Consider the following 41,194-nt stretch of genomic DNA (forward strand, 5'->3'; position numbering starts at 1 on the left):
GCTCCACCAGCAGCGGCATCGCGTCGGACGCGGTCACCAGCTCCCGCAACGGATGACGGGCCAGCAACGCCTCCACCTCCGGCGCCAGCGCCGCCGCGAGACGCCAGGCGGCGGGGCGGTCCTCGTCACGCAGGGCCGCTACGACGTCCAGTACCACCGGTCGAGCCCGCTCCGGGACTCCGGCGGCCGCCCGCTCGTACAGCCGCGCACCCTCCTCCAGGACGAGTTCGGTGTCGATGCCCGCCGGGATCTTGATCCGGGCGGTGTGCCGCCAGGTCGAGAGGGGGTCGGACCAGGCCTCCACCGTGTAGGTCCAGCGGCCCGGTTCACCAGCGGTGACGGTGGCACCCCAGCGGTCGGTGCCCGGGGCGAGTTCGCGCATCGGTGTCCAGGGGCCCGGCCGGCCTGCCGGGTCGCGCAGCACCACGTTCGCGGAGACGGCGTCGTGCCCCTCCCGGAAGACGGTGGCGGACACCTCGAACGACTCACCGGTCACCGCTTTGGCCGGCCTGCGCCCCTGCTGGACCACGGGGCGTACGTCGAGGACGGGGATACGGCCGAGGGTGGTCTCCCTGACTGGTTTCACCGCCTTCTTGCGCGTTGTCTTCTTCGGGGCCTTCTGTGCCGCTGCCGTGAGCTTGCTGCTGTTCGTGGGTGCTGACGAATGGTGCATGGCGGGCATGACCGCTCCTGTCCGCGTCAACGTGGGTGTGGCGGATGGATGTGGGGAGGTGGGTCCTGCGGAGGTGCTGGGTGACGCCTGTGGGGTGTGTACCGGAGGAGCCTTCCCACCCTGTTCGGGTGGGCAATCCGGATACTTTGTTAACTACTCACGCGTATGTCCACCCACAAGACCGGCCTCCTTCTTCCGGGTGCCCGGTGACCGCTTCCGCACGCCCCGACACCCCCACCGGGCGCGTCCCCACCGACGCCCGGGTAACCACTACCGTCGAGACTGACGACGAGACGCACAGCGCGGTGCGTCTCACCCCGTGACGCGCCCGAGGTGGCATGTGAAGGCGATCCGTCGGTTCACCGTCCGTCCCGTTCTCCCCGAACCCCTCCGGCCGCTGAGCGACCTGGCGCGCAATCTGCGCTGGTCCTGGCATGCGGAAACGCGCGATCTGTTCCAGTCCGTCGACCCCGAGGCCTGGGCCGCGGCCGGGGGCGACCCGGTGCGGACACTGGGCCGGGTACGGCCGGCCCGGCTGGCCGAACTGGCGGGCGACCGGCGCTTCCTGCGCCGCCTCGGCGCGGTCGCGGACGACCTCGACGACTACCTGACCGGCGACCGCTGGTATCAGACACAGGCCGACGGCCTGCCCGCCGCGGTGGCCTATTTCTCCCCCGAGTTCGGCATCACGGCCGCACTGCCCCAGTACTCCGGCGGCCTCGGCATCCTGGCAGGAGACCATCTGAAGGCGGCCAGCGATCTCGGCGTACCCCTGATCGGGGTCGGACTGCTGTACCGCCACGGGTACTTCCGGCAGACCCTGTCCCGGGACGGCTGGCAGCAGGAGCACTACCCGGTGCTCGACCCCAACGAGCTGCCCCTCGCCCAGCTGAAGGAGGCCGACGGCACCCCGGCGCAGGTCTCGCTCGCACTGCCCGGCGGCAAGGCGCTGCACGCGCGGATCTGGCTGGCCCAGGTGGGCAGGGTGCCGCTGTTGCTGCTCGACTCGGACGTGGAGGACAACGACCTCGGCGAACGCGGGGTGACCGACCGGCTCTACGGCGGCGGCAGCGAGCACCGGCTGCTGCAGGAGATGCTGCTCGGCATAGGAGGTGTCCGGGCGGTACGGACGTACTGCCGCCGCACCGGGCACCCGGAGCCGGAGGTGTTCCACACCAACGAGGGCCACGCGGGCTTCCTGGGCCTGGAGCGGATCGCCGAACTGTGCGAGCAGGGCCTGGATTTCGACTCCTCCCTGGAGGCGGTGCGCGGCGGCACGGTCTTCACCACCCACACGCCGGTCCCGGCCGGCATCGACCGTTTCGACCGTGAGCTGGTCGCCCGGCACTTCGGGCCGGACGCCGAGCTCCCCGGCATCGACGTGCAGCGGATTCTGACCCTCGGTATGGAGACGTACCCGGGTGGCGAGCCCAACCTCTTCAACATGGCCGTGATGGGCCTCAGGCTGGCCCAGCGGGCCAACGGGGTGTCGCTGCTGCACGGACAGGTCAGCAGGGAGATGTTCGCGGGACTGTGGCCGGGATTCGACCCCGACGAGGTGCCGATCACCTCCGTGACCAACGGGGTGCACGCGCCGACCTGGGTCGCCCCGGAGGTGCTGCGGCTCGGGGCCCGGCAGGTGGGTTCGGAGCGGGCCGAGGACGCGCTGAGCGTCGGCGGCACCGACCGCTGGGACTCCGTCGCCGACATCCCGGACCAGGAGATCTGGGAACTGCGCCGCACGCTGCGCGAGCAGTTGGTGCTGGAGGTACGGGAGCGCCTGCGGGCGTCATGGCGCCAACGGGGAGCGGCGAACGCCGAGTTGGGCTGGATCGACGGGGTGCTGGACCCGGACGTCCTGACGATCGGCTTCGCGCGGCGCGTCCCCTCGTACAAACGCCTCACGCTGATGCTCCGGGACCGCGACCGCCTGATGGACCTGCTCCTGCATGCGGACCGGCCGGTGCAGGTGGTGGTGGCCGGAAAGGCCCACCCGGCGGACGACAGCGGCAAGCGCCTGGTCCAGGAGCTGGTCCGTTTCGCCGACGACCCACGGGTCCGCCACCGCATCGTCTTCCTGCCCGACTACGGCATGGCGATGGCGCAGAAGCTCTACCCCGGCTGTGACATCTGGCTGAACAATCCGCTCAGGCCCCTGGAAGCGTGTGGGACGAGCGGAATGAAAGCCGCGCTGAACGGGTGCCTCAACCTCTCCGTCCTGGACGGCTGGTGGGACGAATGGTTCCAGCCGGACTTCGGCTGGGCCATCCCGACGGCGGACGGCGCGGGCACGGACCCGGACCGCCGCGACGACATCGAGGCGGCGGCGCTGTACGACCTGCTGGAACAGCGGGTCACTCCGCGTTTCTACGAGCGCGGGCGGGGCGGTCTGCCGGACCGCTGGATCCAGATGGTCCGCCAGACGTTGAGCCTGCTGGGCCCGAAGGTGCTGGCCGGCCGCATGGTCCGCGAGTACGTCGACCGCCTCTACGCCCCCGCGGCCCAGGCCCACCGCGCCCTGACCCCGGACACGGCGAGCGACCTGGCCGCCTGGAAGTCCCGGGTGCGGGCGGCCTGGCCCGGGGTGAGCGTGGACCATGTCGAGACGACGGCGACGGGTCCCACCGCCGAGCTGGGCACGACGGTGGGCCTGCGGGTGCGGGTGGCCCTCGGCTCGTTGACCCCGGACGACGTGGAGGTGCAGGCGGTGTCGGGCCGGGTGGACGCGGAGGACCGCATCACGGATGCGACGATCGTCCCCCTGAAGCCGACCGGGGCCCCCGACCTGGAGGGCCGCCTCCTGTACGAGGGCCCCCTCGCCCTGGACCGCACCGGTCCGTACGGCTACACGGTCCGCATCCTCCCGTCCCACCGCCTCCTGGCCTCCGCGGCGGAGCTGGGGCTGGTGGCCGTGCCTTCTGAGGAGGTGGTGGAGGGGGCGGGGGTTTTGCTGCGGTGAGACGGGTGGCTACACCGGGTAAGGAGCCGTCTTAAGGGCTTCTACGAAGAGGGCGAAGGATCCGGCCGGGACGGTGAGCGTGCCGACGGCCGGGTCCTTGGAGTCGCGGATGGCGGTGTGGGTGGGGGTGGTGGCTATCTCCACGCACTCGTTGCCGTCCCCCGGGCCCGAGTAGGACGACTTCCGCCAATTGTCCATGATGAACCTCATAGGTCCTTCGCCAGCCGGTGGATGAGTTCACGCGATTGCTCGGGGTCGAGTGACGCGGCCTCTACCTTACGGAAACTGGTCCGGTAGGTGTTGAGCTGAGCCTCGGAATCGATGAAGGCCGAGCCGTGCAGTGCGTCGCGGACCACAGTGTCCAGCTTGGGCAGCGGGCCACCCACGTACGTCATCGTGCTTGCCGCCCTGGCGAAGCCGTCCAGATCGAAGGGGATGACGCGCACGGTGATGTGGTCCGCCTCGGAGAGTTCGAGCAGTCGGGCGAGCTGAGCCCGTGACGTGGCGCGGTCACTGACCCTGATCCGAAGTGCCGCCTCATGGATCACCGCTTCGTACGGAACGGTGAACTCCTGGCGCGCTTTCCGGTGCTGGATGCGCAACTCCAATTCGCTGCGGGTCAGTTCCGGCAGTCTGGACGAGAAGACGGCGCGGGAGTAGTCCTCGGTCTGCAGGAGGCCCGGTACGTACAGGATTGCCACGTGGCGCAGGAACCGGGCGTGGTGCTCCAGCTCGGAGAGGTCGAGGAAAGACGTGGGCAACAGGCCCCGGTACCCCTCCCACCACCCCCGCGTTCTGTCCGTGGCCATCTCGACGAGCGCGTCGATGAACTCTGTGTCTGTGCAGGCGTAGTGGGATGCCAGTCGGCGCAGCCGCTCTTCGCTCACACCCTTGAGTCCCGACTCGATGTGGCTGATCTGGACCCTGCTCGCCCCGAGCAGCGCCGCTGACTGGATGGTTGTGAGCCCGGCTGCCTCGCGGAGCCGGCGCAGTTCGACACCCAGGCGGACCTGCCGTGCTGTCGGTTCCGGCCTCTGAACCACGGCCTGCTCCTTTTCTTTCGGGGGCGGATTGCGTGATCGGCTTGCCGCGGGTTACAGGTTACGCCTACCGTCTGTGACGCGACGTGCACGCAGCGGAAGTGCACTGCTCCGTCGCGCCATGACGGCTGCGGCAAGGCCACCGCTCGCCACATTCCCACTCACCCAACGGAGTTGATGACGCATGCCCGAAAACGAACTCATCGAGTCCTGGGACTACACGCTGTACGTCCCCAACGACCTCAGAGCGGTGACCGTCTGCCGCCGCACCCTGCGCCTGATCCTCACCCTGCACGGCCTGATCGGCATCGTGGACACGGCGGAGCTACTGGCGACGGAGCTGGTCTCCAACGCCGTACGGCACACCAAGGGGCCGGCCGCGCTCAGGGTCCGCCGCACCCCGGAGGGGATGGTGTGGATCGGGGCATGGGACACGGACCCCGCCCCGCCGGACCCGCCCCGGTCGCTGGAGCAGGTGGCAGAGCTTCAGCTGGAGGACGGGCGGGGGCTGGGGCTGGTGAAGGCCTGCTCGGACTACTGGGGCTGGCAGCCGACGGCCCGGTTCGGGGACCGGGGAAAGTACGTGTGGTGCGAGCTGGGGGCCGCGTGATGGTGGGCCAGTCGCATGAGGCGCTGCACCGGATCTTCCAGAAGGACCCGGCGCTTCTGACGCGGGCGTTACAGCGGGTGCTGCACGTGCCGTTCCCCGAACCGAGGGAGATCGCCGCGCTGAACGTGGACCTCACCGAGATCGAACCGGTCGAGCGCCGCGTGGACACGCTGCTGCGGGCGGAGACGGACGAGGGCGCGTATCTGCTGGTGGTGGAGTCGCAGGGGAAGGTGGACGAGCGCAAGCGGGGCAGCTGGCCGTACTACCTGAGCTACCTGTACGAGAAGTACCGCTGCGAGCCGGTGCTCATCGTCATCACGCAAAGCAGCACGACCGCTCACTGGGCCTCGCGCCCGATCCGTTTCGGCTTCCGGGACTGGCACTCGCTGACGGTACGTCCACTGGTGCTGGGCCCGGACAACGTGCCGGTGATCGCGGACGAGCGGCAGGCCGAACGGGACGTCCCCCTTGCGGTGCTCTCGGCCATGACACACGGGCGTGGACCGCAGGCTCCGGCCATACTGGAATCCCTGGCCGCCGCCCTGCGGACCATCGACCCCGACAGTGCCGCAGTCTTCGTGCAGTTTGTCGACTCCTGCCTGGCCGACCCTTAGGCGAAGCAGATGTGGAGGGACCTGATGACGGCGATCCAGTACTTCTGGCGCCACCCGCTGGCGGAACAGGTGCGGGAGGAGGGGCGAGAACAGGGCCGAGCTGAGGCCAAGGCCGAGATGGTCCTCCGTGTCCTGGAATGGCGCAGCATCCCGGTGCCTGACGCCGTCCGCGAGCGGGTGATGGCCTGCACGGACCTGGCCCAGCTGGAGGTATGGGCCCAGCGAGCCGTGCACGCCGCTGAGGTGGCGGAGCTGTTCGACATGGGGTGAGCAGGTGGCTGTTGGGCCGCCCGCTTCTCGGCCAGTGTCGTGCTTCCACGAGGCGCGTCAAGGACGCTGCGCGTCGCCTCCGGCGATGACCCTCCGGGCCACCCTTGACCCACCTCGCTCCAGCCCGGGCAAGAAGCGAGCGAGCGGCCTGGAAGAGGGGTGGCCCCGACCGGTACCGGTCCCTTGGGTCGGCTGCGTGTGCGACGTCGGCGAGGGTGCGCGGTCGCGCCTCGCCTGCACGCCGGGCGGGTTCGGCGGCTGCGGGCTCAGGACGGTCGCGCGCGCTGCGTGGCTTGGCTGCGAGTGTGATTGGTAGATTTGTGCCATGCGGCGGGAGTGAATTCCGGTAGGCGAGGCCTGGATGACCCCGGGAAGGTGGCACGAATCTGCCAATCGCCGCCTTGGTGGCTATCGGGCTCGGATCCCGAGTCAGGTTCCAAATTCGGCATCCAATCGATCAGGCCAGTCTGCGTGTTCGAGGCCGGAGTCCATCAAGATGTCCCGAAAATCCACCCGAACTTCTTCAATGCAGTTGAGGAGTCGGTCCGTTTTGCCGTCGGCGTGGAGAAGTGTGGCTGCGATAACCCTTTCTGTGTCGATCCCCGTTTTTTTCAGATAGTCCATGAGTTCGAGTAGCAGCTCCTCGATGGTTTGTTGATCTCCCTGGGGGTGGTCTTTGATGATCCTGCGTTTGATTCGGCTGGGCAGTTCCATGCTCACTCCCTTCGTTGTGGCAGCCGAGTCAGGGATTCGGGGCCCGTGGATAATCCCGGACGAACGGAAACGCGGCAGCTGGCCGTACTACCTCTCCTGCCTGTGCGAGAAGTACCGCTGCGAGCCGGTGCTCATCGTGATCACCCAGACCAGCGGTACGGCGCGTCGGCGGGCAACCATGCGCCGCATGCTTGCCGTCGTCCGATGGGCACTTTCATCGTGTGTTCTCTAGCCAGCGAGCCATGGCGTAGCGTGTCTGTTCCGGGATCGATTTATCGTTGGCGAGTTTGGCGCCCGTTTCCCTGAAGGAAGAGATCCGATGAGCGTCGCGCAAGCAGACGATATCCGTCCACTCCTGCCCTTGTGATCCTTGGACAATTAGGTTTCCATCCAGGGAAAGCATCACGAACTCCGGATTCCCCCAGCCGCATCCGGTAACTCTGGCCTCGGCGCCGGCCCCGGCGAGATCCCAGTCCGGCTGCAGCATTACGCGCGCCCACCATGCAGTGTCGGGACGATTATGGGGCACGTCGCGGACGGCGATCAGGAACTGCGGATCTCCGGTGTCGAAGAGACCTTGATGGGCGCACAGCATGTACCACTCATGGTTCACCCTTTCCTGGAAGTCTTCGGCATCATTTTCGATACTTGCGGCCCACTCTTGTCCGTCGGCGGCAGTTGAGTTCGCGAAGTACGCAAGGCGTGGAGGAACGAGTGGGCGGGAAGGGGGCACCATGCCTAGGTATGTCAGCCCCGCTGCGGCCAGGCTCCTGGTTAGTTCTGTTTCTTGCATGAAGGTTGCCTTGATCTAGTAGTGATGGTCGGGCTGGTTAATGGTTCGATCTCTTGGCCCAAGGGTATGGGATGACCTGATCGTAGTTGTGCGAACCGTCCGCACGCCTACCGAAGTAGGCGATATTACCGTCGCCGTCGACCATGACCCGTAGTTGACTTAGCGGATCGCCATTGTCGTAGATTGGGGAGCCCGCCCAGCGTTTTCCTGCGCGAGAATTGCCGCCCTGATAGAAGTCCAGTATTCGTCTGCCGTCCCGAGTGGTTGTCTCGCGTTGCGGATAACTCGGATCGTTGATCAATCGGTCCACGAGTTCGTGGACGTCCTGCGGAGTTTGGAACCACGCCTTACGGTCCGCGTTTTCCGCTCTGCGATCTTCGAGTGCGCGCGGTTCATAGTTCTCATCCGGGTACCATTGGCTGCCCGTTTTCGGGTCGGGACATCCTTCAGGGGCGAGTCCAAGGTGGTCGGTCGAAATCGCGGGGTTGTGAACGTAAGTGTCCGGGTTCAGCGCTGGCGCGAGTCCGAGCGGGTCTGGGCTGAAATACCGGGCGGTTGCTGGGTCGTAATGGCGGAAGTAGTTGTAGTGCAGGCCGGTTTCGGGGTCGTAGTACTGGCCTGGGAAGCGTAGGGGGGTGTAGGTGGTGCTGTTTGCTGCCCATGCCGTTGTTCCCCACAGGGTGCTTCGGGTACGCCACGCTATCTCGCCCTGCTCGTCTACGAGTTCGTTCGGCGTGCCGACCAGGTCGGTGACGATGGCGAAGAAGCGTGAGTCGATTTCCTGTTGTGGGGCGTCGGCCGCAGTGATGCGTTCTGTTTGCGACAGCGGGCGCAGGCCCTGGTGGTCCCAGGTGAGGGTGACCGGGTTGGGGAGGTCGAGGGATGTCGTGGTTTGTTCGCAGAGAGTGGTGCCGTCCCAGGTGAAGTCCACCCGCTCCATGACCGTCTCGCCGTCCGCAGCGAGGCGGAGTTTCGCGGTGCGGCGGCCCAGGGGGTCGTAGGTGTAGCGCCAGCGGGTGCCGTCCGGGGTGGTCACCGAGGTCAGACGGTCCTCGGCGTCCCACTCGTAGCGCCAGGTGTCCGGCTTTCTGGACAGGCGGGTTTTCTGGCGGAGGGTGATGCGGCCGAGGGCGTCGTGTTCGTAGCGGACGTTGCCGGCTCGGGTGATGCGGGTGCCCACATAAGAGCGTGGGCCGGTTGCCTCGCCGCCAGGGTGGTCCGACGGCCAGGACGCCTGGGTCTGGTTGCCCGCCTCGTCGTAGGCGTAGCGCTCTGTCCAGTTCGCTGCGTGGACTGCCGTGACCCGGCCCGTCGCGTCCAAGTCGAAGCGGCGGGTGCCTGCGAGTTGGTCATCGATGCCGATGACGTTGCCGTCGGCTCGGTACGTGTACGTCCTGTGCTGGACCGTGTGGCCGTCCGCGCCGGTCACTGACTGGGTGGTCAGGCGGCCCCGCGTGTCGAAGGTGTGGGCCAGGGCGATCGTTCCGCCTATGTGGCGGGTCAGTTCGCGGCCTGCTTCGTCGTACGTGAAGTCGATCGCTCGGCCTGATGCCACCATGCCTGTGCGGCGGCCTGCCGCGTCGTACGACCATGTGGTCGTGGCGCCGGTTGGGGTGGTGCGGCCGGTGCGGCGGCCCAGCGGGTCGTATGTGTACGTGAGCGTGCGGCCGTTGACCGTTTCCGAGTGGAGGCGGCCGTGGCGGTCGCGCAGCAGGGTCAGGGTCGTGCCGTCCGGGCCCGTCGCCTGGGCCAGTTGGTCGGTGAAGTCGTACGCGTAGGTCGTGACCTGGCCTGCCGCGTCCTTGCGGAGTACCTGGCCGAGTTCGTTGCGTTCGAAGGATGTGACGTGGCCGAGTGCGTTTCGCCGTGCGGCGAGGCGGCCGGCAAGGTCGTAGGCGTATGTCAGGGTGCGGTCGTCGAAGTCCTTCTCCGACACCAGGCGGCCGGCCGGGTCGTACTCGTACGTCCACGTCAGGCCCTGCGGGTTGGTGACCTCGGTCAGGCGCAGCTCGGTGTCGTGGTCGAATTCGTAGCGGACGCCGTCCGGGCCTGTGCGTGCCGCCAGCAGGTCGAAGTGGGTGTACTCGAAGTGGGAGACGCCGCCGAGGGGGTCCGTGTGGCTGGTGCAGTTGCCCTCGCCGTCGTACGTCCACGTCTCCGTCGTACCGTCGGGGGCCGTGCGGCGGGTCAGGTGGCCCTCGGGCGACCATTGCAGGTGTGTCGTGGCGTCCGTGGGGTCCGTGACCGCGACGGGGCGGCCCAGGGCGTCCCGCTCGTATCGGGTGCGTGCGCCCAGTGGATCGGTTACCTCGATCGGGAGGCCGGCGCGGTCGCAGACGACCGTGGTCGTGTGGCCCAGCGGGTCCGTCACCGACGTCAGATGTCCGGCCTCGTTGTACGCGAACCGGGTCGTCCGGCCCGCCGCGTCCGTCACCGACGTGCGGTTGCCCCGTTCGTCGTACGTCTGGCGGATCACCGTGCCGTCCGGGTTCACCACCTTCGCCGGCAGGCCCAGGGCGTTGTACTCCGCCCTCGACTCGCGGCCGTCCGGGCGGACGACTGACGTGAGGTTGCCCTCGTCGTAGCGGAACGTCGTCGTGTGGCCCAGCGGATCCGTCGTGGAGAGCAGGCGGTGGTAGCGGTCGCGGACGTAGTGGGTGGTCGCGCCCAGTGGGTCGGTCTCCGCGACCACCTGCCAGGTGTCGTTCACCAGGTAGCGGGTGGTGTGCCCCTCGGCCGTCGTCGCGGTCGTGGTCCGGAGACCGGTTGCCGGGTCCGGCTCCCCGTAGGAGAAGCGATGCGCCATGTGGCCCGCGGTGCCGCCCTGCGCGATGCAACGGTCCTGGTCGTCGTACTCGTACGCGTAGCTGCGGTCGTTCGTGTCCGTCCAGGACGTGACGCGGCCTCGGTCGTCGTAGGTTAAGCGGAGCGGCAGGCCGGAGGAGTTGATGACCCCCGTGAGGTCGCCGTCCGTGTAGGTGAAGCGTTTCAGCTCCTCGCCCGTCGCTGCCAGGTGGTACGCGGTGACCCGCCCCGAGTCCGTGGTGATACGCACGCCCTGGCCGGCGCTCGTGTGCACGCCGAGCGGAGTGCCCGCCTCGTCGTACTCGAAGGTGACCCAGTTGCCATTGCGGTCGTCGATCTGTTCCAGGACCGCCAACGCGTCGCCCCGGTCGGCGAAGTGCCACACCCGGCCGGTGCCGGGGTCCGTGATGGTGTAGCCACCGTCCACGCGGTCCAGGGGCAGGCGAGGGCCGTGGCTCGCCAGGGTGGGCACGCCCGGTGCCGGGTGGGGGTACGACAGGAGGAGGCCGTCCTCCGTGACGTGGACGACTCCCTCTGCATCGATCTCCAGGCGCTGGTCCAGGGTTGAGGACCAGGAGGGGCCGAACCAGCGGCCCAGTCGGTAGCCGGACTCGACGCGGCGTCCGAGGACCAGGGAAAGCGCGCCGGGGAGGGTGACGTCCGTCTGCGGCAGGTACATCCTGCCGGTGGCCACGTTGACCGGGTCGCCGCAGCGCTTCGTGCTGTTCTCGTCGTGCGAGTGCTGGGGCGGGTCCTCGTTGACCTCCTCCCGAGCGGTCTTCCCGGCTGCGTCCTCCGCCCCCGCCCGCGCCTCCCGCCCGGCGGCCCCCTCCGCCGCCCGCCGCACCAGGCTCGCCTCCGCCGCGTCCCGCGCCAGCCCGAGCTCCATTCCGGCGCCGTCGCCGAGGAAGAGCTGGGGGAGCGCGCGGCCGCCGAACTCGGTCGGGTCCTTGCGGAACTCGGTCCACATGTTCTTCAGGGCCCGGTCGGGATGCGTGCCGGTGGAGATCAGGCCCGTGATCGTCATGTTGACGTTCTGCACGTACTGGGCGGGATGGGTGAGGTTGTAGGGGTCGGCGGGGTCCAGACCGCGGACGAAGGTGATCAATCCGGCGGTGCCCTTGACGACGCCGCCGACGAAGTGGAGCGCCTCGGTGTTCAGGGCGCCGGCGCCGTCCACGGCGTCCGCCTTCAGCCGGGCGAGCGGAGGCGGTTCGGTGGGGGCGTGGGCCAGGGCCTTGTCCACGGCCTTGGCGGCGCCCTCCGCTGCCGTGTTGCGCTGCTTACGGGCTTCGTGCAGGAGTTCCTGGGCGCGCTGGATGTCGGCGGTGCCCGGGTCGTGGAACTTCCCCGGGCGCGGGCCCGGATCGTCACCCGATTTCACGGCCGCGTTGTAGGTGTCGACCTTCTTGTTGTAGGCGTCCGCGGCCTCCTCGGAGGCGTTGGTGCCCTTCTTGTACAGGTCGATGGCGTGCGTGGCCTGTTTCAGCGCCCATTCGACGGTCTCGGCGTAGGCGTCCAGAGCCGTGGCAGCGGTGCGGCAGGCATCCGCGGCCTGCAGCCACTTCACCGGGTGCATGGCGAACTTCTTGCGGAAGGCGTCGGCCGCCTCGCCCTGCCAGGAGGAGGAGTCCAGCTTCCGCATGCCCTCGCCGACGTTGTCGAAGGCGGTGTGGAAGTCCTTCAGGTGTGTGGCGGAGGCCCGGATGGCCGTCGGGGAGCCGTGGATCAGGTCCGGGGCCAGGTCGCTCTCGCCGAGCTGCTTCTCTCCCGGGGTCGCGCCCAGTTCGGAACCGACATAGTCGCCCGTGAACCTGACGAGGTCTGCGTAATCGTGGGCTCCGACGTGGTCCAAGAGGTCACCGGCGAGATCGGAGCCCTTCTCGATTCCCTTGCCGAGTAGCTTCTTGCCGGAGTCGTAGAGGTGTTCGCCCTCGCCCAGGAGCGAGTTGGTCACGTCCCCCAGGCCCATGCCCATCAGCCCTCACCGCCCTGCTGCCCGGCGGCCTTGGCGCGGGCCTCGGGGGAAGGGCCGAAAGCACGGTCCAGGAACTCCTTGCGCTCCGCGTCCGACATACCGCTGGGCATCAGGCCCAGGTTGGCCCCGGCCTGAGAGGTCACCAAGTCGCGCGAGGCGTCCATCCAGCCCTGCTTGATGTTCTCCCCCGCCTCGTCGAAGGACTTCTTGCTGTAGTCCGGGTGCATGTAGGCGTCGGCGGTGTTGTCGGCCCACTGGCTCCAGCTCATCTTCTCGACGTCTGCCTCGGAGGCATGCGGGTTGCCCACCAGCGCGTTCGCTCCCACCCTCAAGGTGCCGCCGACGTACTGGTCCGTCTCGTACAGTGTGCCCGCGGAGAGTCCCACCTCCGCCGCGAACGCGTTGCCCTCCGCCACCAGGCCGCGGACGCCCCACTCCCAGCGCTCGCAGAACGACTTGAACTTCGACGTCAGGTCCTCATGGCCGAGATCCATGCCGGACAGCTCCAGATGCGAGAAGCCCCGCCCGGCTCCTGCCTCGCCGACCATGCCCAGGTCCTTCAACTCGCCCAGCGTCTGGGTGATGCCCTGCGCGATCAGGTTCAGCCCTGCGGCCTTGATGTCCTTGCCGCCGCCCTCGTCCCCGCTCATCGCGGTGTCTCCCCGTTCGTCTGCTCGACGGCGGCCCGGTCAACGGCCGCCGCGTCCGGCACGATCCCCGTCACTGGCGGAAACAGCACGCCCTCGCCCTGGCCGCCCACGTCCAGGGCCACCCCGCACGGCACCCCGACAGCCGGCACGCCGGCGTCCAGCAACCGGGCTCCCAGCCACCTCTGATACGCCCACTCCCGGTCGCCCTCGCCGCGCGCGAGCGCGAAGCGTGCCAGGGCCGTTTCGTCGGAGAACGCGTAGATCCAGCGGATGCCGCCGTAGTCGCCCGTCAGCGGCGCCTCGTCCTCGTCCACCGGCACCAGCACCGCCGTGCGGCGGAACGTGCCCAGTAACACCGCGAACTCCCGGCGCCTGCGCCGGACTTCCTGCGGAGTGTCGGTGAACGTTGCTGCCTGCTCGGGCGAACCGGTGCCCTCAGACGTCTCCGGTGCGGTCGTGTCCCGCTGGTCGGTGCGGGCCAGGTCCATGTAGTCGTACAGCCGTGACCTGGGTATTCGCGCCGCCGAGTCGGCGTCGCCCCCGTGCTCCGTCATGTGCCGGATCATCACATCGGCCGTTTGACGGCTGCAACGCAGTACGTGCCTTGTCGCTCGGATATGGCCGGATGCCATCCCCTGGACACGAGGACGGCGCTAGGGCTTGAGGGCTTTGCGGGGCATGCTCGTCATGCTTCGGACAGGCCCTCGCACAGCCTCCGCAGCACCGCCCCGCAGCGGCGGGCGTACGCGTGTTGGAGGCCTCGGGTCGCCGGGCCGCCGGCCCTTGCGTACCACTTGGCCGGCTTGCTGAAGGCCGCCACCGTCAGCCAGACCGTGCCGTCGCCCGTGCGGTCGATCAGGAAGGCTTCCTCGCCGCATTCGGGGTGGCTCTCCAGGGTGCCGTAGGCCCAGCCCGCGCGGCGGGGTTCCTCGGTCGTCCAGATGATGCGGCAGGGGGCCCTGATCAGGCCGGCCAGGGTGACCGTGACGTCGACGCCGGGGGCCGCGCGGTCGGCGGTGGCGTCGATGCCCACGCCCAGGGCGCGGTGCATCTCCCAGGTGAGGACCGCCTCGGCGGCCCGCTGGAAGAGCTTTTCGCCCTCGCCGAGGCGGGTGCGCACGTGCAGGGGGTGGAAGCCGGACGGGCAGTACGTCAGGTCGTCGCGGGTCGCGCCGACCGGCTCGTAGGTGAAGGGCGCCGAGGACATGGGTCACAAGCGTAGGGCGGGCCCGGAGTGCCTTCCCCCCGGGCCCGCCCGTCAGTCGCTCGGTCAGCTGGTGACGTTGACCGCGGTCCAGGTCGCCGCCACCGTCTTGTACTCGGTGCTGCCGGACCCGTACAGGTCCGACGCCGCGCTCAGGGTCGCCGCGCGGGCGTCCGAGTAGTCGGTCGTCGAGGTCATGTACTCGGTCAGCGCCTTGTACCAGATCTGCAGCGCCTTGGCGCGGCCGATGCCGGTGATCGTCGAGCCGTTCTTCGTCGGGGAGTTGTAGGTCACCCCGTTGATCGTCTTCGAGCCGCTGCCCTCCGAGAGGAGGTAGAAGAAGTGGTTGGCGACACCGGACGAGTAGTGGACGTCCAGGTCGCCGACGGAGGAGGACCAGTAGTCCGCCGAGCCGCCGTCCTTGCTGGGCTTGTCCATGTAGCGCAGCGGGGTGCCGTCGCCGTTGATGTTGATCTTCTCGCCGATGAGGTAGTCACCCTTGTCGGACGAGTTGTTGGCGTAGAACTCCACGCCCGTGCCGAAGATGTCCGAGGTGGCCTCGTTCAGGCCGCCGGACTCGCCGCTGTAGTCGAGGCCCGCGGTGTTGGCCGTGACGCCGTGGCTCATCTCGTGGCCCGCCACGTCCAGGGACGTCAGCGGGTCGGTGTTGCCCTCACCGTCGCCGTAGGTCATGCAGAAGCAGCTGTCGTCCCAGAAGGCGTTCACGTACGAGCTGCCGTAGTGGACGCGGGAGTAGGCGCCGACACCGTCGTTCTTGATGCCGCTGCGGCCGAAGGTGGACTTGTAGAAGTCCCAGGTCTCCGCCGCGCCGTAGGCGGCGTCGGCGGCCGCGGTCTGGTCGGACGAGGAGCTGGAGGCGGTGCCGGTGCCGAAGGTGTTGGTGGAGCTGGCCACCAGGGTGCCCTTGCCGGACGTCTTGCGGGCCAGGTTGTAGGTCTTGTGACCGCCCCGGGCGCTGTCGGTCAGGTTGTACGTCGAGCCCGACTGCGTGGTGTTGAGGCTGACCGTGCCGGAGTACAGCGTCTTGCCGGTGCCGGTCGCGTTCTCGATGCCCTGGTACTGGAAGAGCTTCTTGCCGGTGGCGGCGTCGGTGATGACGTGCAGCTGGTTCGGGGTGCCGTCGTCCTGCAGACCGCCGACGACCGTCTCGTAGGCGAGGACCGGCTTGCCGGAACCGGCCCAGATCACCTTGCGGGCGCCGTTCGCGGCGGACTTGGCCGAGCCGAGGGTCCGGGCGGCGGACACCGCCTGCTTCTCGGCCTTGGCGGCGGTGATCTGCGGCTTGAGCGACGCCACCTTGATGGCGGCCTTGGCGGCTCTGGTGACGCCCTTGGTCGCACCCGACTTGGCGGTGTGCACGACGAGGTCGCCGCCGAGCACCGGCAGGCCCGCGTAGGTGCGCTCGTAGCGGGTGTGGACCGTGCCGTCGGCGTCCTTCACGACGTCCTTGACGACCAGCTTCTCCTTGGCGCCGAGGCCTATCTTCTGCGCGGTCTCGGCCGCGCCCGCCTGCGCCTGCTGGATCAGGGAGGTGCGGGCGGCGGCGGTGAGCGCGGTGGGCGCCGCGGCCGGCGGCTTGGCGGCCGTGGTGCCGGCCGGGGTCTGGGCGGAGGCGCCGGTGGCCAGACCGGTGGTGACGAGGGCTCCGGCGGCGACGGCGGTGGCGATGGCCAGAGTGGTGCGCGTGTGACGCGCGTAGCGGGGGCTCACGCAAGCTCCTTCTCGTGGGGAGTCCGGTCAGCGTGGGGTTACTGGCCGGAGAGGTGGGGTGAAGCTCTGCGGCGGGTGAAGGAAGAGTGTCATCAGGGGCGCGTACATGTCATGACCCTGAAGTGATGTTGGCCTGAAAGTGACTGTTTGAGAAACGTTTCAGGGGTGTTAACCGGGGCCGTCCGAGGGTGCCGGACCCTCGGACGACCCCCAGTTCCCGGGCCTGTGGCGCTCGGTTTACGGGAACGTCAGCTTCCAGCTGTTGATCGTTCCGGTGTCGTAGGTGGCTTGATCCTGCACCCTCAGTTTCCAGGTGCCGTTGGCCGGTTCCGCGGAGGCGTTGACCGTGTAGGTCTGCTTCACGTTGTCCGCCGAGTCCGAGGAACTGAAGTTCTTCAGGCGGTAGGCGGTGCCCGACGGGCCGACGAGATCGATCACCAGGTCACCCCGCCAGGTGTGCGTGATGTCGACGCCCACCTGGAGGTTGCTCGGCGCGTTTCCGGTCCTGCCGGAGACCGTGATGTTCGAGGTGACGGCCGGCCCGTTGTCCGGGATGGCGACCGGGGTGGTGCTCTCGTACGACGTACCGCCGCCGTCTCCGCCGCCGGAGCGCGCGCCGACCGCGACGCCCGCCCACGCGTCCTGCACCGCCTTGTACTCGGCGCTGGAGGTGCCGTACAGCTCACCGGCCGCCGCGAGGGTGCCGGTGCGGGCGCCCGCGTAGTCGGTGGTCGACGTCCACTTGGTGGTCAGCGCCCGGTACCAGATCTGCAGCGCCTTGTCCCGGCCGATGCCGGTGACCGGAAGTCCGTCCGCGGTCGGCGAGTTGTAGCTGACGCCGTTGATCACCTTGGCGCCGCTGCCCTCGCTGAGCAGATAGAAGAAGTGGTTGGCGACGCCCGAGGAGTAGTGCACGTCGAGGTTGCCGACGCCCGAGTACCAGGAGTCCGCCGAGCCGCCGTCCTTGCTGGGCTTGTCCATGTAGCGCAGCGGGGTGCCGTCGCCGTTGATGTCGATCTTCTCGCCGATGAGGTAGTCGCCGACGTCGGTGGAGTTGTTGGCGTAGAACTCCACGCCGGTGCCCATGATGTCCGAGGTGGCCTCGTTCAGGCCGCCGGACTCGTCGCTGTAGTCGAGGCCCGCGGTGTTGGAGGTGACGCCGTGGCTCATCTCGTGCCCGGCGACGTCGATCGCGGTCAGCGGGTCCTTGTTGCCGGAGCCGTCGCCGTAGGTCATGCAGAAGCAGCCGTCGTCCCAGAAGGCGTTCACGTACGAGTTGCCGTAATGGACGCGGGAGTAGGCGCCGACGCCGTCGTTCTTGATGCCGCTGCGGCCGAAGGTGTTCTTGTAGAAGTCCCAGGTCTCCTGCGCGCCGTAGTGGGCGTCCGCGCCCGCGGTCGCGGCGTTCGACGTGGTGCCGTTGCCCCAGGTGTCGTTGCTCTGGGAGAACAGGGTGCCGGTGCCCGAGGTGCCGTGGTTGAGGTTGTACGTCTTGTGGCCGCCGCGCGCCCCGTCGGTCAGTGTGTACGCCGACCCCGAGTGGGTCGTGGTCAGGTTCACCTGGCCGCTGTACTGGGTGTTGCCGATGCCGGTCTCGATGCCCTGGTACTCGTAGAGCTTCTTGCCGGTGGCGGCGTCGCTGATGACGTGCAGCCGGTTCGGGGTGCCGTCGTCCTGGAAGCCGCCGACGACCGTCTCGTACGCCAGGACGGGCTTTCCCCCCGCCGCCCAGATCACCTTGCGGACGGAGTCCGCCGCCGACCTGCTGCCGCCGAGGGCCTTGGCCCGCTGTACGGCCTGCTTCTCCGCCGCGGCCTTGGACACGGCCGGGGTGAGACCGGCGACCTTCAGCGTGGCGCCGGTGGCCCTGACGACCTCCATGGTCTTGTTCGACCTGGACTCCACGATCAGGTCGCCGCCGAGCACCGGAAGGCCCGCGTAGGTGCGCTCGTAGCGGGTGTGCAGAGTGCCGTCGGCGTCCTTGACGACGTCCTTGACGACCAGCTTCTCCTGGGCGCCGAGGCCGAGGGAACGGGCAGTGGCGGCCTTCGTCGCGTCGGCGTGGCGCAACAGCTCGACGCGCTGCGAGGGAGTGAGCTCGACCGCGACATGGGCCGGATTCATCCTGCCCGCCTGCGGCTTGGCCGGTGCGGCGGTGGCCGCGCCGGACTGGACGGCGGCGGCGATCAGGGCGGCGACGCCGGCGAGGGCGACGGTGGCGGTGCGGCGGTGCGCTGTGGGGTGCGGTGCTGTGTGGGAGGTGCGTCTGCGAGAGGAACTGCTGCTCACACTGACTCCTTCTGCGTGACCGCGGGTCGCGCGGCCAGGGGAGACCGGACGGTGGGTTGGGGCGTCCGGGCAGAACAGGGCGTTACGCGGAACCACGTGCAGGCCGGCTCACGCGGAGCAGAAGAGCTGTGGGGTTGCTGTGAGTCGGCCAGGGAAGAGTGACAGGGGATCACCGCACCTGTCAGGACCGCGTCACAAACTTGGCCGGAAATGGTCCGTTGACCGGATGTTCATGTTCGCTATGCGGACCGGTTGCCCGGGCGGCGGTCACCGGGGCGGCCGTACACCGGAAGTGGTGGCGGAACGCCTGCGGACCGCTGCCGAACCGGTATGCGTGCCGCACATGCCGCAAGGACCAGTCGGCCAGGCATGGACGATCAGCCCAGGATCCCCCGGTCGTACCCCACCGCCACCGCCGCCGCGCGGTCGTTGACGCCGAGCTTGGCGTACAGGTGGGTGAGGTGGGTCTTGACCGTGGCCTCGCTGATGAACAGCTCGCGGGCGATCTCGCGGTTCGACGTGCCCTTGGCGACCAGGGCCAGCACCTCGCGCTCGCGTGCGGACAGGGGCTCGGCGCCGGGCCGGCGGGGGGTGCGGACCGCGTGGACCAGACGGGAGGCGACCGCGGGGGAGAGGACCGTACGGCCCTCGGCGGCGGCCCGGACGGCGGTGAACAGCTCGTCGCGCGGGGCGTCCTTGAGGAGATAGCCGGTGGCGCCCGCCTCGATCGCGGGGAGCGTGTCGGAGTCGGTGTCGTACGTGGTGAGCACGAGAACCCGGGCCCTGGTGCCGCGCCGGGCCAGCTCGCGGATGGCGTCCACGCCGGATCCGCCGGGCATCCGCAGGTCCATCAGGACCACGTCCGGGTCCAGGGCCGCGGCCCGGTCGACCGCCTCCACGCCGTTCGCGGCCTCGCCGAGCACGGCGAAGCCGGGGGCGGACTCGAACATGCCGCGCAGGCCGTCGCGGACGACCGGGTGGTCGTCGACGATCAGCAGGGAAATAGCGGTTTCAGCGGTCATCGCGTACCAACGGTACGCGAGCCGACACCGCCGTGCCGTTCCCCGGCTCCGCCTCGACCGTCAGGGAGCCCGCGATGCGTTCGGCGCGGGCCCGCATACCGTCCAGGCCGAAGCCTCCGTTGCGGGTGCGCTCCGGTACGGCGGCCGGGTCGAAGCCGGTGCCGTCGTCGCGGATGTCGAGGGTGACCTCGTCGCCCATGAAGGAGAGGGTGACCCCGACGCGGGTGGCGCGGGCGTGCCGGGCCGCGTTGGACAGGGCCTCCTGGGCGATGCGCAGCAGCGTCGCCGAGACCTCGTCGTGCAGGTGCTCGGTGGTTCCGGTGACGGTGAACTCGGCGCGTATTCCGGTGCGTTCGCCCCATTCGGCGACCGTCTTCTTCAGCGCCTCCGGGAGGCCGTCGGCGGCCAGGGCGACCGGGGCGAGGTTGTGCACCGAGCGGCGGGCCTCGCCGAGGCTGTGCCGGGCGAGCGCGGAGGCACGCTCCAGGTGGGTGCGGGCGGTGGTCAGGTCGGGGGCGTTCGCCACGACCTGGAGCTGGGCGATGATCCCGGTCAGGCCCTGGGCGATGGTGTCGTGGATCTCGGCGGCGAGACGGCGGCGCTCGTCGGCGACGCCCGCCTCCCGGGCCTGGACGAGGAGTTGGGCGTGCAGGGCGGCGTTCTCGTCCAGGGCCTGCTGCAACGCCGTGTTGGTGCGCTCCAGTTCGGCGATGGTCGCGGTGCGCTCACGGGACCGCTGCGTCTCCTGCACGGTGAGATGGGAGACCACCATCTGCAGGCCGGAGTTGGCGATCAGGAGTGCGGCGAAGACGATCCCCTGCGTTGCGCTCTCGAACGGCAGCCCGCCGGCCTGCGCGCCGGCCACGGTGACCGCGCTGGCGAACAGTCCGAGCCGCAGCCACCTGCGCGGGAGCAGTTCGTCGGCGTCCATGTAGCCGCTGGCGGCGTAGAACGCGAAGAACGGGTTGATCCAGGTGAGCGCGAACGCGATGGCCCAGCGGACCACGTAGTACGCCGTCCCGGCCCGGGACGGCGTCCGGCCGCGGTCGGGCCTGCCGGGACGGGTGCCGTGCCACCACAGCTGGAGCGCGCCCGCTGCGACCGTCAGCGCTCCGGCGGCGTACCACTTGGCGGGAGCGGTGTGCGGGTCGGCGGAGGCGACCGAGAGGGCGGCGCCGATGCCGAGCAGCCCGTGCGGCCCCCAGGTGTGCAGTTGCTCCCAGCGCCGGTCGATCTGCCTGTCCCTCGCGGTCATGTCCCCAGTCTGCACGGCCGGCCACCTACTCCCAGCGGAACCAGCGCGCCGCTCCCGCCGTCAGCAGCACCGTCCAGCCCGCGAGCACGCCCAGGTGGTCCCAGCCGGGCCAGTCACCGGCGGCCGCCTCGCCCAGGGCGCGGGCCGCCGCGCCGAACGGGGTCAGCTGCACCACCCGGGCCATCGTGTGCGGCATCTGCTGCACCGGCAGCCAGACACCCGCGCAGAACATCATCGGGAAGAACACCGCCGAGCCGATCGCCCCAGCGATCTTCGTGGTCCGGGACAGCGCGGAGACGACGGAGCCGAGGGCGAGGGCCGACGTGGTGGCGAGCAGCAACGCGAGCAGGTACCCGGCCGGTTGTCCGGGCAGCGTCACGTCGAAGGCGAGCCGGCCGACGACGAGCGCGAGCAGCGCCGAGGCCAGCGCCACCGTGCCCTGCACCACCATCTGCGCCGACAGCAGGGCGGAGGGCCGTACGGGGGTGAGCCGCATCCGGCGCAGGACGCCCCGCTCCCGGTGGCCGGTCAGGGCCTGGGGCAGCGCCTGCACACCGGACATGATCAGGGCGATCAGTACGGCGATGGGCACGTAGGCGTCGATCGGCCGCAGTCCGCCGAGCGACTTGTCGGCCTCCCGGAACGACGGGATCGAGCCGAGGATCACCAGCAGCAGCGTCGGGAACAGGAAGATCCAGAAGACGGCGCCGGGTTCCCGGCGGAACAGCCGGAACTCGGTGCGCAGGACGGCGGTGTTCATGCCGCGGCCTCCTTGGTCTGGGCATCGGTCAGGTCGAGGAACGCGTCGTCGAGGGTGGCGTCGGTGACGCGCAGCTGGTGGGCGGTGACGTGGTGGCGGGCGAGCAGGGTGATGACCGCGTTCACGGTCTCGTCGGTGCCGGAGAGCGTGATCCGGCCGTCCTTGCGCTCGACCGAGGCGAGGGCCGGGAGAGTGGTGAGGTCGTGGTCGTCCAGCGGGGCCGACGGGGTGAAGCTGATGACGGTGGCGCCCGTCGAGCGGCGGATGAGCCCGGCCGGGGTGTCCAGCGCCGCGACCCGTCCCTTGTCGATGACCGCGATGCGGTCGCAGAGCCGCTGCGCCTCCTCCATGAAGTGGGTGACGAGCAGCACGGTGACCCCGCTCGCACGGACGTCCTCGATGAGCTGCCAGGTGTCGCGGCGGGCGCGCGGGTCGAGGCCGGTGGTCAGCTCGTCCAGCACCACGACCCGGGGGCTGCCGATGAGCGCCAGCGCGATGAAGAGGCGCTGCCGCTGCCCGCCGGACAGCTTGGCGAACCGGGTGCCGAGCCTGGGGGCGAGACCGAGACGTTCGGCCAGGGGCCGCCAGTCGGCGGCGTTCGGGTAGAAGGAGGCGTACAGCTCCAGCGCCTCGCGCACGGTCAACTTGGGCTGCAGCTCGCTCTGCTGGAGCTGCGCGCCGAGGATCTCGGCGACCTTGTCGTGGTCGGCGACGGGGTCGTGTCCGGTGACCCGGACCCGTCCGGTGTCCGGCACCCGCAGCCCCTCCACGCACTCCACGGTGGTGGTCTTGCCGGCGCCGTTCGGGCCGAGGATCCCGAAGATCTCGCCCTCCTCGACGGCGAAGGAGACGCCGTCGACGACGGCCCGGCCGCCGTACGACTTGCGCAGATCGGTGACTTCGATGACTGATGGCATGCCTTGAGAATCCCGGGCGGGCGGGGTCCGCCACATCGGCCGGCCCGCTCGAAGAGGCATCGTCCGATCGGTTGATGCGGGCCTACGACCCCTGCGCGCAACGCGTGTACGAGGGGTCGAACGCGCAGGTCGTAGGACCAAGGACGGACCGGGGTCCGGCCGAAACTCAGTGGGCGATGTCAGTGCCGGTCCGTACGCTCGCGGTGATGCCCACGACACGTGCAACCACCGAGACAGGCCGTTCCGCCGTACGCACACTGCTGCGTCTGTGGCCGTACGTCCGCCCCGTGCGGGCACGGCTGTTCACCGCCGCGTTCGTCGCGATCGTCGCCTCCTGCACCGGGCTGGTGATCCCGCTCGTCCTGAAGTGGATGGTGGACGGGCCGGTCGCCGACCGGGACCCGGCGGGCGTCCGGCTCGGTGCGCTGTGGCTGCTCCTCCTCGGCATCGCCGAGGCGGTCCTGTTCGGCATACGGCGCTGGCTGGTGGCCCGTCCGCTGTCGCATGTCGAGGCGGAGATGCGGGCGGGGCTCTACCGGCATCTGCAGCGGCTGCCCGTCGCCTTCCACGACCGCTGGGCCTCCGGCCAGCTGCTGTCGCGGGCCACCACGGATCTGATGCTGCTGCGTCAGTTCCTCGCCTTCCCGCTGACGTTCCTGCTGGTCAACGGCGTCACGATCCTCGTCGGCGTAGTGATCATGCTGATGCAGGACTGGCCGCTGGGCCTGGTCGTCCTCGGTCCCGCGATCCCCGTGATGTGGACCTGCGCGGTCTTCGAGCGGCGGTACGCCGCGGTGGCGCGGCGGGCGCAGGACCAGATCGGTGACCTGACGACGGTGGTCGAGGAGAGCGTGCTCGGCATCCGCATCATCAAGGGCTTCGGCCGGCACCGCAGCCAGGCGCGGGCCTTCCGCGAGCTGTCGGTCACCCTGCGCGGCACGGAGCTGCGCAAGGCGCGGCTGCTGGCCGCCATCTGGGGTGTCATCGTGACGCTGCCGGAGCTGGCGATCGGGGCGGCGCTGGTGCTGGGCGCGGTCCGGGTGGCCGACGGCGACCTGTCGGCGGGCACGCTGGTGGCCTTTCTGAGTACGGCGCTCGCTCTGCGGTGGCCGGTCGACTCGATCGGGTTCCTGCTGGCGATGAGCCAGGAAGCGGCGACGGCGACGGAGCGGTACTTCGAGGTGCTGGACGAGGTGCAGGAAGCCGGCGTGAGCGAGGGCGGTCGTGCCCCGCGCCCGGCCGGCCACGACACCGGGCTCCGCTTCGAGAACGTCCAGTTCCGCTACCCCGACGCACCCCCCGACTCCCCGCCCCTTCTCACCGGCGTAGACCTGCACATCCGTCCCGGCGAGTCCATGGCCCTGGTAGGAGCCACCGGCAGTGGGAAGACCACCCTCACCGCCCTCGTCCCCCGTCTGCACGAGGTCACCTCCGGCCGCATCACCCTGAACGGCGTCGACATCACCGCGATACCCCGCGGGGAACTGCGCGCGAAGGTCGCCGTCGCCTTCGAGGAACCCACGCTGTTCTCCACCAGCGTCGGCGAGAACGTACTGATGGGAGCCCCGGACGGCGCCGGAGGACCGGACCTCGACCGCGCGCTCGCCGTCGCCCAGGCCGACTTCGCGCACGCCCTTCCCCAGGGCACCGACACCCGCGTGGGCGAGCAGGGCCTCAGCCTCTCCGGCGGCCAGCGCCAACGCCTCGCGCTGGCCCGCGCCGTGGTCGGCAGACCGGAGTTCCTGGTGCTGGACGACCCGCTGTCCGCCCTGGACGTGCACACGGAGGCGGCCGTGGAGGCCGCGCTGCGGCAGGTCCTCGCCGACACCACCGCGCTGATCGTGGCCCACCGCCCGTCCACGGTGCTGCTCGCCGACCGGGTCGCCCTGCTCTCGGACGGCCGGATCGCCGCCGTCGGCACCCACCAGGAACTGCTGCGCACCAACGCCGAGTACGCGCACCTGATGTCCGGGCACGAGGAGGACCCCCGTTGACCACCACGACCGCCTCCACCCCCACCGCCGAGGACGACGAACTCCCCGGCCCGCACCGGGAGAACAGCGGCGGTGACGGCGACCTCTTCGACCGGGACGTGCTGCCCGCCCCGCCCGGCGCCACGGCCGCCCTGCTGCGCTCCCTGCTCGCGCCCATGAAGGGCAGGGCCGCCCTCACCACCCTCCTGCTGCTGGTGCAGCAGGCGGTGGTGCAGGCGGGCCCGCTGCTGGTGGCGTACGCCATCGACAACGCCGTACCGGCGTTCCGGGACCACCGCCACGGCCCGCTGATCGCGGTGGCCGTCGGCTATCTGCTGTGCGCGCTGCTCTCGGGCGCGCTGCAGTTCGCGTTCGTCGAGGCCTCCGCCCGGGTCAGCCAGGACGTGCTGCTCGATCTGCGGGGCCGGATCTTCCGGCACGCGCAGGCGTTGAGCATCGACTTCCATGAGCGCTACACGTCGGGCCGGCTGATCTCCCGCTCCACGACGGATGTCGAGTCGCTGCGCGAACTCCTCGACGAGGGGCTGCAGGAGCTGGTGACCGTCGTGCTGTCCTTCGTCTACATCTCGGCGATGCTGCTGTGGCTGGACCCGGGTCTGGGCGCGGTCGCGGTGGCCTCCTTCGTGCCGCTGTACCTGCTCGTCCGGCTCTACCAGCGGCGGGCGGGACGGGTCTACCGGGCGCGGTCGACGGCGATCGCGGCGGTGATCGTCAAGTTCGTGGAGACGATGAACGGCATCCGCCCGGTGCGCGCCTTCCGCCGGGAGGCCGCGAACGACGCCGAGTTCGCCGTACTCAACCGGCGGCACGAGCGGACCAACGGGGACGCCCTGCTGGAGATGGCCCGCTATGTGGTCGGCTCGCGGCTGGTGGCCAACACGGCGGTCGCGGGGATCGTGCTGTGGGGCGCCTACCGGGTGGCGTCCGGCTCGCTGGAACTGGGCGTGCTGGCGGCCTCCGTCCTCTATCTGCGCAGGCTGTACGACCCGATCGACCGGCTGGGGATGTTCCTGAACTCCTACCAGTCGGCCGCCGCGTCCCTGGAGAAGATCGCCGGACTGCTGGCCCAGACCCCGTCCGTGCCGGAGCCGGCGAAGCCGCGTGAACTCCCGGCGCTCAAGCGCGACTTCCCGGGCCGTGAGGTCGTCTTCGACGGCGTCCGCTTCGCCTACCGCACGGGTGGCGAGGTCCTGCCCCGCTTCGATCTGACCCTGCCGGCCGGGCAGACGGTCGCCGTGGTCGGCTCCACGGGCGCCGGCAAGTCCACGCTCGCCAAGCTCCTCGCCCGCTTCTACGACCCCTCCGAGGGCCGGGTGCTGCTGGACGGGGTGGATCTGCGCGAGCTGCCCGTGCCGGAGCTGCGGCGCGGGGTGGTCATGGTGACCCAGGAGGCGTTCCTGTTCTCCGGCACGGTTGCGGACAACATCGCCATCGGCCGGCCCGACGCCACCCGCGAGGACATCGAGCGGGCGGCGAAGGCGATCGGCGCGCACGAGTTCATCAGCGCACTGCCCGACGGCTACGACACGGACGTGCGCAAGCGCGGCGGGCGCATCTCCGCTGGGCAGCGCCAACTGGTCGCCTTCGCCCGCGCGTTGCTCGCCGACCCGGCGGTGCTGATCCTGGACGAGGCGACCAGCTCCCTGGACGTCCCGGGCGAGCGGGCCGTGCAGCGGGCCATGTCGACGGTGCTGCGCGGCCGTACGGCGGTGGTGATCGCGCACCGGCTGTCCACGGTGGAGATCGCGGACCGGGTGCTGGTGATGGAGCACGGCCGGATCGTCGAGGACGGCCGTCCCGGCGAACTCATCGAGGGGACGGGCCGGTTCGCGGACCTCCACAAGGCGTGGCGGGACAGCCTGGCCTGAACCGATCCGGGGACCGCGGGTTCAACGGGAGTTCACGCGGGCTGTGGTGGGTGGTCGACGGGCCGTCATGCCCGCCGCCCTGGAGGCAACCGGCACCCGCTGCGGCTCCCCGGGGCCCGCAGTGACTCCGGGGCGGTTGTCTGCTAGACCCACCGCCACTTCTGGTCCTTGTTGCCGTTGCAGCTCCACTGGATTGCATTGGTGCCCTTGCCGAAGCTGCCGTACCCGGCAAGGCACATGTTGGAATTCCTGTTGATGATCTCTGCTCCGCTGCCCGACTTCCAGTACCACTTCTGGTCGGGGTTCCCGTTGCAATCCCACACTGAGACGTCTGCGCCCCGCGACTTCGAGCCGCCGTAGCTGCCCAGGCACTGGCCGTTGCCGTTGATGATCTGGTAGAAGTTCCCGCGGACGTCTTCACCGACGTAATTGAATTGCCAGGTCTGGTCACGGTTGCCATTGCAGGTCCACATGTATCCGACCGTGCGGTCGGACCCGTTGAGGCTCCCCAGGCAATAGCCATAACCGTTTCTCAGACTGTGACCGCCCGCCGCCGATGCCGTCGGCGCGAACCCGACCGCCGTCACCAATGCGGCCGATATGGCACCTGCCGCGATCGATGTGCGCGCAAGCTTGTTCATAGCCGGAATCCCTTCAGGAATCATCCATGAGTGCATTGTGCGATCAGGGCACAGGTGAGCTGCCCCCGCCGGATGATCATAGCTGAGGGACCATCAGATGATCACTGAGGACGACCTCGGGCCACCCTCAGCAGCAGCACCGTCCGCTCCGGTACCGTGATCTCCGTACCCGCCGGGTGGACCGTGCCCGGGGCCTGCGACTGGTCCTCCCGGGAGGTGTCCACGACCACCTCGTACCGCTCGGCCCACGGCGGCCCCGGCAGGGCGAAGCCCGTCGGGCCGTCACCCGCGTGCAGGATCGCGAGGAAGCTGTCGTCCGTGACCGGTGCACCCCGCTCGTCCCGGCCCGGGATGTCCCGGCCGGAGAGGTACATGCCGAGCGTGGCCGCGGGGGCGTACCAGTCGTCCTCGGTCATCTCCGCGCCCCGCGGGGTGAACCAGGCCAGGTCGCGCAGCCCGTCCGCCGAGTGGGCGCGGCCGGAGAAGAAGGCGCGGCGGCGCAGCACCGGGTGCCGGTGCCGCAGGGCGATCAGCCGGGAGGTCAGCTCGAACAGGGGTCGCCAGGCCGGGTCGTCCAGCAGGGACCAGTCCAGCCAGCTGACCTCGTTGTCCTGGCAGTAGGCGTTGTTGTTGCCGCGCTGGGTGCGCCCGAGTTCGTCCCCGGCCACCAGCATGGGCACGCCGGTGGACAGCAGCAGAGTCGTGAGCAGGTTGCGCAGCTGACGGCGGCGCAGGGCGCGGATCCGCTCGTCGTCCGTCTCGCCCTCCGCCCCGCAGTTGAAGGAGCGGTTGTCGTCGGCGCCGTCGCGGTTGCCCTCGCCGTTGGCCTCGTTGTGCTTGCGCTCGTACGACACCAGGTCGCGCAGCGTGAACCCGTCGTGCGCGGTGACGAAGTTGACCGAGGCGTACGGGCGGCGGCCGCCCCAGGCGTACAGGTCGCTGGAGCCGGACAGCCGGTAGCCCATCTCGCGGACGTCCGGCAGCGCGTGCCGCCAGAAGTCCCGGACGGCGCCCCGGTAGCGGTCGTTCCACTCGGTCCACAGGGGAGGGAAGGCACCCACCTGGTAGCCGCCCGAGCCGATGTCCCACGGTTCGGCGATCAGCTTCACCCGGCGCAGCACCGGGTCCTGGGCGATGACGGCCAGGAACGGGGAGAGCATGTCGACGTCGTGCATCGAGCGGGCCAGCGCCGCCGCGAGGTCGAAGCGGAAGCCGTCCACGCCCATCTCGGTCACCCAGTAGCGCAGCGAGTCGGTGATCAGGCGCAGCACCTGGGGCTGGACCACGTGCAGGGTGTTGCCGCAGCCGGTGTAGTCGGCGTACCGGCGGGCGTCGCCCTGGAGACGGTAGTAGCCGCGGTTGTCGATGCCCTTCAGGGACAGGGTCGGGCCCAGTTCGCCCGCCTCCGCCGTGTGGTTGTAGACCACGTCCAGGATGACCTCGATGCCGGCCGCGTGCAGCGCGCGCACCATCCGCTTGAACTCGCCGACCTGCTGTCCCGTCGTACCGGAGGCCGCGTAGGCGGCGTGCGGGGCGAAGTAGCCGATGGAGTTGTAGCCCCAGTAGTTGCGCAGGCCCCGGCGCAGCAGATGGTCCTCGTGCGCGAACTGGTGCACCGGGAGCAGTTCGACGGCCGTCACGCCCAGCGCCACCAGGTGCTCGATCGCCGCCGGGTGCGCCAGGCCGGCGTAGGTGCCGCGCAGGTCCTCCGGGACGCCCGGGTGCAGCCTGGTGAAGCCGCGCACGTGCAGTTCGTAGATGACGGAGTCGGCCCACGGGGTCTTCGGCCGGCGGTCGTCCTCCCAGTCGTCGTCATCGTCGACGACGACTCCCTTCGGGACGTGCGGCGCCGAGTCCCGGTCGTCGCGCACGGTGTCGGCGACATGCTGCTCGGGCCAGTCCCGGACGTGCCCGTACACCTCCGGCGGCAGCCGGAACTCGCCGTCCACCGCGCGCGCGTAGGGGTCCAGCAGCAGCTTGGCCGGGTTCCAGCGGGCGCCGGTCCACGGGTCCCAGCGGCCGTCCACCCGGTACCCGTAGCGCTGACCCGGCATCACGCCCGGGACGAAGCCGTGCCAGATCTCGTGCGTCAGTTCGGTCAGCGGGATCTGGGTCTCCCGGCCCCGCTCGTCGAACAGGCAGACCCGGACCGCCTCGGCCCCGCCCGCCCACAGCGCGAAGTTGGTGCCCGCGACGCCGTCCGGGCCGACCCGGAACCGGGCGCCCAGCGGTGTCGGGGCGCCCGGCCACACCACCGGGGCCGGCACCGCGGCGCGCCGGGCGCCGTTCACCACGGCCGGCTGCTGCCCGGTCCCGGCGGCCGGCTCCCCGGCCGGTGCCCGCTGCTCGGCTGCGCTCGTCACCTGTCGGCCCCTCTTTCAGTGGCTCGCCCCCGGGGCGGCGCAGTCGGCCGTGCCGAAGAGCCGAGCGCGCCCCGTGGCACCCTCGGCCGGCCGGTACGGCTGCGCCCCGACGGCAGGGGGCGCCCTCTGGATCGCGCTTTCCGTCCCTTTCAGCGGTCTGATCCAAGAAGGCGCCCCCTCCGGCGCGGGCGCGGCGGCTCCCCAGCGTGTCGTCCTTCCCTCTGTTCTGCCCAGTGCATGGGTCGCACTCACGTTTCCCCGGAGCGTGCCCGGTCGTTGAGTCCCGCGTGAGGCACGTACAAGGACGCGCGCGGCGCGCGTGGGTCGCGCTGGCCGCCGTGGTGACATCGGCGGCATTGCTGGCAGGCTGCTCTTTCGGAGGCTCCGGCCCGCTCGGGATGGGCGGAGCGCTCGGCAAACCCCCGGCACCCCAGGACGTCATCCACGTCACCCCCGACGACGACAGCAGGGCCGTCCGCCCCGACCAGCGGTTGCGGGTGCGGGTGCCCGCCGGGCGCCTGGAGAAGGTGACCGTCGTACGGTCGCAGGACGCGCAGGACTTCCCGGTCCCCGGGCGCATCAGCGAGGACGGCATGACCTGGCGGCCGGACCGGGAACAGCTGGCGCTCGCCGCCAAGTACACCGTCGACGTGATCGCGCGGGACGCGGGCGGCCGCCGCTCGGCCCGGCACACCACCTTCACCACACTTGTCCCGGATGAACGGTTCATCGGCTACGTCACCCCCGAGAACCGCGCCACCGTCGGCACGGGCATGATCGTCTCGCTGACCTTCAGCCGGGAGATCACCGACCGCGCCGCCGTCGAACGCGCCGTGCGGGTCAGTGCCCGCCCGGCCGTCGAGATCCGCCCGCACTGGTTCGGCAGGAGCCGCCTGGACTTCCGCCCCGAGCAGTACTGGAAACCCGGCACCGAGGTCACCGTCGACCTGAACCTGAGGGACGTCCAGGGAGCGCCCGGTGTCTACGGGCTGCAGGACAAGACCTTCTCCTTCACCGTCGGCCGCAGCCAGGTCTCCCTGGTGGACGCGGAGGAGCACACCATGGCGGTACGCCGGGACGGCCGGCTGCTCGCCACCGTGCCGATCACCGCGGGCGCCCCGAAACACCCCACCTACAACGGCAAGATGGTGGTGATGGACATGCTGGAGGTCACCCGCATGAACAGCCGCACGGTCGGCCTCGGCGCCGAGTACGACATCCCCGACGTCCCGCACGCCATGCGGCTCACCGACTCCGGCACCTTCCTGCACGGCAACTACTGGAACCCGGACGCCCCCGGCGTCGTCAACATCAGCCACGGCTGCGTGGGCCTGAGGGACGTCAAGGGCGGCAGTTCGGACACCCCCGCGGGCTGGTTCTTCGACCGCAGCCTCGTCGGCGACGTCATCGAAGTCGTCAACAGCAAGGACAGGACGGTCGCTCCCGACAACGGCCTCGGCGGCTGGAACATGCCCTGGAAGGAGTGGAAGGCGGGCAGCGCGGTGAAGTAACCGGGTGAGGGGCCGGGGTCGGGTGGAGGTGACAGGTGGAAGTTGCGACGGAATGGTGACAGTCGCCTGACACTCCGCTCAAAACCGGGCGGTTAATATGCGCGGACCAATGTGGTGGGGAGCGGGCCTGATCAGGCCCGGCGAGGGGAGAACGCGTTGAACGTGCGGCCTGTATCGGGGGCGTCGGTGGCGGGGCCGGGGAGGCGAACGACCGATGGTAAGGGGCGAGGCCGTAAGGGGCTGGCTCTCATAGCCGGCGCCCTGGTGCTCTCCCTCGCCGCGTGCGGCGGGGGAGGGGACGAGGGCTCGGGCAAGGGCAAGAACGGCGGCACGCAGCAGTCCGCCGCCGCCGTCACCATATCGCCCAAGGCCGGTACCACCGGCGTCGATACGAGCGGCGCACTCAAGGTCGATGTCGCCAAGGGCAAGCTGACCGAGGTCACCGTCAAGGACGCCAAGGGCCGTGCGGTCGACGGCACCATCACCGGCGGGGGCGCGTCCTGGACGCCGTCGACCCATCTGGCCGCCTCCACCAAGTACACCGTGCACGCGGTCGCCAAGGACTCCGAGGGGCGCGAGGCCGCCGAGGACTCCTCCTTCACCACCCTGACCCCGAAGAACACCTTCCTCGGCAACTTCACCCCCGAGGACGGCTCCACCGTCGGCGTCGGCATGCCGTTCTCCGTCAACTTCACCCGGGGCATCACGCACCCCGACGCGGTCGAGAAGGCCATCAGGATCAGGACCGAGCCGGCCGTCGACGTCGAGGGCCACTGGTTCGGCAACGACCGCCTGGACTTCCGGCCCGAGAAGTACTGGAAGGAAGGCACCAAGGTCACCGTCGACCTCGATCTGGACGGGGTCGAGGGCCGCGCCGGCGTCTACGGCAAGCAGCACAGGACCGTGAAGTTCACCATCGGCCGCAACCAGGTCTCCGTCGTGGACGCCAAGAAGCACACGATGAAGGTCACCCAGGACGGCAAGGTCATCAAGACCATCCCGGTCACCACCGGCAAGCCCGGCTACGAGACCTGGAACGGCCAGATGGTCATCAGCGAGAAGCTGAGCGTGACCCGCATGAACGGCGAGACCGTCGGCTACGGCGGCGAGTACGACATCAAGGACGTCCCGCACGCCATGCGCCTGACCACCTCCGGCACCTTCCTGCACGGCAACTACTGGGGCGGCGACGCCTTCGGCAACTACAACGCCAGCCACGGCTGCGTCGGCCTGCGCGACGTGCGCGGCGGCTACGACGGCTCCGTCCCGGCCGCCTGGATGTTCAGCCACTCGCTCATCGGCGACGTGGTGATCGTGAAGAACTCCCACGACCGCACGGTGGACCCGGCCAACGGGTTCAACGGGTGGAACATGTCGTGGGCGGACTGGAAGAAGTGACGGTTCACTGAGCGGGCCCGGTGCTGTGACCTACGGCACCGGGCCCGCTGTCGTTAATCCCCGTTAACCTGCCTCCATGACCGTCTCTCTCGAAGTCGCCGAAGGCGTCGGAACCCTGCGCCTGGACCGGCCGCCGATGAACGCGCTGGACGTCGCCACCCAGGACCGGCTGAAGGAGCTCGCCGAGGAGGCCACGCGCCGCGACGACGTGCGCGCCGTGGTCATCTACGGCGGCGAGCGGGTGTTCGCGGCGGGCGCGGACATCAAGGAAATGCAGGACATGGACCACACCGCGATGGTCCTGCGCGCCCGCGCCCTGCAGGACTCCTTCACGGCCGTGGCCCGTATCCCCAAGCCCGTCGTCGCCGCCATCACCGGCTACGCCCTCGGCGGCGGCTGCGAACTGGCCCTGTGCGCCGACTACCGCATCGCCGCCGAGAACGCCAAGCTCGGCCAGCCCGAGATCCTGCTCGGCCTGATCCCGGGCGCGGGCGGCACCCAGCGGCTGCCCCGGCTGGTCGGCCCGTCCAAGGCCAAGGACCTCATCTTCACGGGCCGCCAGGTCAAGGCCGACGAGGCCCTGGCGATCGGCCTGGTGGACCGGGTCGTCCCGGCCGCCGAGGTGTACGAGCAGGCGCACGCCTGGGCCGCGAAGCTGGCCCAGGGCCCGGCGATCGCCCTGCGCGCGGCGAAGGAGTCGGTCGACACCGGCCTGGAGACCGACATCGACACCGGCCTCGCCGTCGAACGGAACTGGTTCGCGGGCCTGTTCGCCACCGAGGACCGCGAGCGCGGCATGCGCAGCTTCGTGGAGGAGGGGCCGGGCAAGGCCAAGTTCCTCTGAGGTCCGTGGAGGTTCTTCCGAGCACCCCTGATCGTCAGCGGTGTGAACTTCCCGTAACTCCTGCGGAGCGTCCTGCCGTTGACGCCTCGTCTCGTCCGGGTCCCTCGATGGGGCGGTTTATGGGAGCCTTAAGGCAGCCTTAAGCCTGCTCGGTCGAGGGAGCCTGTCGATTGCCCGGATGTGAGCCGTCATCGCAGGTCAACCAGACCGTACTGGCGAGAAACATGCCGTCGGCATATGCCGTTCGACGGGTGGAGAGCGGGGGCGCACAGGGGGCGTATTCCTCCGGAACGGCCCCCAGGGCGGCTCCGGGCCGCCATGATGGGGGCATGGCGGGGCTGGAGGGCATCGAACAGCCGCGGGGACACAGCCGTGCGGCCGCGGCACGCTGGTCGCCCGCGGTCGAGGACGAACAGGCGCTCAAGGCGCTCGAACTGTTCGGCAACCCGACGGAGGCGGAGGTACCGCTGCCGTCCCGCCCGGAGTCCGCGGCCACCGCCCGCCGGCTCGCCCAGATCGTCGTCCTGCGCACCTGGCGGCTGACTCCCAAGCTGGCGGAGGACGCCGTCTTACTCGTGTCCGAACTGGTCGGCAACGCGGTACGGCACACCGGGGCCCGGGTGTTCGGCCTGCGGATGCGACGCCGTACCGGCTGGATCCGCGTCGAGGTCCGCGACCCCTCACGCGGCCTGCCCTGTCTGATGCCGGTCCAGGAGCTGGACGTCAGCGGCCGCGGACTGTTCCTCGTGGACAAGCTGTCGGACCGCTGGGGCGTGGACCTGCTGCCGCGGGGCAAGACGACGTGGTTCGAGATGAGGGTCGCCGACCGATAGCGCAGACGGAGTGCGCCTGTCGATAGCACCGTTGAGGCGACGACGACCCGAAATCGTCCCTCTTTCGGGCCAATCGGAGGTTTTCTTACCTCTCGCCCCTTAAATGGTGCGGGTGACCACCACCAACCGACGCGAGGTGCTGCGCGCGGGCGCCGGGCTCGTCGCCGGCGGCGCGCTCGCCGCCGGTTGCGGTGCGGGCCGGTCCGCCCCGTCCCCCGCCCCGACCGCCGCCTCCCCGCCCCCGTCCTCCGCCGGCCGACCCGCGGCCAGTGGCAGGGCCGCCCCCGCCCCGCGCGCCTACCCGGGGCAGCCCGCCCAGATCAGCCACGGCCCGCGCACCCGCCCCAAGGTCGCCCTCACCTTCCACGGCCAGGGCGACCCCGGCATCGCCCACTCCCTGCTCACCACGGCCGAGCGGTACGGCGCCCGACTCACCGTGCTCGCCGTCGGCACCTGGCTGGACGAACACCCCGACGTCGCCCGCCGGATCCTCGACGGCGGTCACGACCTCGGCAACCACACCCAGCGGCACATCGACGTCAACGCCCTGGCCGAGGCGGACGCCCACAAGGAGATCACCGACTGCGCGGACCGGCTGAAGCGGCTCACCGGTTCCATCGGCACCTGGTTCCGCCCGTCCCGCTCGCCGACCGCCACCCCGCTGGTCGCCCGGCTCGCCCGCGCCGTCGGCTACCCGCACGTGCTGTCGTACGACGTCGACTCGCTCGACTACACCCGCCCCGGCGCCGCCGCTGTCACCCGGAACGTTCTCGCCGAAGTACGCAGCGGGTCGGTGGTGAGCCTGCACTTCGGGTATCCGGACACGGTCGCCGCCCTGCCCGACCTCCTCCACGAACTCGGCCGCCGCGACCTGCGCGCGGTCACCACCACGGAGCTGCTGAGCTGATGCGAACCATGAAAGCCGCCCGCCTGCTGGCCGCCGGTGCCGCCCTCACCGCCCTGACGCTGCTGTCCGCGTGCGACTCCGGCTCCTCGCACCAGGAGAAAGAGGCCATCGGCAGCAAGGCCCCGTTCCAGCCCCGGGTGAACCAGCCGCGGGTGAACGTGCTTCCCGGAATGCCGCCGGTCGAGGACCCGAAGGACCTCTACTCCGCCGACCGCCCGGGCCGGCTCTCGCCGGTCGTCAGGGACTTCCCGTCCCGCGTGTACGTCCCCAACACCAACTCCGACACCGTCACCGTCATCGACCCGAAGACCTACAAGGTCATCGACACGATCCCGGTCGGCCACCAGCCCCAGCACGTCGTACCGTCCTGGGACCTGAAGACCCTCTGGGTCAACAACGACCTCGGCAACAGCCTCACCCCGATCGACCCGAGCACCGGCAGGGCCGGCAAGCCGGTCGCCGTGCACGACCCGTACAACCTGTACTTCACGCCCGACGGCAAATACGCCGTCGTCATGGCCTCCATGGACCGCGAGCTGGTCTTCCGTGACGCGCACACGATGAAGACCGTCAAGGCCGTACCGGTCAGCTGCTACGGCGTCAACCACGCCGACTTCTCCCCGGACGGGCGCTACTTCATCGTCTCCTGCGAGTTCAGCGGCGAGGTCCTCAAGGTCGACACCGCGCGGATGAAGGTCATCGAGCAGGAGAAGCTGCCGTTCCACGGAGCGATGCCGCAGGACGTCAAGATCTCTCCGGACGGCAAGCTGTTCTACATCGCCGACATGATGGCCAACGGCCTGTGGATCCTCGACGGCGACAAGTTCACCCGGCCCGAGTTCCTCTACACCGGCAAGGGTGCCCACGGTCTCTACGTCAGCCGCGACTCCCGTGAGATGTATGTCTCCAACCGCGGCGAGGGCACCATCTCCGTCTTCGACTTCACCCGGAACCGGCTCACCAAGAAGTGGCACCTGCCCGGCGGCGGCAGCCCCGACATGGGCGGCGTCTCCGTCGACGGCACGATCCTGTGGCTGTCCGGCCGCTACAACTCCGAGGTGTACGCCATCGACACCCGCACCGGCAGGGAACGGGCCCGCATCAGGGTCGGCAGCGGCCCGCACGGTCTCGCCGTCTACCCGCAGCCGGGCCGCTACTCGCTCGGGCACACCGGCATCTTCCGCTGACCGCCGGTCAGTCGGACACGCCCCGAAGGGGTGGTGATCCACGGTCCGCCGCCGGTGAGCCGCGATCGTGTCGAGCATGATCACAACTCGCCTGCGGCGGCGGCTCCTTGTCGTCGTCCTGTCCCTCGGCGCCGTCTTCGCGGGTACGGCCGCCACTGCCCCCACGGTCCCCGTCGCGGCGGCTTCAGCGAAGGCCGCGCCCGCCTGTCCCCAGTTCGACGACCGGATCAAGGCCGCCGCCGACCGGCGCGTCGACCTGGACCGGATCACGCCGGCGCCCGCCTGGCGCACCACCTGCGGCACCCTGTGGCGCAACGACAACCGCGCGCCGGAGATCATCTTCGAAGAGGGCTTCCTTCCGCGGGACGTGGTGAACGGGCAGTACGACATCGAGCAGTACGTCCTCGTCAACCAGCCCTCGCCGTACGTCTCCACGACGTACGACCACGACCTCTACAAGACCTGGAAGTCCAAGTACAACTACTACATCGACGCGCCCGGCGGCATCGACGTCAACAAGACCATCGGCGACACCCACAAATGGGCCGACCAGGTCGAGGTCGCCTTCCCCGGGGGCATCGCCCGGCAGTACGTCGTCGGCGCCTGCCCGGTCGACAAGCCGACGAAGACCGAGATCCTGGACGACTGCGTCAGCAATCCGTACTACCGGCCATGGCACTGATGGACCGAACAAGTTGGCGGCCGTCATCAAGGGCGAGCAGGAGCCCCCGAGGTTCCAGGAGGGGTACGGGTGGGTGGTCGCGGCGCTGAAGGCCTGGCCGGGCCGTTAATCTGACCAGCGTCAGTACGCCAGCACGGCATGAGAAACACGACCAAAAGGGGCGGATCGGTGGCGGACATCGAGGAAGCACGCAAGCAGTTCCAGCGGATCGACGCGGACGGTGACGGATTCATCACCGCCGCCGAGTTCAAGTCCGCCCTGGCCCAGGAGGGCGACTGGAACGTCACCGAGACGGTTGCCGAGGCCATCATCAGGCAGCGGGACCTGAACGGTGACAAGGTCCTGTCCTTCGACGAGTTCTGGGCCTACCTGAACAAGTGACGTGCGCAAGGGGGCCCTCCCGGACGGGGCGGGCCCCCTTCGTCACGCCCGCCGGATCCTGACGCTCCAGCGACCCTCGTGCCGCTCCAGCGTCAGCGGCAGGTCGAAGCACGTGCCGACCTGGTCACTGCTGAGGACCTCCTCGGCGCGCCCCTGTGCGATGACCCGGCCGTCCCGCAGCAGCACGGCGTGCGTGATACCGGCCGGCAGCTCCTCCAGGTGATGGGTGACGAGCACGGTCGCCAGCGCCGGGTGGGTGAGCCGCAGCTCCTCCAGCGCCTCGATCAGCTGCTCCCGGCCCGGCAGATCGAGACCGGTCGCGGGCTCGTCCAGGAGCAGCAGCCGCGGCTCGGGCATCAGCGCCCGTGCGATCAGGGTCCGGCCGCGCTGACCCTGCGAGAGCGTCGGCCAGCGGGCCTCCCGCAGCGCCGCCAGCCCCAGCGTGCCCAGCAGCGCCTCGGCCCGCTCCCGCTGCTCCGGCGACGGCCGCCACCTCGGCACCGGCGCCACGGAGTTCGTGACCCCGGTGAGCACCACGTCCCGTACGGTCAGCGGCGAGGCCAGTGGATGGCGCGGGTCGACGTGCCCCACATGCGCCCGCAGCTCCCGCAGGTCCACCCGGCCGAGCCGCCGTCCGAGCACCTCCACCGTGCCCCGCGTCGGATGCACGACCGCACCGAGCAGTCCGAGCAGCGTGGACTTGCCCGCGCCGTTCGCGCCGAGCAGCGCCCAGTGCTCACCGGCCCGGACGGTGAGGGACACGTCCCGGAGGATGGGCCGCCCGTCCCGGACGAGATCGACGCCCTCGGCGCGCAGGACCTCGCTCACCGGGCCGCCGCCCGGTTCACCGCGGACAGCACCGCCCGGACGCGGGCCGCCGGCGCGGAGACGTCCCGGCCCGCGCCCCACAGGGTGGTGTTCCCGACCCGGCACTCGGCGTACGCGACCACCTCCCCGTCCACGTCCGCCTGCTCCGCGAGGCCGAGCACCTCCACCGCGTAACCCGCACCCGCGAGCGCGTCGGCGAACGCCGTCACCGGGCCGCTCCCGCTGCCCTCGTAGTCGCCGCCGCGCTCCTCGCCGATGACCAGGGTGCACACGAACCGGTGCGCACCGGAGGGCTCCCGGTGCGTGGACCAGGCGGTGAGCGTGACCTCCCCCTCGCCCAGATAGGCCGCCCGGAAGAGCTCGTACAGCTCCTTCGGCGTCGCCTCCCGCCCGCTGTCGTCCGTCGCCTCCTGGACCGTACGCGAGAACTCGGGTCGCATGCCCGGAGGCAGGTCGAGGCCCGCGTGCGTGCGCAGCAGATACGCCACCCCGCCCTTGCCCGACTGCGAGTTGACGCGGATCACCGCCTCGTACGACCGGCCCACGTCCGCCGGATCTATCGGCAGATACGGCACCGCCCACGGCGCCTCCCGTTCGCTCAGCCCCGCCTCCGCCGCCTGCCGGGCATGGTGGGCGAGCCCCTTGCTGATCGCGTCCTGGTGCGTGCCGGAGAAGGCCGTGTGCACCAGCTCGCCGGCGTACGGGTGGCGCGGGTGCACGGTCAGCCGGTTGCAGTGCTCGACGGTCTCCCGTACGGCGTCGATGTCGCTGAAGTCGACCATCGGATCGACCCCTTGGGCGAAGAGGTTCAGGGCGAGGGTCACCAGGTCCACGTTGCCGGTGCGCTCGCCGTTGCCGAACAGACAGCCCTCCACCCGCTGGGCGCCGGCCAGCACGGCGAGTTCGGCGCAGGCGACGCCGGTGCCGCGGTCGTTGTGCGGGTGGACCGAGAGGATGACCGAGTCGCGGCGGGAGAGGTGGTGGTGCAGGTACTCGATCTGGTCGGCGTAGACGTTGGGGGTGGCGACCTCCACGGTCGCGGGCAGGTTGTGCGTGACCGGACGGTCCGGGCTCGCGTCCCACAGCCGGGTGAGCCCGTCGCACAGTTCGAGGACGAAGTCGGGCTCGGTGAGGTTGAAGGTCTCCGGCGAGAACTGGAAGCGGACGCCGGGCGCGTCCCCGGCCCGCCGGGCCATGCGTTCGGCCGCCTCCCGCACCGTCCGCCACACCTCGGCCCGGCTCCGGCCGAGCACCACGTCCCGCCACACCGGCGAGGTCGCGATGTACAGGTGGACGACCGCCCTCGGCAGCCCCTCGATCGCCTCGAAGGTCCGGTCGATCAGGTCGGCGCGGGCGGGCGTGAAGACGACCGGCGTCACGTCGTCCGGTACGGCGCCGGTGTCCACCAGGTGCCGTACGAAGTCGAAGTCCATACGGCTCGCGGACGGGTAGCCGACCTCGATCTCCTTGAAGCCCAGTGTCACCAGCAGGTCGAAGAAGCGGCGCTTGCGGGGCGTGTCCATCGGCTCGGCCAGCGCCTGGTTGCCGTCGCGCAGGTCGACCGGCACCCAGAGGGGGGCCCGCTCGATCCGGGCGGCGGGCCAGGCCCGGTCGGTGACGGGCACATTCACCCGGTGCTGGAAGGGGCGGTAACGGTGGTACGGCATCGGGCTGGACCGCTGCGGGTTCCAGGCCGGGGCTTCGGAGAGTGTGGTCATCGTCTGCTGCCTTCGGGCTCGGTCGGACGGTGACCGGCAGCACGGGGCCCCGCGGCGGGGCGCCGGTCGCGTCAAACCCCGCCGCGGCAGCCGAGGAGAAGCAGACCGCGCAGCGTCATGCCGGGTACGCTAGCGAGAGCTCAGCTCCTCAGACAAGTGAGAATTGCCCGAAGTCCGTTTCCCCCCTCCGACAAGTTGGTGACCCGATGCCGCTCGGCCCGCTCCGCCCCAGCCCGCTGGTCGAACAGGCCGCGCAGCGCCTCCGGCAGCAGATCGCCGCAGGCCACTGGCCGGTCGGCAGCAAGCTGCCCGGCGAGACCACCCTCGCCGGGGAACTCGGCGTCGGCCGCTCCACGGTGCGTGAGGCGCTGCGCGCACTCGCCGGCGCCGGGCTGGTACGGCCCCGGCACGGCGCCGGCGTCTTCGTCATCGCCACCGAGCCCGTCGAGGACTGGCCCACGAGGCTCGGCCGGGCCGCGGTCACGGACGTCTACGAGGTCCGCATGGGCGTCGAGGTGCAGGCCGCCCGCCTCGCCGCGCGCCGCCGCACCCCCGAGGACGTCAGCGCGCTGCGCGCCGCACTGGAGGCGCGCCGGGCGGCGTCCGCCGGTGACGACGCGGCCTTCGTGGACGCCGACATCGCCCTGCACACGGCCGTGGTGGCCGCCGCCCACAACCCCGTCCTCGCCGACCTGTTCACCGAGTTCGCCCCGGTGCTGCGCCAGGGCCTGGTGACCCTGCTGCACCTCACCCGTCTGCGCCGGCACGACCGCAACACCGGCGACGGCACCCACGCGGCCCTCGTCGAGGCCATCGCGCAGGGCGACGCGGAGGAGGCGGCGGCGGTCTTGCTGGAGGAGCTGGAGGGGACGCTGGGGCTGTTGCGGGGGAGGGAAGGAGCGGCCTGAGCGATCGCCGGAATACCTCCCGCACCGACAGGGTTGTCGCCCGACAGACGCATGCACGCGCATGGAACCTGGAGGGTCCGGCATGAAGATCGGCATCATCGGTGCGGGGAACATCGGCGGCAACCTCACCCGGCGGCTCACCGCCCTCGGGCACGAGGTCTCCGTGGCCAACTCCCGCGGCCCCGAGACGCTCAAGGAACTGGCCGCGGAGACCGGTGCGACCGCGGTCCGGGCCGAGGACGCGGCCCAGGGGGCCCAGGTCGTGGTCGTCACCGTGCCCCTCAAGGCGGTCCCGGATCTGCCCTCCGGCCTGCTGGACGGTGCCGCCGAGGGCGTGGCGGTGATCGACACCGGCAACTACTACCCGCAGCAGCGTGACGGTCGTATCGCGGCCATCGAGGACGAGGGACTGACCGAGAGCCGCTGGACCGAACGCCACCTGGGCCACCCGGTGATCAAGGCCTTCAACGGCACCTACGCCCAGGACATCCTGGACCGCCCCCGTCCCGCGGGCGACCCCGAGCGCATCGCCCTCCCGGTCGCCGGCGACGACGAGCAGGCCAAGCGAACCGTCCGCGCCCTCATCGACGAACTCGGCTTCGACACGGTCGACGCAGGCCCCCTCGACGACTCCTGGCGCCAACAGCCGGGCACTCCCGTCTACGGCCTCCGGGCAGGCGTGGAGGGGGTGAAGAAGGCCCTGGCGGAAGCCTCCCCGGAACGTCCGGTGGACTTCCGGGGCTGAGCGCACCCCCTAGGTGTATTGACCTGAAGCGTTGTTCACACGGCTGATCGGTGGCTGGCCTCCGAGTGCTGTGTGGCAGCGATGGTGGTTGTAGGTGTGCAG

Annotated in this window: 33 protein-coding genes and 1 pseudogene; 15 read left to right on the forward strand and 19 right to left on the reverse strand. The window is 70.2% G+C overall.

Annotated elements, in window-relative coordinates; genetic code table 11:
• A partial coding sequence (locus tag ACIGXP_RS39460; RefSeq protein ID WP_399776751.1) for a maltotransferase domain-containing protein occupies window positions 1-682 on the reverse strand: 682 nt, incomplete at its 3' end.
• 331 nt (window positions 683-1,013) lie between these two features.
• On the opposite strand from ACIGXP_RS39460, the gene ACIGXP_RS39465 reads away from it, so the two are divergent.
• Window positions 1,014-3,632 (forward strand): glycosyltransferase family 1 protein, encoded by a 2,619-nt coding sequence (locus ACIGXP_RS39465; protein WP_399776753.1) that lies wholly within the window; start codon window positions 1,014-1,016, stop codon window positions 3,630-3,632.
• Window positions 3,633-3,641: 9 nt separating this feature from the next.
• Here the strand turns inward: ACIGXP_RS39465 and ACIGXP_RS39470 are convergent, their stop codons facing one another.
• Both ACIGXP_RS39470 and ACIGXP_RS39475 read right to left on the reverse strand, forming a co-directional pair.
• Entirely contained in the window at window positions 3,642-3,830 is a 189-nt protein-coding gene (locus tag ACIGXP_RS39470) for a DUF397 domain-containing protein (RefSeq protein ID WP_399776755.1), read from the reverse strand.
• An 8-nt stretch (window positions 3,831-3,838) separates the two neighbouring features.
• Window positions 3,839-4,675 carry a helix-turn-helix domain-containing protein gene (locus ACIGXP_RS39475; RefSeq protein ID WP_399776756.1) on the reverse strand — a complete coding sequence of 279 codons (837 nt, stop codon included), beginning with the start codon at window positions 4,673-4,675 and terminating at the stop codon, window positions 3,839-3,841.
• A gap of 181 nt (window positions 4,676-4,856) precedes the next feature.
• Here ACIGXP_RS39475 and ACIGXP_RS39480 point away from each other — a divergent pair, with 181 nt between their 5' ends.
• Window positions 4,857-5,282, forward strand: a complete 426-nt coding sequence (locus tag ACIGXP_RS39480) for an ATP-binding protein (protein ID WP_399776759.1) — start codon at window positions 4,857-4,859, stop codon at window positions 5,280-5,282.
• A pseudogene (locus tag ACIGXP_RS39485) lies at window positions 5,282-6,166 on the forward strand (hypothetical protein). The gene ACIGXP_RS39480 and the pseudogene ACIGXP_RS39485 overlap by 1 nt, the downstream one beginning before the upstream one ends.
• A gap of 429 nt (window positions 6,167-6,595) precedes the next feature.
• Here the strand turns inward: ACIGXP_RS39485 and ACIGXP_RS39490 are convergent.
• The 12 genes from ACIGXP_RS39490 to ACIGXP_RS39545 all read right to left on the reverse strand — a co-directional run bounded on the left by ACIGXP_RS39490 (window position 6,596) and on the right by ACIGXP_RS39545 (window position 22,284).
• Window positions 6,596-6,880 carry a hypothetical protein gene (locus ACIGXP_RS39490; protein ID WP_399776762.1) on the reverse strand — a complete coding sequence of 95 codons (285 nt, stop codon included), beginning with the start codon at window positions 6,878-6,880 and terminating at the stop codon, window positions 6,596-6,598.
• A gap of 214 nt (window positions 6,881-7,094) precedes the next feature.
• The gene (locus ACIGXP_RS39495) at window positions 7,095-7,616 is read right to left on the reverse strand and encodes a hypothetical protein (protein WP_399776764.1); all 522 of its coding nucleotides are present in this window, start codon (window positions 7,614-7,616) and stop codon (window positions 7,095-7,097) included.
• A gap of 94 nt (window positions 7,617-7,710) precedes the next feature.
• Complete coding sequence (locus ACIGXP_RS39500) at window positions 7,711-12,450, reverse strand: putative T7SS-secreted protein (protein ID WP_399776811.1); 4,740 nt, start codon at window positions 12,448-12,450, stop codon at window positions 7,711-7,713.
• A 5-nt stretch (window positions 12,451-12,455) separates the two neighbouring features.
• Window positions 12,456-13,106: a hypothetical protein gene (locus ACIGXP_RS39505; RefSeq protein WP_399776767.1), complete on the reverse strand. Its 651-nt coding sequence runs from the start codon at window positions 13,104-13,106 to the stop codon at window positions 12,456-12,458.
• The gene (locus ACIGXP_RS39510) at window positions 13,103-13,660 is read right to left on the reverse strand and encodes a hypothetical protein (protein WP_399776770.1); all 558 of its coding nucleotides are present in this window, start codon (window positions 13,658-13,660) and stop codon (window positions 13,103-13,105) included. The genes ACIGXP_RS39505 and ACIGXP_RS39510 overlap by 4 nt, the downstream gene beginning before the upstream one ends.
• 131 nt (window positions 13,661-13,791) lie before the next feature.
• Window positions 13,792-14,313, reverse strand: coding sequence for a DUF1990 domain-containing protein (locus ACIGXP_RS39515; RefSeq protein WP_363214659.1), 522 nt, complete (start codon window positions 14,311-14,313; stop codon window positions 13,792-13,794).
• A 63-nt stretch (window positions 14,314-14,376) separates the two neighbouring features.
• Window positions 14,377-16,041 (reverse strand): M4 family metallopeptidase, encoded by a 1,665-nt coding sequence (locus ACIGXP_RS39520; RefSeq protein ID WP_363214658.1) that lies wholly within the window; start codon window positions 16,039-16,041, stop codon window positions 14,377-14,379.
• A 237-nt stretch (window positions 16,042-16,278) separates the two neighbouring features.
• Window positions 16,279-18,330 (reverse strand): M4 family metallopeptidase, encoded by a 2,052-nt coding sequence (locus tag ACIGXP_RS39525; RefSeq protein ID WP_399776773.1) that lies wholly within the window; start codon window positions 18,328-18,330, stop codon window positions 16,279-16,281.
• A 377-nt stretch (window positions 18,331-18,707) separates the two neighbouring features.
• Window positions 18,708-19,352 (reverse strand): response regulator, encoded by a 645-nt coding sequence (locus tag ACIGXP_RS39530; RefSeq protein WP_399776776.1) that lies wholly within the window; start codon window positions 19,350-19,352, stop codon window positions 18,708-18,710.
• Window positions 19,342-20,607, reverse strand: a complete 1,266-nt coding sequence (locus ACIGXP_RS39535; RefSeq protein ID WP_399776779.1) for a sensor histidine kinase — start codon at window positions 20,605-20,607, stop codon at window positions 19,342-19,344. Before ACIGXP_RS39535 ends, ACIGXP_RS39530 begins: the two co-directional genes overlap by 11 nt.
• Window positions 20,608-20,632: 25 nt before the next feature.
• Complete coding sequence (locus ACIGXP_RS39540; RefSeq protein ID WP_363214652.1) at window positions 20,633-21,367, reverse strand: ABC transporter permease; 735 nt, start codon at window positions 21,365-21,367, stop codon at window positions 20,633-20,635.
• Window positions 21,364-22,284, reverse strand: coding sequence for an ABC transporter ATP-binding protein (locus ACIGXP_RS39545; protein WP_363214651.1), 921 nt, complete (start codon window positions 22,282-22,284; stop codon window positions 21,364-21,366). Before ACIGXP_RS39545 ends, ACIGXP_RS39540 begins: the two co-directional genes overlap by 4 nt.
• A 206-nt stretch (window positions 22,285-22,490) precedes the next feature.
• Here ACIGXP_RS39545 and ACIGXP_RS39550 point away from each other — a divergent pair, with 206 nt between their 5' ends.
• A complete protein-coding gene (locus ACIGXP_RS39550) occupies window positions 22,491-24,278 on the forward strand; it encodes an ABC transporter ATP-binding protein (protein WP_399776782.1) in 1,788 nt (595 codons plus the stop codon).
• On the forward strand, window positions 24,275-26,146 hold the full coding sequence (locus ACIGXP_RS39555) for an ABC transporter ATP-binding protein (RefSeq protein WP_399776784.1): 1,872 nt from the start codon (window positions 24,275-24,277) through the stop codon (window positions 26,144-26,146). The genes ACIGXP_RS39550 and ACIGXP_RS39555 overlap by 4 nt, the downstream gene beginning before the upstream one ends.
• A 143-nt stretch (window positions 26,147-26,289) precedes the next feature.
• On the opposite strand, the gene ACIGXP_RS39560 is transcribed toward ACIGXP_RS39555, so the two are convergent.
• Together ACIGXP_RS39560 and glgX are read right to left on the reverse strand one after the other, a co-directional pair.
• Window positions 26,290-26,787 (reverse strand): RICIN domain-containing protein, encoded by a 498-nt coding sequence (locus ACIGXP_RS39560; protein WP_399776787.1) that lies wholly within the window; start codon window positions 26,785-26,787, stop codon window positions 26,290-26,292.
• A gap of 101 nt (window positions 26,788-26,888) precedes the next feature.
• Window positions 26,889-29,150, reverse strand: coding sequence for a glycogen debranching protein GlgX (gene glgX, locus ACIGXP_RS39565; protein ID WP_399776790.1), 2,262 nt, complete (start codon window positions 29,148-29,150; stop codon window positions 26,889-26,891).
• Between the two features lie 287 nt (window positions 29,151-29,437).
• Between glgX and ACIGXP_RS39570 the strand changes: the two genes are divergently transcribed.
• From ACIGXP_RS39570 to ACIGXP_RS39605, 8 genes are all read left to right on the forward strand, one after another.
• Window positions 29,438-30,661: an Ig-like domain-containing protein gene (locus ACIGXP_RS39570; protein WP_399776792.1), complete on the forward strand. Its 1,224-nt coding sequence runs from the start codon at window positions 29,438-29,440 to the stop codon at window positions 30,659-30,661.
• A 156-nt stretch (window positions 30,662-30,817) separates the two neighbouring features.
• Window positions 30,818-32,059 (forward strand): Ig-like domain-containing protein, encoded by a 1,242-nt coding sequence (locus ACIGXP_RS39575; RefSeq protein WP_399776794.1) that lies wholly within the window; start codon window positions 30,818-30,820, stop codon window positions 32,057-32,059.
• A gap of 76 nt (window positions 32,060-32,135) precedes the next feature.
• Complete coding sequence (locus ACIGXP_RS39580; protein WP_363214644.1) at window positions 32,136-32,903, forward strand: enoyl-CoA hydratase-related protein; 768 nt, start codon at window positions 32,136-32,138, stop codon at window positions 32,901-32,903.
• 329 nt (window positions 32,904-33,232) lie between these two features.
• A complete protein-coding gene (locus ACIGXP_RS39585; protein WP_363214643.1) occupies window positions 33,233-33,736 on the forward strand; it encodes an ATP-binding protein in 504 nt (167 codons plus the stop codon).
• A gap of 103 nt (window positions 33,737-33,839) precedes the next feature.
• Window positions 33,840-34,643, forward strand: a complete 804-nt coding sequence (locus ACIGXP_RS39590) for a polysaccharide deacetylase family protein (protein ID WP_363214642.1) — start codon at window positions 33,840-33,842, stop codon at window positions 34,641-34,643.
• Window positions 34,643-35,830, forward strand: a complete 1,188-nt coding sequence (locus ACIGXP_RS39595; RefSeq protein WP_363214641.1) for a YncE family protein — start codon at window positions 34,643-34,645, stop codon at window positions 35,828-35,830. The genes ACIGXP_RS39590 and ACIGXP_RS39595 overlap by 1 nt, the downstream gene beginning before the upstream one ends.
• A 76-nt stretch (window positions 35,831-35,906) precedes the next feature.
• Window positions 35,907-36,512: an ADP-ribosyltransferase gene (locus tag ACIGXP_RS39600; RefSeq protein ID WP_399776798.1), complete on the forward strand. Its 606-nt coding sequence runs from the start codon at window positions 35,907-35,909 to the stop codon at window positions 36,510-36,512.
• A gap of 168 nt (window positions 36,513-36,680) precedes the next feature.
• The gene (locus tag ACIGXP_RS39605) at window positions 36,681-36,893 is read left to right on the forward strand and encodes an EF-hand domain-containing protein (RefSeq protein ID WP_116147008.1); all 213 of its coding nucleotides are present in this window, start codon (window positions 36,681-36,683) and stop codon (window positions 36,891-36,893) included.
• Window positions 36,894-36,935: 42 nt separating this feature from the next.
• On the opposite strand, the gene ACIGXP_RS39610 is transcribed toward ACIGXP_RS39605, so the two are convergent.
• Both ACIGXP_RS39610 and ACIGXP_RS39615 read right to left on the reverse strand, forming a co-directional pair.
• Window positions 36,936-37,721 carry an ABC transporter ATP-binding protein gene (locus ACIGXP_RS39610; RefSeq protein WP_399776801.1) on the reverse strand — a complete coding sequence of 262 codons (786 nt, stop codon included), beginning with the start codon at window positions 37,719-37,721 and terminating at the stop codon, window positions 36,936-36,938.
• On the reverse strand, window positions 37,718-39,439 hold the full coding sequence (locus ACIGXP_RS39615; protein ID WP_399776804.1) for a 2-isopropylmalate synthase: 1,722 nt from the start codon (window positions 39,437-39,439) through the stop codon (window positions 37,718-37,720). Before ACIGXP_RS39615 ends, ACIGXP_RS39610 begins: the two co-directional genes overlap by 4 nt.
• A 206-nt stretch (window positions 39,440-39,645) precedes the next feature.
• Between ACIGXP_RS39615 and ACIGXP_RS39620 the strand changes: the two genes are divergently transcribed.
• Together ACIGXP_RS39620 and ACIGXP_RS39625 are read left to right on the forward strand one after the other, a co-directional pair.
• A complete protein-coding gene (locus tag ACIGXP_RS39620) occupies window positions 39,646-40,347 on the forward strand; it encodes a FadR/GntR family transcriptional regulator (protein ID WP_399776807.1) in 702 nt (233 codons plus the stop codon).
• A gap of 82 nt (window positions 40,348-40,429) precedes the next feature.
• Window positions 40,430-41,092: an NADPH-dependent F420 reductase gene (locus ACIGXP_RS39625; protein ID WP_399776809.1), complete on the forward strand. Its 663-nt coding sequence runs from the start codon at window positions 40,430-40,432 to the stop codon at window positions 41,090-41,092.
• Window positions 41,093-41,194: the final 102 nt, after the last annotated feature.

The organism is Streptomyces sp. NPDC053069 (assembly GCF_044546895.1).
Classification (GTDB): domain Bacteria; phylum Actinomycetota; class Actinomycetes; order Streptomycetales; family Streptomycetaceae; genus Streptomyces.

Excerpts from the sequence above, each read along its gene's own strand:
- ACIGXP_RS39480 (WP_399776759.1), top strand. The coding sequence starts at position 4,857 with ATGCCCGAAAACGAACTCATCGAGTCCTGGGACTACACGCTGTACGTC.
- ACIGXP_RS39580 (WP_363214644.1), top strand. The coding sequence starts at position 32,136 with ATGACCGTCTCTCTCGAAGTCGCCGAAGGCGTCGGAACCCTGCGCCTG.
- ACIGXP_RS39545 (WP_363214651.1), bottom strand. The coding sequence starts at position 22,284 with ATGCCATCAGTCATCGAAGTCACCGATCTGCGCAAGTCGTACGGCGGC.
- ACIGXP_RS39490 (WP_399776762.1), bottom strand. The coding sequence starts at position 6,880 with ATGGAACTGCCCAGCCGAATCAAACGCAGGATCATCAAAGACCACCCC.
- ACIGXP_RS39530 (WP_399776776.1), bottom strand. The coding sequence starts at position 19,352 with ATGACCGCTGAAACCGCTATTTCCCTGCTGATCGTCGACGACCACCCG.
- ACIGXP_RS39535 (WP_399776779.1), bottom strand. The coding sequence starts at position 20,607 with ATGACCGCGAGGGACAGGCAGATCGACCGGCGCTGGGAGCAACTGCAC.
- ACIGXP_RS39625 (WP_399776809.1), top strand. The coding sequence starts at position 40,430 with ATGAAGATCGGCATCATCGGTGCGGGGAACATCGGCGGCAACCTCACC.
- ACIGXP_RS39590 (WP_363214642.1), top strand. The coding sequence starts at position 33,840 with ATGGTGCGGGTGACCACCACCAACCGACGCGAGGTGCTGCGCGCGGGC.
- ACIGXP_RS39510 (WP_399776770.1), bottom strand. The coding sequence starts at position 13,660 with ATGACGGAGCACGGGGGCGACGCCGACTCGGCGGCGCGAATACCCAGG.
- ACIGXP_RS39550 (WP_399776782.1), top strand. The coding sequence starts at position 22,491 with ATGCCCACGACACGTGCAACCACCGAGACAGGCCGTTCCGCCGTACGC.
- ACIGXP_RS39505 (WP_399776767.1), bottom strand. The coding sequence starts at position 13,106 with ATGAGCGGGGACGAGGGCGGCGGCAAGGACATCAAGGCCGCAGGGCTG.
- ACIGXP_RS39560 (WP_399776787.1), bottom strand. The coding sequence starts at position 26,787 with ATGAACAAGCTTGCGCGCACATCGATCGCGGCAGGTGCCATATCGGCC.
- ACIGXP_RS39585 (WP_363214643.1), top strand. The coding sequence starts at position 33,233 with ATGGCGGGGCTGGAGGGCATCGAACAGCCGCGGGGACACAGCCGTGCG.
- ACIGXP_RS39615 (WP_399776804.1), bottom strand. The coding sequence starts at position 39,439 with ATGACCACACTCTCCGAAGCCCCGGCCTGGAACCCGCAGCGGTCCAGC.
- ACIGXP_RS39500 (WP_399776811.1), bottom strand. The coding sequence starts at position 12,450 with ATGGGCCTGGGGGACGTGACCAACTCGCTCCTGGGCGAGGGCGAACAC.
- ACIGXP_RS39600 (WP_399776798.1), top strand. The coding sequence starts at position 35,907 with ATGATCACAACTCGCCTGCGGCGGCGGCTCCTTGTCGTCGTCCTGTCC.
- ACIGXP_RS39515 (WP_363214659.1), bottom strand. The coding sequence starts at position 14,313 with ATGTCCTCGGCGCCCTTCACCTACGAGCCGGTCGGCGCGACCCGCGAC.
- ACIGXP_RS39620 (WP_399776807.1), top strand. The coding sequence starts at position 39,646 with ATGCCGCTCGGCCCGCTCCGCCCCAGCCCGCTGGTCGAACAGGCCGCG.
- ACIGXP_RS39470 (WP_399776755.1), bottom strand. The coding sequence starts at position 3,830 with ATGGACAATTGGCGGAAGTCGTCCTACTCGGGCCCGGGGGACGGCAAC.
- ACIGXP_RS39595 (WP_363214641.1), top strand. The coding sequence starts at position 34,643 with ATGCGAACCATGAAAGCCGCCCGCCTGCTGGCCGCCGGTGCCGCCCTC.
- ACIGXP_RS39540 (WP_363214652.1), bottom strand. The coding sequence starts at position 21,367 with ATGAACACCGCCGTCCTGCGCACCGAGTTCCGGCTGTTCCGCCGGGAA.
- ACIGXP_RS39495 (WP_399776764.1), bottom strand. The coding sequence starts at position 7,616 with ATGGTGCCCCCTTCCCGCCCACTCGTTCCTCCACGCCTTGCGTACTTC.